This window comes from Mucilaginibacter pineti (assembly GCF_900101875.1).
GTDB classification, from domain to species: Bacteria; Bacteroidota; Bacteroidia; order Sphingobacteriales; family Sphingobacteriaceae; genus Mucilaginibacter; species Mucilaginibacter pineti.
The window spans coordinates 173,015-230,685 of the sequence record NZ_FNAI01000004.1 but is presented as its reverse complement, the minus strand read 5'-3'; the positions used below and the strand labels follow the sequence as shown (position 1 = coordinate 230,685).

Below are 57,671 nucleotides of genomic sequence, written 5' to 3'. Positions count from 1 at the left end.
CACTGAGGCAGCAGATCGGGGAATAAGCGTTTCGTAATCTCCCGGTTTTCAAGCATATAGCTTACGCCGGAAGGGGTGCGGAGGTTATCTTCCAGCACATAGAAAGTGCCATCCTCATCGCGGATAAGATCGATGCCGGAGATGTGTACATAGATATCATAAGGCACCTTTAACTGGTACATTTCGCGCAGAAAATGGGGACACGAATAGATGATATCAATAGGTACTATGCCATCTTTTACAATGAATTGGTTATGATAAATGTCTTTCAGGAACAGGTTTAGCGCTGTAAGTCGCTGTTTTATACCCTTTTCCACAAAGGCCCACTCGCTGGCTGTGATGATGCGCGGGATGATATCAAAGGGGAATATTTTTTCTATCCCTTCGCCGCTATTGTACACCGTAAAGGTGATGCCCTGGCTCATGAAAAGGCTTTTGGCCAGCTCTTCCTTTTTATTAAGGTCATCCGCCGATTCTTTTGAAATATATTCAATTACCTTGCGATAATGCTCACGAACATTGTTATCTGCGCCATACATTTCGTCCCAAACACCGCTAATGGGGTCGTATTTGTCAAAATAAGCTGATTCCTCCATAGAAAATTAGTGCGATTTGAATTTTATTAATCAGTTATTTTTTAAAAATGTAATTTATAAAGTGTTTTTGATAAAAACGCAAATTATTTTAAATTTTTTGCAATTATTTTAATGTATTTGTTGTTTTTTAACGATTTTGGTTGTCAATATATAATTAAAAACGTCAATTGTAAAGATTTATATCGGTTTTTTCATGGCTTATTGAAGTTGATAATTTATTTCGTCAGTAGCCGTCAGCGGGCGTCAGTAGGGCGTCAGTCGTCGTCAGTAGGTTGTCACGCGCCGTCAGCCGGTTTTGAGGAGGCTTTTTGGCGGTGGGTTGGTAGGTCAACAATAAAAAATGCAAAACGTTTCCATTTGCAGCAAATTCTCATTAGGTTTGAATTTTTTGTTGATGTAGCTTCTATTAATTTTTTATCTGAAATTAATGTTGCGAGTCGATAGTACCAAACCCTGCCAAATCATTTATGCCATTGCCCGGCATGAGTACCTCGGTTATGTAATTGAGCCGCACATTGTTCAGCTTAATCCAAACGGAGAATTTTCATTAACCCACCAGCGTTTATTCAGCAACACCGCCAAGGAGTTTGTGCACTGTATTGATGATACCGATATCAAGCTCATAAAAATACTGGAGGAAATGGAGCAGGGCAACGTGATCAAACGGTTTCACAAAAAGCTTATCCGCCCGTTTGAGTTTTTCGCCAAGATATTTAACGAGCAACTGTTTGAAACCATCCGCCCCAAAATGGAAAAGCGTATGGCCGAAGCGCTGAACCTACTGGGTACCAAAATGGTTTACCAGATGAGCAAGGAGGGCTATCCAGGCGAAAAAAAGCTGCAGATAGCTACCGAACCGGCATCGGTACTGTTCCATTTCAGGCGTAACGAGGAGGAGATAAGGTATTTCCCTACCATTAAGTACCAGGGGATGCGCATTGAATTCATGTTTAAAAATGCCGAGGTTATTTGCAACCATCCGGCCTGGATGCTGCTTGACGATACGCTGTATTATTTTGATAAAGAGATTGAGGGTAAAAAGCTGATACCTTTTTTAAACAAGCGATACATTGCCATTCCGCGATCATCCGAGCAATCGTACTTTGAAAAATTTGTTGCCCCGCTTATTGAAAAGCATAACGTATACGCCGAGGGTTTTACTATCAATACCGAAAAGTATGATGCCCAGGCCCTGCTGAAACCTATTTATGTAGAGGGCGGCACATCGCAGTTGCAGCTGTATTTTAAATATGCGGGCTATATTTTCCCTTACGGCGATGGCAGGCATGTATCTGTAAGGATGGAGAAAAATGGCGACGAATACCTGTTCCATCGCATAAAAAGATCAACTACCTGGGAAAAAAATAAAATGCAACTGCTGGAGCAAATGGGCCTTAAAACGGTATCAACCCTGTTCCAGAATCTGGAGGTAGATAATCACCATGATGAGGATGCCGATCATTCCTTCTCGGTTTTTGAATGGCTTAACCAGCACCACGACCAGCTTATTGAGCTTGGTTTTGAGCTGGAACAACCCGAAGGGCAAAAGCGCTATGTTTTTGGCAACAGCAAAATTGACCTGGAGGTAAAGGAAAATAACGATTGGTTTGATATTCATGCCATTGTATGGTTCGGGCCGTACCGGATTCCCTTTATTCAGCTTAAAAACCACATCCTCAACCATAAAAAAGAATTTTTGCTGCCCAGCGGCGAGATTGCGGTAATTCCCGAAAAATGGTTTTCGCAATACGGCAACCTGCTGCACTTTAGCGAGGGTGGTAATGACCTGAAGCTGCGGCGGCACCACATAGGCCTGGTTAATGATCTTGCCGATGGCGAAATGGCCGATGTAACCATGACCCGCAAGTTGCAAAAGCTCACCAATTTTGAGGAGCTGGAAGAGGTGGATATGCCTGTGAACTTTGCCGGTAATTTGCGGCCCTACCAAAAGGCGGGCTACAACTGGTTCCACTTTTTAAAGAGCTACCATTTTGGCGGCTGCCTGGCCGATGATATGGGTTTGGGTAAAACCATACAAACCCTGGCCCTGCTGCAAAAACACAAGGAGTTTACCGAGACCGAAGGCGGCAAAAGCGTGTCGCTGGTAATTATGCCTACCTCGCTTATTTACAACTGGCTTAACGAGGCTAAAAAATTTACTCCGCAGCTTAGGCTGATGGTGCATACCGGTACGCTCCGCTACCGCTCGGCAGATGTTTTTGCCAATTACGATGTGGTAATTACTACCTACGGCATCAGCCGGATAGATATTGAAATGTTTAAGGGTTTCTTTTTTGATTATGTGATCCTTGATGAAAGTCAGAATATTAAAAACCCGTCGTCCAAATCATTCATGGCGGTTAAACAGCTTAAATCGCGCTTTAAACTTATATTGAGCGGTACCCCGGTAGAAAACTCGGTTAACGACCTTTGGACGCAGATGAGTTTCATTAACCCGGGTTTACTGGGCAGTCAGCAGTTTTTCCAGAACGAGTTTGTAACACCTATTGAAAAGAAAAAGGATGAGGACAAGGCCCGTAAATTGCAGGCCCTCATAAAGCCCTTTGTACTGCGCCGTACCAAAGAGCAGGTAGCTACCGAGCTGCCGCCGAAAACAGAGAACCTTTTCTATTGCCAAATGAGCGAGGAACAGGCATCGGTATATGAAAAAGTAAAATCAGAATACCGTAACGAACTACTGAAAAGTTTGGAAGACGGCACCTTTGCTAAAACCCAGATCCAGGTATTACAGGGCTTAATTAAGCTGCGGCAGATTGCCAATCACCCCATCATGATCGACAAGGATTATGAGGGCGATAGCGGCAAATTCGAAAACGTGGTGCACACCTTGGCCAACGTGCTTGATGGCGGCCATAAAGTGCTGATCTTCTCGCAATTTGTAAAACAGCTTACTATTTACCGCGAACATTTCGATCGTGAAGGTGTGCCTTATGTGTATCTGGATGGCAGTACCCAAAACCGCGGCGATGTAGTGAAAAAGTTTCAGGAAGATACAAAAACAAGGGTATTCCTGATATCTATAAAAGCGGGTGGTGTAGGCCTTAACCTTACCGAGGCCGACTATGTTTTCATCCTTGACCCCTGGTGGAATCCCGCCGTGGAGCAGCAAGCCATTGACCGTACGCACCGCATTGGCCAAACCAAAAACGTGTTCATCTATAAATTCATCACCAAAGATTCGGTTGAGGAAAAGATCCTGGCCCTGCAGCAGCGCAAACTAAGCCTAAGCCGCGCCCTCATCACCACCGAAGAAAGTTTCATCAAGTCGCTTTCGGCCGATGATATTAAGGAGATTTTGGGGTAGGGTTTAGGAAAATCTGATTTGTCATCCTGAGCGTAGCGAAGGATCTGCTATTAAATTTGCTTATCCAACTGTGCATGACGTATAATAGATCCTTCGCTACGCTCAGGATGACAGACTTTCTGGCATATATTTCATTTACTGACGCGGTTTTTAGCCCATTTGCTGGCGCGAGTTTAGTTATAACTGGCGCGGGCTTGCAGCCCGTGACTTAGCATGGTCGCTGCTTTCAGCTTCATTAATCATTTTTAATCATTCGCTATCGCTCGGCTTTTGCCGAGAGGTGTTGGGAAGAATAAATTTTAACAAAAAGGTTGTCATTTCGACGAGCCTGCATGGGAATTGCGTGTGAGCGACAAGGAGAAATCTTCTACGAAAGGCTAAGTCCAATTGCATATCGTAGAAGATTTTTCGCTATCGCTCAAGAGGTAGTTTCTCCTCGTACCTCGTTCGAAATGACAACGCTTTTTATCTTCCCAACACTTGTGGGCTCTTGCCAGGTGATGCCTATTACACGGCATCCTCGCCGCAGTATAATAGCCGTTGCCAACTCGGCAGTAGCCCACAGGTGTTCGGAAGATTAGCTGCTCCGTCAGGAGCTACCTATTTGTAGCGATTCAAGCGTAATTATTTATTGCCTCATCGAGGCTACCCTTGAATGTGATGGCCTGTTAATTTTGGGTAGCACCTACGGCGCAAAATTTTTTAACATGATTTGCTACAAATAGGTAGCCCCTCCAGGGCACAGGTTGCAATTGTTTCAATTCTTCCGAACACTTATGAGCAGGAGCCGAGCGACGGGGAGAGGCTGTCATGCTAAGCCAGTCGAAGTATAGCGGGTAAATGCCTCTGCGCGCGATCCTTCGACAAGGGGTGGCGGGCCATTTGAGGTATGATAAGGAAAAAGTATCCCCACCAAAAAGCCCCATCTGTTTCAGATGGGGCTTTTTATCAATTATTTAAGAATCGTTATGCTACTATACTATAGTTGAAGGGCTAACGTTGCTTATTTGCCAGTTGCCATTACCCCCTGTTACAGAAAAAGTAACTATATATTCTGTACCGTCGGCGGCTACATAATCACCTTTCCATTGGTCAACATTGTCAAATGTACCGGGGCTATGGCTTACAAGTGTCATTTGCATGTTGGCTACGCCGGTTAGTACTGCTGTTACAGATGTGTAAACACCCGTTGGTCCATACTTTAGGGTTATAACACCCTGATAGTTTGGTCCTACTGTGTAGCCAAAATTTGCGGTTTTAATTGTCTGTGTGAAGGCGGAATTAACTTTTTTGTCGGTAACAGCCACACTTTTAAAACTGTTAAGGCTAACAAAAGCAGAAGATAGAAGAATTAGTAAAATAGCGGTTTTTTTCATGGTTTTTATTGGTTTTAAATTGGTTGAAATTAAAGGTAGTAATATTTAGCTTTCTGTTAAATTTATTTTTTCAGTTAATAATTTAAACCATAGTGTATTATTTACAATATATAACGCATTATTCCCTGAAATTTATCGACTAAAACCATTTAATAGTAGCAAGCCGGAGGCCTTGTAATATTTGCCACCCGGCTGGAGCCGGGCGGCGGAGTTGGGGGGGCTAATCATTCGCTATCGCTCGGCTCTTGCCGGGTGATGGCTATTACGCGGCGTCTTCGCCGCAGTGCATCGTAACAGGCCGGAGGCCTTGTAATACCACTCGGCTGGAGCCGAGCGGCGGAGAGAGGCCGGGCGGCGGCGGGATTTATTCTTAGATAAGTACAGCTCAATATGATTATACGTGTGGTCATCATACTTGTATCCCCCAACTATTCTGAAAACTATCATTTTGAATTGATAGTTTTGTTGACGGACCTACCACTAAATGCGAAAAGTTAAAATTAAAAAACCATTTATTTATTACGAAGACCTTAAACCCTGGGAATTTACTGTTGCTGTAATTTATGCTTTGGCTACACTTGGTGTTATTGTTACCTGCTACTTAGGTAGCGGTGATACTAAACAGATTACCATCATAATGTATGGTGGGTTGCCACAAATGTTTTTGTATTTTTTCATGTATGTGTCACTAAGAAATTTTAGATCATATCTAATTTGGTTTGGGTTTGGTATTGGGCATTTGATCCTTTATTTTATTTACAAAGGCGACCTTGAATTACAAATGTACCGTGGAAATCCTTCGGCAGGATTAGTTAATACTATACCACTGCTTTTACTATTTCAATTATTAAGATACGCCAGCCGTAAAATACAGCGCCGGGAATTTGTTGCACCGGCGAAAGGGGGCGGCCCCGATTTAATTGAAAACAAAAAGGTGACCTTCATCGATTTTGCAATTTGTATGATTTATATAGGATCGTGGCTTGGGCTTACTATGTGTGCTGTATACTTCTGGTGAGGTTAAAGGAATTCTCCACACCGTCATTGTTGCGAGATACGAAGCAATCTCACAGGACAGGTGACGAGCTTTGCAAATGAGATTGCTTCGTGCCTCGCAATGACAACAACTATACGAAAAGCCCCATCTGTTTTCAGATGGGGCTTTTTAAATTATTTACGGCTGAGGCTTATTGCGTTGATATGCTGGTAAGTTTTGGCTCCAGGCTAATATAGTCTGTAATGATCTGGCCGGCTTCGCGTTTTACAAAGTCAAGATCTTCGTTCTTTGGTTTTTTATCGCCTTTTTTAAGTGCTGGTAAACCTAAGGCTACGCGGCGCTCGTTGTTATGCTTAAAGGCTTTTGCCTCATCTTCATCGCGTTGTTTTTTCATGTCGGCCTCGTTTAAGCTTACGCTGGTGTCAGCATCGTGTTTCTTATAGTCGGCAATATCTTCCAGCATGTATTTGTAGCTGGCGCTTGATGCCATGCGCTGATCGTGTAATTTTTTAAGCTGCGGCAATACGGTTGTAAAGTCGCCGGCTTTGGTGTAATCAGATTTAGCGATGCTGTCAAAAGGCATGGCCGACGGCTCGGTATCTTCGCCATATTTATCCAATGGAATTAATGATGGGAAGTTGATATCAGGCGTTACACCTTTATGCTGGGTAGAGTTACCACTGATGCGGTAAAACTTGGCAATGGTTAAATTAAGCTGACCATAAGTGCTTTGACTGCCGGTTGATACCGCGCCTGATTTTACTTTTTGGGTACCTGCAACCCTGCCGGCTAACTGGGTTAATTTATCTTTTATCGGCGTACCCATGATGCGGTCAAGGTCTATAGCGTTTTGTACCGATCCTTTGCCATAGGTTTGCGTACCTACAATAAGACCGCGACCATAATCCTGTATAGCGCCCGAGAATATTTCTGATGCTGATGCGCTGAAACGATCAACCAATACCGCCATTGGGCCCGAGTATGCAATTGAAGGATCATCATCCCGGCTTACATCTACCTGGTCTTTAGTGTCCCTAACCTGTACTACTGGTCCGGTTTTTATAAACAAGCCGGTAAGTTCAATGGCTTCCATTAACGAACCACCGCCGTTTTCACGCAGATCGATAACTATACCATCAACATTTTGTTGTTTAAGGGTATCTAACAGCAGCTTTACATCATGTGTAGTGCTTTTATAGTTGGGGTTACCGGCTTTGTAATCATTAAAATCGATATAAAACGCAGGGATAGAAATTACACCTATTTTAACCGTTTTGCCGTTACTGTTATAAGTGCGGATCTCTTTTTGTGCGGATTGATCTTTTAAAATGATTTTTTCGCGCACCAGTTCAATTGTTCTTGGTTTACTGCCGGCACTTGCATTGGCTGCCAATAGTTCCAGCCTAACCACGGTGCCTTTGGTGCCGCGAATCAAGGCGATGGCATTGTCAACCCTCCAGCCAACAATGTTCTGGAACTCGCCGGTTTTACCCTGGGCAACAGCAACAATCCTATCGTCCACGTTTACCTGTTTGCTTTTATCGGCAGGGCCGCCCGGTACAACTGATTTGATAGTCACATATTCATTTACCACAAGCAGCGAAGCGCCGATACCTTCTAACTGGCGCGACATTTCGATATTGAATTGGGCCGCGTTTGATGGGTTAAAGTAATTGGTATGCGGATCTATAGCCTCGGTAAAGGAATCCATAAACTGTTGGAAAACATCCTGGTTGGATAGTTTATTGGCTTGCGACAACAGGTTTTCGTAACGTTTTTTAAGTGTTTCCTTATTCTTTGTCATATCTGCCGATGCCAGTTTAAGGTTCAGCAGATCATATTTTACACGCTGTGTCCACATGGCATCCATGTCGGCCTGTGTAGCAAGATAGGGTAGTTTTTCACGCTCGTACACAAATGATTCGTTCTTGGTGAAATCGAAGTTATTGTTGATCTGCGCCAGCGAATAATTTATACGCTCGATATATCTTTTTTGTAAAACGTTAAAAATGTAAAACACATTGTTAAGGTTACCCACCTTTACATCATCGTCAAGCACATCTTTGTATTTGTCAAAATCCTTAATGTCAGACGCTAAAAAGTAGCTGCGGTTTTCATCCAGCGTTTTAATGTATCGGTTGTAAATTATCTCGGATATGGAATCGTTAAGTGCTACCTTTTTATAATTGAAATTGGTGATAAGGCCTGCAATTTGCTTACAAACGGCTACCTGCTGCTCATCGGGCTGTAAATCTCTTGAACCTGGTACCTTAATTGGTTTTGATGGCGATGCCTTGCACGCGAGAGCAGCGCCAAGCACCAATAATAAATATACTTTCTTAAACATATCTTTTACTGTAGTTAAATCGGGATTTGTGTAAAACATCAATACTTGTGCCTGTAATTAAATTGCTAATGTAAAATAAAAAAGAGACAGTGGTAATTGCTGCCTCTTAATTAACAATAACAATTATACGATAATGTTTTACTTGTAGTATACAAGGTGTTGCATTTTACGCTATTGTTACAAAAAAAGTGACAATCACATAGTATTATACGAAATAAAATAAAAGTTGGTTCACCCCTTTAATTAATAACTACAAGTGTTGGGAAGATAAAAAGCGTTGTCATTTCGAACGAGGTACGAGGAGAAATCTTCTACGATATGCAATTGAACTTAGCCTTTCGTAGAAGATTTCTCCTTGCCGCTCACACGCAATTTCCATGCAGGCTCGTCGAAATGACAACCTTTTTATTAAAATTTAGTCTTCCCAACACTTGTACTTTAATAGCGAGGTAGGTAAATCTTCTACAAAAAAAATTATTTATTGGCGGGTTTTGGTCCGGCGTCGGCAGTTTCGGCGTAGCGTATTTCGGCTTTGGGATTCAGTTTATTGTCCTGTAAAAACCGTATTTGTTTTTCAATGGCTGTTACATCGCTGTTTAAACCGCGGGATGCAGCCAGGGTACGGGCTTCGGCAAGGTCCTGGTTGGCCTGTATATAATCGCCATAACCGGCTTTAACGGTGGCCAGTCCCATAAGATTGGTAACGGTGTGCCTGTCGTCGTTTTGCTGGCGCGAGATCTGCAGGCTTTGCAGCAGGTACCACTTGGCTTCAGACAGCCGGTTTTGTTTGAGGTACATCTGCGCCAGATCACTGAAGTTATAGCTGGCGGCATTGTAAATCCGGAAACGCATATTATGCTGGGCCGTTTTAATTACCGATGCTTCCATCAGGAAAAGGGCATACGGGTTAACGTCAATAACAGCTTTGGTGATCTTATCATTCGGGAGCTTTACCAGTGCCAGTTTCTTTACAGAGTTATCCTGCACATTGGCAATCATGGGGTAGCGCGTATGCTTTTTAAAGGCGTATTTTACAGCCTCAATGGGGTTTTTATACCATTGCGCGGATGCAGAAATACTTACGGAACAGAAGATAAGAAGTAAAAAGTATCTCATTTAAATCTGTTGTCTGGGTTTAATAAATTAATCAGTAAACAAATATAACTTTATATTACAGTTAAACAATACCCTCAGCAGGGTAAATATTTTACCATATTATTGTTATATTAAGCTCAATTTAACGCAAACCCTGCAATAATGTTGCATTCATTTTATTCAAAAACCTCCATATTTCCATCGTGCAGGGCCCAAACCATGTATGGGTGGGTATCTGCATGGTAAATATGACCATCGGCTGATATACCTATTATGCCGGCAAAGCCATCATAAGGTTTCATTTCATCAAGTGTTTTATCGGTGGCTGCGGATATAGGCATCCCATCGGTAACGCGGGTAACAATTTTGGTAGCTACAGAGCCGCTTACAATATCCTCGCCAACGCCGGTACAGGAAACGCCCGCATGGGCATTGGCATAATTGCCGGCCGTAGTTGCCGAGTCGCTCACCCGGCCCGGAATTTCGAAGCCTTTGCCGCCGGTAGAGGTGGCCGCCGCAATATCGCCGTAAACATCAAGCGCTACGCAGCCAACAGTGCCCAGCCGTATAGAATCGCTTAGTTTTTTTTCATATTCATGGCGGCGCTGCGGTGTTTCGGGATTGTAGTAGGCAATGCCATTATTGGTGGCAAAATCATTGGCGCCCTTGCCGCTCAAAACCCTGTCGTCATAAACCATCAGCTTTTCGGCAATGCAAATGGGGTTTTTTACATCCTCGATATTGATAACGCCCGAGAATTTTTGGGTTTTACCATCCATTAATGCAGCACTGAGGCGAATTTTACCGTCGCTTTGAATTTGCGAACCGGTACCGGCATTAAACAGATCGCAGTTTTCCAGCAGGCAAACCGTGTACACCACCGTTTGGGCAGCAGTATGGGTTTGCAGGTATTTATGACCGGCCTGCACAATATCTGCCAAAGCCTGTTGCTTGGCCTGCTTTATTTCGTGGTTGGTTTGCGATTCGCTGAAAAAACCGCCGTGTATAATGATCTTCATTTTGAAATGATTTAATAGCCTTTGTTCATCTGCTATGATAAAAGACAAATGATAAAGGATTAATATTCTTTTTGATGCCTTTGTTTTTAATTCCCTCCCCACGGGAGGGGCGCGTTGGTTTGTGTTATGCCAGGTAGGAGTTTCTTCAGGGAATTTGCCTGTTTGCTAAACCCCTTCCTCCTCCTTCCCCGGGGAAGGAATCGCACATTCCCGTCGCTTGTAACTTCTAACAAAGGTAAATGGACAAAATAAAGGGTTAGGCTATTACTGCAATAAATTACTATCCGGTGCGGTTATAAAAACACCTTCTTCAACCTTAGCTGTTTTTTTGATGATAAGCTTATGCTGCGCTAAATCATATTTATCAAATATCGACATTACGTGCACCTTCAGGTTTTCGATGGATACCGGCGACCCCAGCTCAACATCATATATATTAGTTGCCACAATATTCCTGCCATCAACCAAAATAATTAACCCCGAGCCAATGGCTTCCATGCAGTTGCCTTCGGTTATCAGCAGGCCGGTATCCTCGCCCAGGCCAATGCCCAATATGCCGGGGTTGGTGGCCACTGCATACATTAAACGTCCAATTCGGCCGCGTTGTACAAAGTGGGTATCAATTATTACACCGTCAACAAAACCAAGGCCGGCAGTTATCTGCACTTCGCCTTTTATAAGGGCCTCGTTGCTTTGCCCGCGATAGATCATGTGGGTTGATGCCGCCGCTGCCCCTGCCGATGTGCCGGCTATTACAAAGTTTTCGTTGTTATAACGTTGTTTAAGGATCTGCAAAAATTCAGTTCCGCCAAAAATTGCCGTTAAGCGTAGCTGGTCGCCGCCGCTAAACATTACAATATCTGCTTTGCGTACACGATCCAGGTATTCCTTGTTGGCTGCATCGTCGCGGGTTTTTATGTGCAGTACATTTACATTGGTAACATTCAGCTGCCCGAATGCTTTGATGTACTCGTCGCCTACCAGCTCGGGAATTTGCGAGGCGGTGGTTATCACTTCAATAAGCGAGCCTTCGTGTTTGGCAGATTCGGTGATGATGCGCTTTAAAATGCCCTGTTCAAAAAATTTAATATGATCGGGCTGCATTATATGCTCCTGAATGGTAACATTACTGCCCATATCAACTGCGCCGCCTATAATAATCAGTTTTCCTTTCGGGACACTCATGCTCTTATTGTTTTTAGTTTGACCGGGCTGATTGGGTTAGATAAGGTTGATCGCGTTAAAATCAATTTTATTACTAACTAAAGTGGTAAACTGTCCACTAAATCAACCTAATCTAACCCAATCAACCAACACCACATTACAAATTAAGAAAAAAAGCATCACAAACGCAGACTGTTGTAAACAAATAATGCCTTTAGGGCTTAAATATTTTATTTAGACTATTAAGTTTTATAGTTTTAAAGGAAATTAAGCCGTTTAAAAAATTTGTAAAGCCAAGTATGAAGATCGAGAATATACAAGTGTTGCGGGGCCCAAATATCTGGAGCATCCGCCGCAAAAAATTAATACAAATGCGGCTTGACCTGCAAGAGCTGGAGCACAAGCCCACCAACGAAATTGACGGCTTTTATGAACGGTTAGAACAATTGATGCCATCGTTATACGCCCACCGCTGTTCGCCGGGTGTACCGGGCGGTTTTTTTCAGCGCGTAGTTGCCGGCACCTGGATGGGGCACGTTATTGAACATATAGCACTCGAAATTCAAACCCTTGCCGGTATGGATACCGGCTTTGGTCGTACCCGCGAAACCAAAACCAAGGGTGTATATAATGTGGTTTTTGCTTACTTAGAAGAAAAGGTGGGCGTTTTTGCCGCCGAAGCGGCTGTACGCATTGCCGAAGCCCTGATCATTGGCGAGGATTATAACCTGGATGCCGACATACAGGAAATGCGCGAAATTCGTGAAAATACCCGCCTTGGCCCAAGTACAGGATCAATAGTAGAAGAAGCCATTGCAAGGGATATTCCCTGGATAAGGCTTAATAATCAATCATTGGTGCAGTTGGGTTACGGTAAAAATCAAGTACGTTTCCGCGCCACCATGACCGAGAAAACCAGCAGCATAGCCGTTGATATTGCCAGCAATAAAGACGAAACCAAGCGTATGCTGCAGGAGCAGGCCATCCCGGTGGCCAAAGGCATTACCATATCATCCCTTGAGGGTGTGGGCGAAGCTATCCGCAAGGTAGGTTTCCCGCTGGTATTTAAACCATTGGATGGTAACCACGGCAGGGGGATTTCCATCAACATAAAAACCGAAGAAGAAGCTATTGCAGCCTATGAGCATGCCGCCAAAATTTCGCGCCGGGTAATTGTGGAGCGCTTTGTTACCGGGTACGATTTTCGCGTGCTGGTGATAGATAATAAAATGGTAGCCGCCGCCCTGCGCGATCCGGCCCATGTTAAGGGCGATGGTATATCAACCATACAGCAGCTTATCGACAAAGAAAACCTTGACCCGCGCCGCGGCTACGGTCACGAAAACGTGCTTACCCTTATCGGCATCGACCGCGATACTTTGGATTTGCTGGAAAAAAGGGGCTATACTCTTGATACTGTACCCGCTAAGGATGAAAAAGTATTTGTAAAATCGACCGCTAACCTTAGCACCGGCGGTACCTCTGTTGATGTTACCGACCATGTGCACCCGCAAAATATTTTCATTTGCGAACGTATCTCCAAGATAATTGGTCTGGATATTTGCGGTATTGATATCATGGCCGAGAACCTGCACGAACCGCTTACCGAAAACGGCGGTGTAGTTTTAGAGGTTAACGCCGCACCGGGTTTCAGGATGCACATTGCACCAAGCGAAGGCTTGCCCCGCAACGTAGCCGGGCATGTATTAGATATGCTTTATCCGGCGGGCAGCCCGTCGCGCATACCAATTATTGCGGTTACGGGTACCAACGGTAAAACCACCACCACCCGTTTAATAGCGCACATTGTAAAAAACAACGGCCACAGGGTGGGCTTCACCACGTCTGACGGGATTTACGTACAGAATACCATGATGCTAAAGGGCGATACAACCGGCCCGGTAAGCTCCGAATTTATTTTAAGGGACCCTACGGTTGATTTTGCGGTGCTGGAAACGGCCCGCGGCGGCATCCTGCGTTCGGGCCTGGGCTTTGGTTTTTGCGATATAGGCGTAGTTACCAATATTCAGGAAGATCACCTCGGCTTATCAGATATTCATAACCTTGATGATCTGGCCCGTGTAAAAAGTGTGGTGCTAAATGCTGTTAAAAAAGATGGCTGGGGCGTTTTAAATGCCGATAACGAACATTGTGTACGCATTGGTAACAAAGCCGATTGTAACATAGCTTACTTTAGTCGTAACGAGAATAATCCCATCATTAAATCGCACTGCCGCAAGGGTGGGATAGCTGCCATTTGCGAAAATGGTTTTATCACCATACAAAAAGGCGATTGGAAGATCCGCGTGCAGCGTACCATCCTTATTCCGCTTACGTTTGGTGGTACCGTACCATTTATGATTGAGAATGTGCTGGCCGCAACCCTGGCTACTTTCTTATACGGTTTTAAAACCGAGGATATAAAAATGTCATTGGAAACCTTTATTCCTTCGGCAGCACAAACGCCGGGTAGGATGAACATCTTTGAGTTTAAGGATTTTAGGTTCATGATTGATTTTGCGCACAACCCCGATGGCTTTAACGGGATTCGCGAGTTCCTGAAACATATCGATTCGCCGTTTAAGATTGGTATCATAGCCGGCACCGGCGACAGGCGCGATGAGGACATCCGCGAGCTGGGCAAAATAGCGGCAGAAATGTTTGATTACATCATCCTTCGCCAGGAAAAACACCTGCGCGGGCGTACTGCCGATAATATTTTAAGCCTGTTAAAAGAAGGGATCTATTCTGTTGATACCAACAAACAACTGGAAGTTGTACCAAAAGAAATTGACGCCATTAAACACGCCATGAGCCTCGCCAAACCGGGCACCTTCATTACCGCCCTAAGCGACGTGGTTGATAACGCCATAGAAACTGTACAAAACTATCAGGAGCAGGAACGCAACGGGTTGTTTAACGTGTAGCCTCACCCTGCCCTCTCCAAAGGAGAGGGTTCTGATTAGTGTTAAAGATTAAATTATGTCAGACTTACGAAGTTTTTAAAACTTCGTAAGTCTTTGATGTGCTTTTATAAAGTCCTCTCCTTTGGAGAGGATTTAGGTGAGGCCAAATAATAATGCCACAACAGCATACTCGCAATAGTTTTATATGGCGCCCAGCGTTCAGCTACGGCCATCACATCCTCACGGGAAGCCTCTTTGGATAAACCTTTTACCCGTTTCAGGGCATTTACGGCGGCAAGGTCGCCAATGGGGAAAATATCGGCATGTTGCAACACAAACATCAGGTATACATCGGCCGTCCAGTTGCCTATGCCTTTGAGGGCGGTAAGTTTCGTGCGGATCACATCATCAGGTAATTGTTCCAGTTCAGCAAGGTTTATTTGTCCGCTAAGGATAGCTTCGGCCAGGTATTTGGTATACGTGGTTTTCTGCCGACTAAAATAGCAGGCTTTAAATTCTTCGTCGGTAAGCAGCAGCACTCTTGCCGGGGTAATTTCCTGCACCCGCTCGCGCATTTTATTTAACGCTGATAACGCCGAAGCCAGCGAAACCTGCTGTTCCAGAATAATATGCACCAATGTTTCAAACGTATTTGGCCGCGACCATAACGGCGGATACCCATGCGCGCTGATGATACCAGCAAGGTCGGGATCATCGGCAGCGAGCTTATCGCAAATACTATGGTAGTTGGTGTGGTTAAACTGTTTGAGCATTGGGTTGTTATTCAAAAGCGGGTCATTGCGAGGCACGAAGCAATCCCCGATTAGCAAAGTCGACCTTAATAGTTTGAGATTGCTTCGCGCCTCGCAATGACGGGTGTAATATTAATGGCGATTAATTTACTAATTTTTTTAGGATTTAGCATTTACTTTTCTGAATTTTACCATTATGATCAACTTGCCCCCTTTAGCCGAACGGATGCGCCCCAAATCACTTGATGATTATGTGGGGCAAAAACACCTTGTGGGGCCGGGTGCGGTTTTACGCAAGGCAATTGAATCGGGCGCGCTGCCGTCCATGTTGTTTTGGGGGCCGCCGGGGGTGGGTAAAACTACGCTGGCCTATATCATTTCGCAATCGTTGTACAGGCCCTTCTTCGCGCTGAGTGCTATAAATTCGGGGGTGAAGGATGTGCGGGAGGTTATTGAAAAAGCATCGTTGCTAAAAGAGCAGGGCGAAATCTTACCCATATTGTTTATTGATGAAATTCACCGTTTTTCCAAATCGCAGCAGGATTCGTTGTTAGGAGCGGTGGAGCGCGGTATTGTTACGCTTATTGGCGCCACTACAGAAAATCCATCGTTCGAGGTGATCTCCGCCTTGCTGTCGCGGTGCCAGGTATATATTTTGCAGCCATTGGCCGAGGAAGACCTCCTGAACCTGCTGGAAAAGGCCATGAAGGAAGATGAGGTGCTGAAAGAAAAGAACATCATCATAAAAGATCATGAGGCCATTATGCGCCTTAGCGGCGGCGATGCCCGTAAGCTGCTTAATATATTCGAGCTGCTGGTGAACGCCTTTGATTCGCCCGAGATAGTTTTGACCGACGAGGTGGTACTGGAACATGTACAGCAAAACATGGCCCTGTATGATAAAACCGGCGAGCAGCATTATGATATTATTTCGGCCTTCATAAAATCTATGCGGGGCAGCGACCCTAACGGCGCGGTTTACTGGCTTGCCCGGATGATAGTTGGCGGAGAAGATCCGCTGTTTATTGCCCGCCGCATGCTCATCCTGGCATCGGAGGATATTGGCAACGCCAATCCCAATGCATTGCTGCTGGCCCAAAGCTGTTTTGAGGCGGTAAATAAAATAGGCATGCCCGAATCGCAATTGATCTTGTCGCAAACGGCAATTTATTTGGCAACATCGGCCAAAAGTAATTCGGCCACCACGGCTATTGGCGCGGCAATGGCGCTGGTACGCCAAACCGGCGATTTGCCCGTGCCGCTGCATTTGCGCAACGCGCCAACCAAATTCATGAAAAACGTAGGCTACGGAAAGGATTATAAGTATGCCCACAGCTTTGAGGGCAACTTTGCCGAACTCGACTTTTTGCCCGATGCCATCCGCGGAACTAAAATTTACCAACCCGGTAACAATGCCAAAGAAAATGAATCAAAAGAGAAATTAAAAAAACTCTGGGGCGATAGGTATAAGTATTAAGAGAGATGTGAGATATTAGATGTGAGATATGAGAATCAGGAAAAAAACATCTTTGCTCCTTTATCTAAAATCTCACATCTAATATCTCACATCTCTTTACTATCTTCAACCCAAACATATCCTCATCATACATGATATCTACCTTTATAAGTCATGAGTTAAAAGCTTTCTGGCGATCAAGAAACACCGGCAAAAGCATTGCCATACGCGTGGTAATGGGTGTTTTAATACTTTACCTGTTTTTGAATGTGCTGTTTGTTGGGCTGTTTTTAAACAAGATCCTGGAAAGTGTTTTCCCTAACGAAGAACTGATCAAGTCATTTTGCGGCATCATCCTCATTTATTTTCTGTTCGATTTGCTTTTTCGCCTTCAATTGCAGGAACTATCAACGCTTAGGGTGCAGCCATATCTGCATTTGCCGGTAAAAAGAAATTCAATTGTGCGTTACCTGGCTTTAAGCGGGGTGCTGTCGGTATTTAATCTTTGGCCCTTTGTGCTGTTTTTCCCCTTTGTGTTTAAAATTGTTGCCCATGATTTAGGCATGCCCGTGGCGCTGGCCTTTTGTGTTGCCATTATTGGGCTCAGCATATTTAATAACTATCTGGCACTGTATATCAAAAGAAAATCCAACATGAACGGCTGGATATTCCTGATAGCGGCGGCCGTACTTGTACTGGTTACCACCTGCGATTTTAAGTGGCACCTGTTCTCTATCCAAAATATCTCGTACCTGTTTTTTGGTCACCTGATAACTGTGCCTGCGCTGGCCTTACTGCCCCTGCTGCTTGGGGTTGTCATGTACTATTTTAACTTTTTGTACCTCAAGAATAATTTATACCTGGAGCAGCTTACCGCGCACAAAATAAAATCATACAAAAGTAGTACAGATATTCCTTACCTATCGCGCTTTGGCAAGGTTGGCGATTTAACGGCTAATGAAATTAAACTGATATTGCGGAACAAGCGCTCGCGCTCAGCGCTTATCATGGGCTTGTTCTTTATGTTTTACGGGTTGATATTTTATACCAATGCCGCTTATGGCGATGGTTTTAAGGTGTTTGTAGGTCTGTTTATGACGGGTATTTTCATTATAAACTATGGGCAGTTTATGTTTAGCTGGCAGGCATCGCACTTTGATGGTTTGCTGGTTGGTAAAATAGATTTTGCCGATTTTTTAAAAGGCAAGTACCTGCTGTTTACCATAGTTTCCACCGTTGCGTTTTTGCTTACTACACCTTATGTTTATTTTGGGTGGAATGTGCTGGTCATTCACTTTGTAATGTACTTGTGGAACATTGGCGTAACGGCCACCATCGTACTATTCTTTGCCAATCGCAACTATAAACGTATCGATTTGAGTAAAGGCGCAGCCATGAACTGGGAAGGTGTTGGTGCTACACAGCTGCTGCTGAGCTTCCCGCTTTTTCTTCTTCCCTACGTGTTTTATGGTCCGTTCGCGTTTTTTAAACATAGCAATATTGGCTTGGCTGTACTGGCGGTAATTGCCATTATAGCAATAACAACCCGCAATTACTGGATTAAACAGCTGGAAGCTGATTACAAAACAAAAAGATATAAAATAGCCGAGGGCTTCAGAAATAAATAATATGATAGAAATTAAAAACCTTAAAAAAGTTTATGGCGGCGTTACGGTTGTAAATGTACCGCAGCTAACTATTGCCAAAGGCGAAAGTATTGGCCTGGTAGGTAATAATGGTGCGGGTAAAACTACGCTGTTCCGCATGATCCTTGATCTGATCCTGCCCGAAGCCGGCGAGGTACTGTCAAACGGGGAGGTTGTTGCCGGCAGCGAAAGCTGGAAAAGCTACACTGCATCATACCTTGATGAAGGCTTTCTGATAGATTACCTTACGCCCGAAGAATATCTTTACTTTATTGGCGGTTTGCACCAGCAAAGTCAGCCCCAGGTTGATGAAACACTGGCGCAGCTGGGCGACTTTTTTAACGGCGAGATCCTACGGACAGGAAAATATATCCGCGATCTTTCAAAAGGGAATCAATGCAAGGTGGGGGTAGCCTCATGCCTGCTCCAAAACCCGCAATTGCTGATGCTTGATGAACCTTTCGCCAATATCGACCCAAGTACGCAGTTCAGGTTAAAGAACATGCTTAAAGACCTTAACAAAAGCAAAGGAATTACCACCATAGTATCCAGCCATGATTTAAACCACATTACCGACGTGTGCGACCGCATCCTGCTGATGGAAAAAGGGGTAATTATTAAAGACATAGCTACCAGTTCATCAACCCTGAACGAGCTGGAAGATTACTTTGGCGTAGGCCAAACCTTTACTGCCGCTGTTAAGGTAGACGAGGAAGAGAATCATTAAGCCTCACCCCGGTAGCCTCACCCCGGCCCTCTCCAAAGGAGAGGGAGGTAAAAACTTAGCTTGCAAGTTCAGGCGTCCACGCCTGAACTAAGTAAAAGGTAAGCGTTCACGCTTACTATAACGCTTGAACTTGCTGTAAAAAGCATGGGCCATGTGCGATTCCTTCCCTGGGGAAGGAGGAGGTAGCGGTTTAACCGGCTGGGAATATGAATATTGCACGCAGAAACCCCTCCCTGCCTTTGCGCGCATCCATCCGCACCCCTCCCGTTGGGAGGGAATAAAAATTAGTTTCGGGAATCTTCAAAGTCCTCTCCTTTGGAGAGGATATAGGTGAGGCTAAACAATCCATCCTTTCCCTCGTTACACCAATATGAAAGCATTGGTGTTAAACTGCACGTTAAAGCCATCGCCCGAGCCCTCAAATACCGAGGCACTGGCTAAAATAGTTGTGAAGGAACTGGAACGCCTCGGCGTTGAAACCCACATGATACGCGTTGCCGATTACGACGTGAAAACCGGCATCAAATCTGATCTGGGTGATGGTGACGGCTGGCCCATTATACTAAAAGAACTCCTGGCATCCGAAATACTTATTATGGCTACACCTACCTGGATGGGTACACTATCCAGTATGGCTATGCGGGTTATGGAGCGTATTAACGGGTTGTATCCGGCACGGGATGATAAAGGCCGCCCCATTACTTACGATAAGGTAGCCGGCTTTGTAGTAACCGGCGAAGAGGACGGCGCCCGCCACGTAGTTACTGAAATTGCCAGCGGACTAATGGATGTTGGCTTCACCATAGCCCCGCAATCATACACTTACTGGAACAATGGTCCCGGCCCTGGTAATTCCTATCTCGAATCTGATTTCAGGAAAGAATGGTCGAGGGAAACAGGGAAAATGGTGGCGGCCAACGTGGTGGCTGTGGCAAATGCTTTAAAGAAAACGCCTATCCCCGCGTGGAAATAGAATAGCGTTATTGCAAGTTTTAAAACCTTCGTCTGTTGAGGCTGAAATTAAATATAGGGGTGTCATGCTTCGACAGGCTCAGGGTGACAGGCCGTTTACTTAGAGATTGCTTCGTACTTCGCAATGACGCTATATTTAATCATAGCTATGCCGCTCAAAATCATAGTCAGATTGTGAGGTAATGATCTTTTTACGGCGTTGTATGTCGGTATCTAAATTATGATCGTAGGTGTTGTCGGTAACGGTTATATCGCGGTCTTTTTCTTTACCGGCCATGTAAATATTGGCTTCGGCAATTTTGGCAAGGGCGGTATCATATGGTCCCTTTGGCGACATCAGTTTCACAAACACCGGCAGGCATTCAAACAAAATAAACAAATAACCGATGAATGAAATGGCCATATAAGTATCCAGATCGCGGGTGCCATTAGCGTTATAAGACAGTTGCCCCAGCGCCCAGTTACGGTCGCTAAAACCGGCCACGTTTGAGAGGCTATCCAACTGATGGTCGTTAAATAAACGGGTGCTGTTTAAGCCCTCGTAATCCTTACGGTGGCTCAGGTATTCATCCATTTGCCCCAGGTTATCGGTAACGGTTTTAAGCCGGGCCTCTTTTTCCTGCAATACCGTTTGCTTTTGCTTGGCATAGGTACCATAACCGGTAATGCCCGATGTTTGGTTGGTTTTATCGCCAAAAACTTCCTGGTTTAACTGGAAGCGCGAGCGGTTGATATCTTTTTCGAGCGAATCTTTTTCCTTTTTCAGATCGGTGTTTTTACCCAGCTCCATGGCGTATTTCTGATTATACGTTTTTTCGAGGGTATCTATCTTACTGCGCTGCCCTTTCAGGTACGATGTTTTTAATTTCTGACGGATCTCCTTATCAAAGATCTTTAGCTCCAGCGGGCGCGAGATAACCACACCAATCATTATGGCCAGTAAAATACGCGGCGAAGCCTGTAAGATCTGCTGGTTGGTACTGCCTTCCTTATTAATGCTTGATACGATGTAGCGGTCCATGTTAAAAATGGCCGTACCCCAAAGCAATCCAAACAGTATGGCGAAACCTACAGCGAAAGCATCGCCATTAAAAACAAAGTACATAGCGTACCCGCCAGATAGTGAGGCGAACAGCGCGGTAAAGAATATAGTAGCCCCAATGCCCACATATTTATTATGCTCAATTGGGTATTTTTTTAAGGTATCGATATGCGCTCCTGAGCAAAACCAGAAAAAGCGTGTAACTTTTTTCATCCGTATGATGTTATGTTTTACAGTGGTGTTTCAATGCTGTGTAAAATTTTGACACCGAACAGCCCCAAATTTATGGCTTATTAGCCTTTTTTAGCTAATTGGCTATAAATTATATATGAAACGCACAGGGGCATTGATTGTTACAAAAAACAACCGTAATTATTTGATATAGAAAAAAAGCTACCTTTGGATGATAATTTTATTTGACATGAACGAGATAACCGTACAGGAACTAAAAGAAAAAATTGATAAAGGCGAAGATTTTCAACTGATTGACGTTAGGGAAGATTTTGAGTATGAAACATCAAACCTTGGCGGCCAGTCGATACCGTTGGGCGGCATTTTAATTGAGGCCGATAAAATTTATAAAGATAAGCCCGTAGTGATAATGTGCCGCAGCGGCAAACGCAGTGCGGCAGCCATTATGCAATTGGAGCAAAAGGGCTTTACCAATTTATACAACCTGCAGGGCGGTATTTTAGCCTGGGCTGCAGAAATTGATCCAGACCTTAGCGTTTATTAATCATGGGTTTTAAATTGGTGCTTAATGTGCTGTATACCATAGGTATAGTACTGTGTGCGTTTGTTGCCTACCAGCAATATAGTGCTAAAAATTATACATACATGGCTATCGCCATATTTGCTATGGCACTTGTTATAGTCTTCAAAATAAGATTGTTAAAAGACGTAAGGGAAGCGCAAAAAAAGATGTAGCTTCATTGCATGTTTATAGCAATATTAGGAGTTATTGTGCTCGTGGTGGGTATAGTACTCAAAAACTCACCCGAGCCTGCCCATCGCTTTAGTCGTACGGCCACTTTGGTAGGTATAGCAATGGTGGTAATAGGCCTTTTACTATCTATGTTTAAGGTTATTGAGCCGGGTAAGGTTGGCGTACAAACGCTGTTTGGTAAGGTGCAGGACAACGTGCTGGAAAGCGGCTTGCACATTATAAACCCGGTGGTGGAGATCACTACGTTTGATATTCAGCTGCAAACCTATACCATGAGCGGCGTTAAAGACGAAGGCTCAAAAGAGGGCGATGATGCCATCCGTGTACTTTCATCTGACGGATTGGAGGTTACCATCGATCTATCGGTTCAATATAAAGTGAACCCAGACAAGGCTCCTTACATTATGCAGAATATCGGGGAAGATTATTTAGAAAAAATAGTTCGCCCGGTATCGCGTACTGCCATTCGTGATAATGCGGTGAATTATGCCGCTGTAGACCTGTACTCTACCAAACGCCAGGAATTTCAGGATAGGATAAACAGGTTCATTACCGGTAACTTTGCCAAGCGCGGTTTGGAGCTGCAACAGATATTGGTGCGCAACATTACCCTGCCCGCATCGGTAAGGGCCAGCATCGAATCAAAGATAAATGCCGAGCAGGACGCGCAGAAAATGCAGTTCGTGCTGCAAAAGGAACGCCAGGAAGCAGAACGTAAACGCGTAGAAGCCCAGGGTATTGCCGATTATCAAAAGATCCTGTCCACCGGCTTGTCAGACAAGCAGCTTCAATATGAAATGATAAAGGCGCAAAAAGATATAGCCCTGTCGCCAAATGCCAAAGTGATCATCCTTAACGGCGGTAAGAATACGCCGATAATGCTGAGTGATAAGTAAATTAGTCATTGGGTCATTAGTCATTAAGTCATTGAATGGGACAAGCCTTACTTTGTTAAAAACAGGGTGAGGCTTTTTGTTTATATCCGTTTTTATTGCGGATATTTATAGCATAAACCTTTTATTATGCTGCGTATTAAACCTGTATCAGTAGTATTTCTTTTTATTGTACTGGCCTCATTTAAATCGGATAACCTGCCGGCTAATTTTACAGCATTGCTTACCCGCGCTCAGTTAACTTTTACGCCGCCAGAGGGCATGGTGGAAGTTCCCATTGTTAAAAACGGGCAGATGAATTACGAGTACGCGCTAAAATCAAAAGATAAGGCGTTCGAGGTGAGGTATACCATAAGGCCGCTGGATAGCATGTTGATGCGCTTTGCCGGGCAGGAGAAGAATAAAAAACCGGGAGATATAAATCTTAGTCCGAATAATTTGCATACAACGGCTTTCATGGCTACCGTAATGAATGTCGGCGGCGGCAAACTCCCGCAAATAAAGGAATTTGACCCGGGCGCCGTTAAAAACGAGTTTAGTGCCGACTGGGGTGCAACCACCTTTTGCGTACCCGCGCACGAGTTTGCCGGCGACTATAAATACTGCATGGCCATAACTATCCACAAAGAGAACGTTGCCGATGCCTATTGCTTTTTCCTGTCAGACAACCAGGAAAACTACCAAACCCTGCTTGCCGGGGCTTTTCACGGGTTGCGGTTTAAGTGATTTTTGGACTTTGGGACTTTTGAGATAAAAGGACTATTGGACAATATGAATGAAGATTTACCAGACTTACGAAGTTTTTAAAACTTCGTAAGTCTTTTATGTTTGATGACATAATTTACACCCTCACCCCCAAACCACTGTCCTCATTCAACACATACTTCCCATCCTTAAATTCTGGCATTTGGTAGGGGTTGTTGCTTACCAAAAACGGACCGTCCAGGTCTACCCAATCACATTGGGGGGCGAGGGCAAGGCCGGCTAAGGCGGCGCAGCTGGTTTCGGTCATGCAGCCAATCATTATCTTCAGGTTTAGTTCCCGGGCGCGTTTTATCATCCGCGTAGCCTCATAAATGCCTGCCGATTTCATGAGTTTTATGTTGATACCGGTGTACACGCCGTTGGCCTTGTCCACATCCTCAAAACGCTGTACAGCTTCATCGCCAATAATGGGGATGGGGCTGCGTTCGGTGAGCCAGGCATTACTGTCGGGGTCGGTTTTTAACATGGGCTGCTCAATAAGTTGTACGCCTTGTTCCTGCAGCCAGTAGGTCATGTCAAGGCTTTGCTGCAGGTCTGTCCAGCCCTGGTTGGCATCCACATAAAGTGGCACATCGGTAACCGAGCGAATAGTGCCGATGAGCTCCTTATCGGTATCGCGACCCAGCTTTACTTTTATCACCTTAAAGCCTTCGGCCTCTTTAACTTTTTTAACGATCATTTCGGGCGTATCAATGCCGATGGTAAAGCTGGTAACTGGCATCAGCGCAGGGTTGCTGCCCAATAGTTGCCAGCATGGCTGCTGCTTTATTTTGCCGTCCAAATCATGCAACGCAATATCAATAGCGGCTTTTATTGCCGGGTTGCCGGAGGCTATACTATCCAAATAATCAATTATCGACCCAAAATCAAAAGGATAGCTAATCCGGCCAATATCAACCTTACTCAAAAAATCAGTAGCGCTTTGGTGGCTTTCGCCCATGTAAGGCACCATACTGGCTTCGCCGTAACCGGTATTGCCTTCGTGTTTTATCTGCACCAGCATAACGGGCGTTGTTGTGCGCGAAAATTTGGCTATGGTAAAAGCGTGTTTTAATTGAAGTTCGAAAGGTTGATATGTCAGTTCCATAATTTCAGATATGCAAATATGCGGATTTCAGATGTGCAGATTTCAGATGTGCAATGATTTTAATTCTTTCATTCAGCTTCAGGCAAAGAAAAATCTGCACATCTGAAATCTGCACACCTGCACATCTGTATTCATCCTTTCAAAGTAAAAAATCTGCACATCTGAAATCTGCACACCTGCACATCTATATTCATCCTTATCTTTGCCGCTATGCCGGCACAAATTTATGCACCGTTCGAGCGGTTTAATTTCAGCAATAACAAATGTTTCCTTACCGGGGAGGCCTTAAATACCGAGGAAGAAAAGATCCAGGTTTTTCCGCAATGGCTCATGAGTCGTTACAACCTGGAAGACCAGCCCTTTAAACTGCTTGACGAAAGCATGGCCACTTACAAAGACCTCAAACTACCTTGCAGTGCTGCCGTGAACGAGCAATTCCTGGAGCCGCTGGAATCCGAAGTAGCCGCCGCCTTTGCTGCCGGTTACGAGGGCGTAAAAGCACTGGATGAACTAAAGCTTTTTCAATGGGCGGGCAAACTGCTGTACGGTATTATTTTTAATGAGATACAGGCCGGTATAAGGCAGCAGCACGCGCAGGGAGAGGAGTTTAATATTTCGCAATCCATCATCCACAAATTCAGTAACCTGCATTTGATGCTGCAAAGTATTAACCTGCCGCTGGAGCTGGACGGCTTTAACCCCTTCAGCGTGTTTTTATTTAAGGTTGATAACGCCGGTGATGTATTTGGCTACCGCGACGAGATCAACACGCTTACCTTCTCGCTGCGGATAAAAGATTTCGGACTGATTATTTGCCTGCAGGATAACGGTGCAAACGCCAGCTACCATAAAGAGGTGATGGATAAAATAAAAGGACAAACCCTGCACCCTATACAGTTTGAAGAGGTGAATGCGCGCCTGTTTTACTCGGCCTACCTGTTTAACCGCCTGCCCGAGTATGATGTAATGCCCGTTGAAGATACTATTTACATTGAAGCCGCCCCATTGCGAGGCCTCAGCAGCAAGCCGCTTTTTGACGACTGGGTGCCCAAAATTTACGGCCAGGTGCTGGAAAACTTCTGGAAAAACTGGGGCTACCTGCTGTTCGAGATCATTAAAGACCCGGAAAGACCGATGAGCTTTTTATTTGATGCCAACGGCGATTTTGTTAATGCCCAAACGATTGAACTGCCCCGCTGATCTGGTGAAAAAACTCGGACAATACAGGGGGATTAAGTAAAAAAGTGATCATTAGGCCGCTAAGCGCACCAAATAAGTGGGCATCGTGATTAATATTATCTCTTGAATATTTAGAAGCGTAGCTGCAATAAACCAGGTACAAAATCCCGAAGATAAATGCGGGCATACGTATAGGCAGTATTAAAATACCCATTGGGGTTAAAGGGAAATACAATATCGCTCCAAATATAACCGCACTCACCGCTCCCGAAGCGCCAAGGCTGTAATAACTGTAGTTTTCTTTATGCTTTAATACCGATGGCATATCGCTTAAAATAAGACTTACCATATACAGCAGCCCAAACTGCCAGTGCCCGATGGTTTGTTCTAATGTAAAAGCAAAAAAGTAGTAAGACACCATGTTAAATATCAGGTGCATCATATCCTTGTGGATAAAGCCGCTGGTTATAACGGTATAAACATAATGTCCGCGCGATACGTTGTATGGGTGCAGCATGAGCTTACCATACAGGTTTTGATTGTAAAAAGCAAGGAGGGAAACGATGATGGTGATAACGAATATGATAGACGCTACGGGTGTATAAGTAAGATATTCCATTTAGTTTAAATCGAGTTTAGTATTGGTTAGCAGGCGGCCCACCGGGTAGCGCATATAAGTTTTTTCAAAATAGGGCGAATTGCGGTAAACAAAATTAAGCTGTGCCGCGGCGCTGCCGGCCAGTTGCGGATCTTTAGTTTTGGCATCGTCGAGTTTCTTTTTCAGGGCGGGGTCTTTTTTTAGCAGGGTGGCGGCAATATCTTCAAACACATAATCAGAAAAATATTCCTTTTCGCCCAAAACAGAATCAAAAAAGTTCCAGCTAAAAAACGAATCCACACCCTGTGGTTCCAGCGTTTCTACAATATAACGGTTAATGGCCTGGTTAGTATATACCACGTAATCGCCGGCGTAAAATTTCACGGGCATATCAACGGGGTTAAGCTGTACGCTGCTGTGCAGGTAATGTCCTTCAAATGGTTTTGCTGGTGTTTTGATATCGCCAAAGTAATACATTTGCAGGTTTAGCGTGGTATCATGCGCCAATTGTTGCAATTTAACACCATTTAATTTAAACAGATCAATAACCTTACCCCAGGCCTGCGGTATTACATAGGCAACAGGTTTATCGGCTGTGGCAGTTGCTTTGTAGGTATTGTAGTATTTTATGGTTTTGGTGTAGGGTTTATTGCGGTCGTAATACAAACGCTTCAATCCGCTTACCTCGCTGGTTTTGTAGCCTGCTTCGTAGCCTTTAAAGGTAATGGTATCTACTTTATCCTTATCAACCTCCCATTTCAGCGCAAATGTTTTTTGCTGTGTAACGGCCGCATCGGCCTGTTTTTTTAATTGCCCTATCAGCTTGGCATCACGCTGATTAATAGTAATAAGGTGTTGCATAAAATCATAGGTGGCATATACGCGCTTATCAAAGGGTTTAAGCATGTGCGTTTCTGTAATATAGCTAATGATGTTATGTTGGGCGGTAAAGCCGGTTGCAAAGCGCGGTGTTTCCAAAAAGCTCACAATGCCTGAATCCGGCAATCCCTCTTCGCCCGCGCCATAGGGAATCATCTCGTAGCCGCTTTTTTTCATGTGGCTGTACAGGTATGGTGTAAGCGTTTTGGCGGTATAATCGGCAAGGATGGGGTTTTGTTTATCTTTTTGGGTTTCAATCAGCGTCATCACATATTGGTAATCCGCGCCGTCGCTGGTGTGGTTATCCAGGAAAATTTCGGGCTGCCAGGCGGTCAGGATCTGCGTAAAGGCAAGGGCGTTGCGGCTATCGGCCTTAATAAAATCGCGGTTAAGATCAAGGTTGCGGTAATTACCCCTGAAACCGTAGGCAACAGGTCCGTTCTGGCTCACCCTGCTCTGGCCGCGGTTGAGGTTACCATCAATATTATAAAGGGCGATAAAACAAAGCACCACATCTTTGGGCAGCTGGTTGCTTTTAAGCAGATCGCGGGTGAGCATCATGCTGGCATCAATACCTTCGGGCTCGCCGGGGTGTATGCCGTTGTTGATGAGCAGTACCCTTTTATCCAGTTTTTTGATCTGCGCCGGATCAAAGACCTTATCGCGCGAAAGTACAATAAGTGTTAGCGGCTTACCTACATCTGTAGTGCCGTAATTTATCATTTTCATTTGCTGCGGATACAGCTTATTGAGGGCTTTGTAATAGCTGATCACTTCGGCATAAGTAGCCGTATAGTTTTTATCCTTGCTTTGCTCAAACGGGGTTAACTGCGCATGGGCACCCAAGGCTATAAAACAGGCAAACAAAATGGATAGTACTCTTTTCATTGATAATCTTTCTGCTAAGATAGAACCAAGCGATTACAATTGAATGTAAATGAAAAAAAATACGTGTTGTATCGCTCGCAGATTACTCACCCGCCCATCGCTGCGCTCGGGCACCCTCTCTTCAGCTTCGCTGGAAAGAGGGGCGGGTTTGGTGGAGATAATATAAAGTAGACACTTGCGCTCGTTTGTAACGAGTGCTTAAAGTGTTCTTGCGTCTGCGATGCTTCTTCGCGATGCAATCGCGTAACCATGTTAAGCGCTCGTTACAAACTACAAGTGTTGGGAAGATAAAAGGCGTTGTCATTTCGAACGAGGTACGAGGAGAAATCTTCTACGATATGCAATTGAACTTAGCCTTTCGTAGAAGATTTCTCCTTGTCGCTCACACGCAATTCCCATGCAGGCTCGTCGAAATGACAACCTTTTTGTTAAAATTTATTCTTCCCAACAATTGTGGTTACAAACGAGCGCAAGAGAGTATTAACCGCAGACTACTCACCCGCCCATCGCTACGCTCGGGCACCCTCTCTTCGCCTTCGGCGGAAAGAGGGGAGGCAATGTTTGAGATTTTAGATTATGTAAAACAGAAAAAACGTTTTCACCCTCTTTACGGCTTGCCGTAGAGAGAGGCGGCCAGCGAAACGTAGCCGGGGTGAGTAGTAGCCTTGGTTAGTTTTCAAAGCGCTTCCCGCAGTTATTCCAGCTCTGCTATTTCAGCCTGAATTTTCTTGGGTAAACTTTTAACCACTTCTTTGTATGAATGATCAATCATTTCACAGAGCTGTTTGCGGGTTAGCGAGCCGTCCATATAAACGGTGTTCCACATTTTTTTGTTCATGTGGTAGCCTGGTTGTACTTCGGGATGGCGCTCGCGCAGGTCAACGGCAAGCTCGGGATCGCACTTAACGTTGAAGCGGTTGGCCTGGGTCAAGCCTATCAGCAGGAAAATCTTTTCGGCTATTTTAAAAACAAGGGTATCTTCGCCAAAAGGAAAACCTTCTGTTGCTCCTGGTTTTTGCAGGCAATAATCGCGCAGTTCTTCTACATTCACTTACCTGAAACTTCTGATTAACTTGGTATAGGAGGTTGTATTACCAAAATTATATTTAAAACCTATGGTAACCTGCGCGTACTGGTCAAGGGCGTTATTCTTGAATTTATCGGGCGGATCGTTATAGCCATCCAATCCTTCCCCAAAAGTAATATTATGCTGATAGGTAATGCTTATATTAAACGAGTTTTGATCGTATGCATCGTACAATTTAAATTCATATCCAAACCTTAAAGGAATAAGTAGCTCAACACTTTTATCCTTGCCCGGGAATTTATAAGTAGGATCGATAAGGCTATATCGGTTAACCTTTACATTGTTATTGATAGCCCCAATGCCAGAACCTATATAAAAATCTTTTATAGCGTTCAGAAAGTCATTATCGGCATAATCAATTATTTCGCCGGCCATCAAATCGCCTCTTAATATTAACGCTTTGTATTTGTTGTTAAACTTTCGGGTGTCTTTGTCAAGACTTATGGCATCGCCTCCGCCGCGTAGGGTACCTAATTGTAGCTCAAGTGCTATGGGCACATACGGGCTATAATTGTAAGTAAGGTTTATGTTGAAGGCAAGGTCGTTATATTGTTTTTTTAAGTCGGCATAGGGTCGCACTATGCTTGCTCCGGCGCCAACACCCCACTCGTAATAATTAAAACCGCTTTGGGCTTTCGCCACGAGCGAAGCAGAAGCAAAAACAAAAATCAGAATATATTTTTTCAATGTTATTTTTTAATCAATATTTACAATGCTAACCAGGAAGTTCAAAATTGGGTAAAAAAAATTTCACTAATATAAACTTATGAATTTTAATTCATCACTAAATTTTACAGTTACCGAACGTTTTTTGCGTTACGTTACTATCGATACGCAATCTGATCCATCTTCGGTTTCCTTCCCATCAACAGAAAAGCAAAAAGACCTGAGCCGCTTGCTGGTTAATGAGCTGTTGGCCATTGGTGTAAGTGATGCGCATATTGATGAATTTGGTTATGTATACGCCACCATTCCCTCAAATACCAACAAGCAGGTGCCCGTGATATGCTTTTGCTCGCATGTGGATACCGCGCCCGATTGCAGCGGTAAAAACGTGAAGCCCCTTGTGCATAAAAATTACCAGGGACAGGATATTGTTTTGCCCGATGATAACACGCAGGTCATCAAACTAACAGAACACACCGATCTTAAAAACCAACTGGGCAATGATGTGATAACGGCCAGCGGTACTACCTTGCTGGGTGCGGATAACAAAGCAGGCGTTGCCGAAATTATGGATGCCTGCTATCAGCTGATGAACCATCCCGAAATTAAGCATGGTGACATCCGCATATTATTTACGCCCGATGAAGAGGTTGGCCACGGGGTAGATCATGTAGATATTGCCAAACTTGGCGCCTTTGCCGGTTACACTATGGATGGCGAAAGCGCGGGCAATATGGAAAATGAAACATTTAGTGCCGATGGTGCCAGGCTTACCATAAACGGAATAAGTGCGCACCCCGGCTTTGCAAAAGGCAAAATGGAAAGTGCCATAAAAATTGCGGGCAAGATAATAGCGGCGTTGCCGGATAGCCTGTCGCCAGAGCATACTGAGGATATGGAGGGTTTTGTACATCCTGTTGGCATGGAGGGTCATGTAGAAACGGCGACTATCGACTTCATCATCCGTGATTTTGATGCGGAGAAGTTGAAGGGTCATGCCAATGTTATCCGCCATACTGCCGATGCGGTTTTGGAGCAGTACCCGGCATCGTCATATACCCTAACCACCAGCCAGCAATACCGCAACATGAAAGGCGTGCTGGATGAAAATCCGCAGATTGTGGCTTACGCGATGGAGGCTATTGACCGTACCGGATTAACCGCCAAACTTTGCAGTATAAGGGGCGGTACCGATGGTTCGCGCCTGTCATTCATGGGATTGCCTTGTCCCAATATTTTTGCCGGCGAACACGCTTTTCATAGCAAACAGGAATGGGTATCTGTACAGGATATGCAAAAAGCCGTAGAAACCATATTGCACCTTTGTATGATATGGGAGGAAAAAAGTTATTTTAATGAAGATACTATTATAACATGTATACGATACGCAAAGCAACCATAAATGATGTTGAAACCATCCGCCAGATAGCCGATAAAACATGGTGGGCAACCTACGGACCCTTATTGCCTACTGAGCAGATAATATTTATGCTGGGCGAAATTTACGCTACAGATAAAATTACTACGCAGATAGCGAAAAACACCCAAACCTACCTGTTACTATTGGAGGGTGATGTGCCGGTGGCCTTTGCGGCATACTCGCCCCGCGATGAAAATCCCGATGTGTATAAGCTGCATAAGCTGTATTGCCTGCCGCAAACCCAGGGAAAGGGATATGGCAAAATATTGATAAACGAAGTTGCTCAAAAAACAAAAAAAGCCGGCAAAAAACTGCTGGAACTAAACGTGAACCGCTACAACAACGCCCGCAATTTTTATCAAAAAATGGGTTTCAAAATAGCCTACATGGAAGATATTGCCATAGGCGAATACTTCATGAATGATTATGTGATGCGCAAGGAAGTGTGAGATAGATGTGCAGATTTTAGATTTCAGATGTGCAGATTTCAAATTACAGATGTGCAGATATTTAAAAATATTGTCATTCTGAGCGGAGCGAAGAATCTGCTATACGGCTTGCATGTCGGCGATTAGATTCTTCGCTTCGCTCAGAATGACAAACTTAAAAAAGGATGTCATATTGCCCGTCGGCTGAAAGCCGACACCATGCTAAGTCACGGGCTGAAAGCCAAAAGTGTTCGAACAAATAAAAAAGGTTGTCATTTCGACGAGGTACGAGGAGAAATCTTCTGCGAAATACAAGTGGACTCAGTATTTCGTTGAAGCTTTCTCCTTACCCCTCACACACAACGCCCATGCGGGCTCGTCGAAATGACAACCTTTTTATAAATCTCTAGGGTTTCGAACACTTATGGCTGAAAGCCCAAGCCAGTAAATAGTATAATTTTAAGCATTATCGCCCTCCGCCTTGATCTTGTTATACTCCCGTCGCCAGTCGATGTAGCCGAGGCAGGCCAGTACCAGCAGAATAACGTATAGGATGGCCGTTACATACAAACTTTTATAAATGTATAGCGGCACGTAGCAAATATCTACAAAGATCCATAGCGCCCAGTTTTGAAGTACCTTGCGGGTCATGAGCAGCTGGGCCATAAAGCTGATGGCCGTACAGCAGCCATCAATATAAGGTACATTGGTACTGGTAAATTTATGCAGAAAAAGTCCAAGCAGGCCCGATAATATCAGCGTAGCTATAATAACCCAAATGTATTGGCGCGGGGTTAAACTGGTTACCGGTTTTTCATGTCGTTCTTTTTTCCGGAGCCAAAAATACCAGCCGTATATCCCCGTACCTAAAAAATAGATCTGCAAACCGGCATCGCCAAAAAGCTTGCTTTCGTAAAAAACAATAACGTAGGCCAGTACGCTGATGATGCCAACGGGCCAGTTCCAGATGCTTTGTTTGGCGGCCAGGTAAACGCAGCCAATACCTGTTACGGCACCTATCCACTCCAGACTGCTGGTTTGTTTAATTTCCTGCACTATGTGCTGGCCTACAGATAAAAGCTCCATTTTTTCAAAGATATGAAATCGGGATGTTTTAAAAGAGCCGCCGCGCGGTGCATTTAATAGCCAAAAGCCTTATAATTGTAATAGTCATGATCAACTTTAAACGTGCCAACCATATTCACATTTGTGTACCGCCTCAAAGACTGGAGGAGGCGCGATTGTTTTATGCCAATGTGCTTGGCTTACAGCAAATAGAAAGACCCCGATTTTCATCGGCCGGGTATTGGTTTGGTATTGGCGATATGGAACTGCATATAGGAGTAGAAGCGGCATTGCCCTATACATCCCGCCATACCGCGTTTGAAATAACCGACGTTGTTGCGGCGCGCAAACACCTGGAGAATTACGGTTTGAAGTTTTTGGAGGAGCCCGATATTGCCGGGCGTATCCGGTTTTCTTTTATTGATCCCTTTGGTAACAGGATGGAGTTATTGCAAATTATTGATTAGCTATGCCCGGAAGTATCGAAACTGATTATGTGTTTTTTGAAGCTTTATTTTGGCTGTTGACTATAGCTATACCCATAATAATTTGCAGTTACACTTTTCGCTGGCTTTACACCAGCGGTTATAAAACAACGGCTGTAATTGTGCCGCTGGTTGAATTATTGGTGATGGTTACCTGGTACAACAGCATACTGCTATAAACTGCCTACAAAGCCAGCTCGATCATAGGGTCCCAGAAGTGGGTTTTAAAATCCTGTACCTGGTCGTCAATAACTTTTACACCCTCGCTTTCCAGCATTTCCTGCATGGTGTTGCCGCCGAAATGGAATTTTGCAGTAAGCAAACCCTGCCTGTTAACTACCCTATGTGCCGGTACGGGCGGCTTAGCCTTGCCTGCAGCCTGCATGGCATAACCCACCATTCTCGACGATCCCTTTGTGCCCAGGTAAGCTGCAATTGCACCATAGGAAGTTACCCTGCCCTTTGGTATTAAGCGGGCAACCTGGTAAACTTTATCAAAAAAGTTGATGTCTTCCATGGTGAAAGTCTTGTATAATTTTACACTATGTTATTGAAATGGTCAATGTAGCGGGCCTGTCACCCTGAGCTTGTCGAAGGGGGGCGAGTAGAGGCCTTTACCCGCTATGCTTCGACAGGCTCAGCATGACAGCCCTTTTGTAATTAAGCGAACGAAAATTTAAGATAGTTAATGTTCTTGTTATCCTTCAAATATTTTTTTTCGTAGTAGGTTTTTATTGATAGTACCTCGTTGGCGTAAGGAGAATGGTAAAGATCTTCGGTTTTAATATGCAGGTGCAATTTTAGCTCGTCAATCTTTTCGGCAGTGTAAGCATGCAGGCCGTCGTTGTCGGTTTTTAAATTTACGCAACCACCGGTTTTTAGTATTTCGATGTACTTGTTTAAAAAACGCGGCGAGGTAAGTCTTTTCTTCTCCCGGCTCAATTGCGGCTGCGGATCGGGGAAGGTTATCCAGATTTCGTCTACTTCGCCGGGGGCAAAATAATCAAGCAGGTTTTCTATCTGGATGCGGAGGAAGGCTACATTGGGCACACCATCTTCAATAGCAGTTTTAGCACCACGCCAAATGCGGTTGCCTTTGTAATCAATACCAATAAAGTTTTTATCTGGAAATAGTTGGGCAAGGTTTACGGTGTACTCGCCTTTGCCGCAGGCCAGCTCCAGTACTACCGGGTTGTCGTTTTTAAAAAAATCCCTGCTCCAAGCACCTTTAAAAGGCTTGCCGGCATCTAACTGTAATACATTGCTGAAGGTATCAATTTCGGCAAAGCGTTTTAACTTATCTTTTCCCACTTAATTTTTAAATAAAGTGCAAAAATAGTTTTTTCTGCTAATTGAGCGGGCAGGCAGTTAAAATAGCTTTATATGGCCGGGCCCAAGTCGGGCTGCCTGTATGCCGGTTTATCGGTATGCTTTGGCTTCTTTTTGGTGAATTTTTCAAAAATACCTTTAACAGTACCCCATACGCCCGAAACGGAATCTTCATTAACATAGTTGGATGCCTTTTGCGATACCAGGCCTACCAACGTTTTAACAATAAAGTTAGAATGCTTAAAAATGGTTTTATTTAAGGTAAGCGGAATTACAAACCTCGAAACAAGGTTGATGATGTCCGGATGAAAAAGACCTGGGTTTTTAATACCATCGGTATCATGCGAACGGGGGAACAGGGTTAAAACGGATGAAAATATAGCCGAAGGACTGCTGAAGCGGGCCTTTAAAAGCACGCTCTGCTGGTCTTCAACCGTCTTTAGTCTAAAGATCTCATCCTGCAGATCATGTATCGATTTTATTTGGAAAGCCATGCTGTTAGTTTTTGAATATTTTTTGGATGAAGATGTTTGCTATCGACTTTTCGAATTTCAGCCGGTTGAACTTTATGATGAGTGCAATGAAAACGTAAATTAATGCTACGCACCCGAAGCCCGCCCAGGTTGATTTTAACACATCGGCCAGGTAATAAGCTAAAGTAAAGCTGGCAAACATAAATGCAATCAGCATGCTTACAATCACAACAACATCGGTAATTATATTTGCTAAAATTGAAGTTCCACCTTCTATAGCCTCATATTTAAATAGCTTAAAGCGAGTTTCGGCGTACTCCTTTAACTGGTCAATTATAGGTGGTAATGGTGGTGGTGTTTCTTTTTTGGCTTCCATAGGATGTATATATAATTCGATAATTTGTTCGGGAGCAAGGAACAAGGATTTATGGATTATCGATCAGAAAATGATCTGCTTACTTAACGATCATTATTCTTTGCTCCATAAATCCTTGCTCTTTAATCCTTAATTATGCGTGTTCCAGGTCGTCCTGATATTCTTCTTCGGCGCCCCTTATTTTTGATTTAATGTTTTCAACCACTTTGTCTTTTAAGCCAACCAGGTTATCAATTTCGGCCGCGGCGGTATCTTTTATAGAATCGCCCAGGTTCTTTAATGATTCTGTAAGCTTATCGCGTGTTTCATTACCTTTATCAGGTGCAAATAAAATTCCTAAAGCTGCTCCTGCGGCTAAACCAGCAAGCAATGCAACAACTACTTTTGAGTTATCATTCATTGTAATATAATTTTAAGTTGAACAATTGTTTGTTTAAGAGTAAATATCCTGCCAAATATCATCAATTACGCTATTTGATTGTAATTTCTGTATAAATAGTTTTTTATGTTGTTATTGTACGCGTTCGTGTGTTCACAAAAGTATGCAGGCATTGTCAGTTTTCTGGCCCTAACTTTATCCTTTCAAGCCTGTCGGCCGCCATGCGGTTGGTTTCATAAATTTCAAGCAGCAGCAAAAAGTACGATAAAAGTACCGGTCCGAAAACCAGGCCTAATATGCCAAATAGCGGCAAACCTATAAACACACCTATAATAGATATAATAGGGTGGGTGTTGGCAATGCGCTTGTTGATGATCATCCTTATGGCGTTATCTACATTGCCGATAAACAATAGGCCGTAGGCCAGTAGTAATACGCCCTGCCAGTTATGGCCTTGTGCAAAAAGTATAATACTTGCGGGGATGCAAAGCGTTGGCGCCCCAACAACCGGTAAAAACGAAATAAAGATGGCTATAACCCCCCAGAATATCGGGTCGCCGATGCCAAAGATCCAGAACCCGTTGGCCAGCAATATTCCCTGGATAAGCGCTATTATACCCTGGCCCAACACATTTGAGTAGGTAGAATCGCGCAGGGCCTGCGCAAACTTTAAAGCGTGCTGTTCTCTGAACGGGGCGTACTTTAACATGCCCGCCTCAAACTCCCGCATCTGCGTAAGCATAAAATAAAGCAGAAAATACAGCACCAGTAATGTTAATATGATGCTGGCAGCACTGCTTAATATAGATGGGAACAAGCCGGTAGCAATATTGCCCAGCTTTTGCAAGGTATCCTCGGCAAAGTGCGGCTGGTTAAGATTAGCTGCGGCAAAGGCATCTATTTTTGAGGTCCATTGGTCAATAGGCAGCTGACTGATATTTATACTGGATATTTTACCAACCACCATTATACTCAGGATAAGGAAGGGTATAACGATAACTATGAGCGATGTAAATATGATGAGTAACGCCACTGCCGGTTTGTTCCAGCCCCGTTTTTCGGCCAGGTTAATATACAGCGGCCTAAAAATAGTGAACAGCACAATAGCCCCCAGTATAGAGCTGAACAGGCCGCTTATGGCATAAAGCAAAAAACAGCCCAGCACAATAATGCTTACCAGGATAATGTTGTTGCGCTGCTTGTAATTAAAAATAGACATGAAGGGTTAGTAAATACGGTCAATAATAAATAGCTGCATCAATATGAATACCAAGGAACTATGGCATGTTCTTACATTAGTCGCCCATAATTCGCCTTTGTTACAATAAACAAAAAAACGCCAAAAAGTTTTGGCGTTTGGTAAACATTATATGCTGTAAAAAAGCCTAATCGGTTTCTTTAAGCAGGGTATTTATCCTGTGCGAACTTATGGAGATGGTATCCATATAAAACAAGCAATCGGTATTAGGATTTGGAATTTCATACCGCAACTGTTCCAATGCCAAATGGATGTTTGAAAGCTGATTTTTAATATCATGCTTTAATTTGCGCAATTCCTCGTCACCGTTCTTTTCCTCTTGCAACTGTTCCATTTTATTTAAGGTTTATGGCCTTCATTTTATTGTATAACGTCTTCCTGTCGATGTTCAGGATCTCGGCGGCTTTTGTTTTGTTAAAGTTCACCTCTCTTAAAACCTTAATAATAGTTTCATACTCGGCTTCAAGGGCGGCGTTTTTAAGATCATGCCTGTTTTCCTTCACCTCAGGTACATCGTTGGTTTGTGTGTATGACGATGATGATTGCTGCTCAAATACAGGCGTTTTAAAGTTAGAGATCTCCAGCGGTAAGGCCTTCATGGTTATCTCGTTATCTTCGGCCAGTAAAGCTGCACGTCTTATCACGTTTTTAAGCTCGCGGATGTTGCCTTGCCACCTGTAGTGCATAAAGCAATCAATAACCTCCTGCGAAAACGTGGTTACGTTACGGCCCAGTTCGGTATTGGCAATTTTTAAAAAATGCTCGGCCAGCAGCATAATATCGTTTCCACGATCGCGCAGCGGCGGCATGTATATGGTAAACTCGTTAAAGCGATGGTACAGATCTTCCCTGAATTTTCCTTTAAGGATGCCATCTTGCAGGCTTTCATTGGTGGCAATTATAATGCGTACATCCAGGTCTATCTCCTTGGTGCTGCCAATTCTTTTAACCTTGCGCTCCTGTACGGTGCGCAGCAGGGCTGCCTGAATTTCGTAGGATAGGTTACCTACCTCATCTAAAAACAAGGTGCCGCCGTTGGCCATTTCAAAGTGACCGATTTTGGTATATAAAGCGCCGGTAAAAGAACCCTTTTCATGCCCGAAAAACTCGCTTGCAGCAAGCTCTTTGGTTAACGAACCGCAATCCATAGCTATAAAAGGCTGGTTATGGCGCGGACTGTTGAGGTGGATGCTTTTAGCTACCGACTCTTTACCGGTACCGCTTTCGCCTAAAATTATAACGCTGTAGTTGGTAGGGGCTACCAGTTCAATTTGCCTTACCAGTTCTTTTGACGCCCGGCTGCTGCCGGCAACAAATTCACTGGCGTATACCTGTTTTTTGTTTTCTTTACTTTTTGATTTATCAGCAATAACAGCGGGGCTATCGGCATCCTCAACCAGCGCATGGTGGGTTTCAAAAGCTTTGTTAATGGTGTTTAATATTTCGTCGGGATATAGGGGCTTGGTGATGTAGTCGTAAGCGCCCATTTTAATGAGTTCCACGGCCATTTTTATATCCGAGTAGCCTGTTATAATAATTACCCCGGTTTTTGGATATTGAGTTTTTATATTCCTCAGCATCTCGCGCCCGTCAGTATCTTCTAATCTAAAATCGCATAAAACAAGGTTAAACTCGCCATTTTTAAGGGCTTCCATACCGCTTGTGCCGCTTGATGCGGTACTTACATCAAAGCCATTGCGTATTAAAAACTTTGATAGCAATATGGCTACATTAACTTCATCATCAATGATGAGGATTTTTTTCATATCAGCAATTACAGGTGATTGGTAAATGTATTAAAGGGCTTAAGGTACAAAGATTGTCGCTAATTTGAGGAGATTTTGTTTAAATTGTTGTTCACACGCCTTAAAATAGGCTATAAATAAAAAGGGCGACCGATTGGCCGCCCTTTTTATTTATAGGTATAAGTAGGGTCATATATTAAAACCCGTATGCTACACGAATGCCTACAAAGTTTACTTTACTGCCATCAAAGTTGCTGCTGTATTTGGTAGTAGCCTCATAACGAACACCTGCATCAATAAAGCTGCTTGCGCTTACAGGGAACTGAACACCAATTTGCGGAGCGTAAACAAACGCAGTTGATTTGTCGTTATAGAAATCAGATTTGTTTAGCAAAAATGCTGCACCTGCTTCGCCCTGTACATAAAAGTTAGGTATTACGAAGTATTTTAAACCTGCTTTAACTGGCAATAATTGTACGTTTGGAACATTTACACCTGTACCTGCTACATCTTTTTTACCAAAAATGTTGTTGTAACCAGCGTTAACAGTAACAAATAACTGGCTTGCAACCGGGATATCTGCCTGTAATGAACCGCCTATGTTCCATTTGTAACCATTTTTGAAATTACCTGTAGGAATACCTGCATCAACACCAATGCTGTAACGGATGCCGCCTGGAGTAGTTGTTGATGTAGTAGTGGTAGTAGTAGTTGTTGTTTGTGCTTTTGCGCTAAATGCTAAACCAGCGAAAGCAACGATAAGGGCTGAGATTTTAAATGAATTTTTCATAACAATTGTGTGTTTTTGATATATGTTTTTGTTTTAAACACAGAGCAAATTAAAGCATGAAATCATATATGATTTTTCATCCAAAAGTCATGTTCATTTAATCGATTGATTAATAGTATTTTAATTTTTGACCCGATTGGTATTTTGGTCAGCCGAGTGTAAAATAGGGTAATATTTGCTTTTTATTTGTCAGAATTAACATTGGCTTAACATAGGGTTTTGCCTGTTGAAATTGGGTTTTCTGCGTGAATTGGGTTTGGTGGGGCAAAAGTTTGTTAATTGGGCCGGGTTGGGTGTTAACAATCGGGTGCTTTTAGCCTCATCCCAACCCTTCTCCAAAGGAGTAGAACTTAAAAACACATGCTTAGCTATTAAAGTCCTCTCCTTTGGAGAGGATTTAGGTGAGGCCTCATATATGCTTGACCCCACAATATTTTCAGGTAATTACAAAGCAACTTCCCAATTCATTCAAATACTTTGGGTGTTGCCTGCGGCCCGGGCTATCCGCTCATACTGCACATGGCCTTAGCCACGGGCCGGTATCCGCTGCTATCCCTAACACTAATAATATTAACTGAATATATTACTCGCCCTTGAAATCTGCCTTGCGTTTCTCTAAAAAGGCAGCAACACCTTCCTTAAAATCCTGGGTGCCGAAACATTTGCCAAATTCCCTTATTTCGGTTTCGTAACCGTTAATACCATCTGTTAAGCCCGCATTAACCGAGCGGATGGCGGCAGCTAATGCCAGCGGCGCACGCTGTATTATTTTTGTAATCGTCGCTTCGGCAACTGCCAGCAAGTTGTCAGGACTGGTAACATTGGTAACAAGGCCAAATTGCAGGGCGTCGGCAGCTGTAACCATATCTGCAGTCAGGATGATTTCCAATGCCTTGCCTTTGCCAACCAGTTGGGTTAACCGCTGGGTACCGCCGTAGCCGGGTATAAGACCAAGCGTAGTTTCGGGCAAACCCATTTTGGCATTGTCAGATGCTATGCGGATGTGGCAGGCCATCGCCAGTTCCAACCCGCCGCCCAGTGCAAAACCATTTACGGCGGCCAGTACCGGTTTGCTGCCATTGGCTATCAGGTTAAAAACGTTTGCCTGGTTATCGCGGGCCAGGGCAGTGCCGGCTTCTGCATCCAAACCCGCAAACTCGCCGATATCAGCCCCGGCCACAAATGCTTTTGGTCCCGCGCCGGTTAAAATAATACCGCCAACCTGCGCATCATTAAAAGCATGGGTAAAGGCGGTGTGCAGCTCGGCAAGGGTAGCTTTGTTGAGGGCGTTAAGCTTGCTTTCGCGGTTTATGGTAATGGTTTGTATGCGGCCTGTGGTGGCTATCAGTAAATTTGGGTATTCCATAGGTTAAGCTATTAAAAGTTACGGTGCTCATGCACCCAGCCGGTAATGTATTTAACAATATCCTGCGTGCTGGTACCGGGCGGGAAAAGCTCGCCCACGCCTTGTGCTTTGAGGGCCAGCATATCTTCATTGGGAATGATGCCGCCGCCGGTAAGCAGTACATCGTCCATCTGTTTTTCTTTAATGAGTTTAATGATCTTGGGGAAAACGGTCATGTGCGCACCCGAGAGTATGGATATGCCAATGGCATCCACATCTTCCTGCAGGGCGGTGTTCACCACCATTTCGGGCGTTTGGCGCAGGCCGGTATAAATTACTTCCATGCCGGCGTCTCGCAGCGAGGTAGCAATGATACGTGCGCCGCGGTCGTGCCCGTCGAGCCCTACTTTGGCAACTAATACGCGTATGGGGCGGTTAAAGGTATTACTCATGTATAACCTTATTGGTTATTGTAAAAGTAATAAGAAAGGCGGGATAATATGGAATGTGCAATAATGATTGTTATCCGGGCACTTGGTGTTCGGTTTGTGAGGGGTAGCACCTACGGCGCAAAACGGATTTTGATTATAGTTTCTACAAACACGTAGCACCTACGGCGCATTGAGAGGTTCTTACCTTTTACTGGCGCGGGCTTTCCAGCCCGTGACTTGGCATGGTGTCGGCTTTCAGCCGGCGTATGGTTAAGCTGGAAGCTTAATACATGCTTTCACACGGGTTACGCTATGCTAACCCCGCGCGGGTTAGAAAACACCATTGTTACAATCGCTCCTAGCAGTGGTCCGGGCAGCATATAACTAATTTAACGCCACTAAATCGGCAATACTTTTCAATAAAGCAGAAAAAAAGGGATTGAATGAGCTTTTAGATCTTAACGGAGCCATCGATATGAGTATGACAGCAACAGATGGGTTTTTACAAGGAGCACAGAAATTTGCTTACTCGATAGCTAAAGATGATACCAAAATATTAGGTTTGGATAAAGTTTCGGGCTTATGCGCTCTGATTACTGTTGCTGCTCGATTTCAACTGGACATAAGATTTATCAAGGGATAACGGATTTTAAGCATTATTGGTTTGACCTCGTAGAAGGTTTAGGGACAATTGGTGTTGCACTATTTGCCCCCGAGGTACTTGTGGATACGCTGTGCTCACAACAGGAACAGATTTGATTAGAGATCATTATAATGAAGAGAAATAATATGAAAATTATTGATTTATTTTTAACAAGTATTTATACCCACTTTTGCGCAATGAAAGAAAGAGGAAGACAGGTAGTTCCATGGTTTCAGACGTCTTTTGCGATTGCATTATTTGTAGCTATTTCTGGTGCAATGTTTGCAAAAGTTATTGCAGGAGATTTGATTAATAAAGATAGTTTACCAGAGAGTGTATTTCTCATTATTTTCAGTATACTAGGCTTTGGAGTTTTCTTTTTAATTAAGTTCTATTTTTTTGACAGTGAAAAGCATCTTATGTTATCTGAGATATATTTGAAAAATTATTCTCCAAAAAGGCGATTAATAATTAAAGCTACTTCAATTGGCCTGCTGTTTTTGATTCCACTTTTGCTGGGTTCCATCATGTGGATTCAAATCATGTAATTTCACCTTCGCTGGCGCACGCGTGCCGCGTATGCTTCAGCTGTCGTATTGTAAATTAAAGTTGCCATAATTTCTTGGTAAGCAAGCGAAAATATCTGATCCTCACAATCAAAAATCAACAAGCTTATTTTTGCTTTTCAATTGAAAATACCTAATCCAGCCTACAAGCAGGGATGCACTAAAACTTATTGGCAGTATCAAAACAGGCATACGTGTAAAACAAAACCCGAGTATTATTAATACGGTGAATACACTTAAAATGTGCGGGGCGTACTTTCTGGCCCATATAGATTCCAACCGAATGATGTTTGCATTATTTTGCGCGTTATAGTTTTCTATCGCTGATCGAAAATCAGTTAGAAACACCATGATCAGATCGACATTACAGAAATTATTGTTAGCCGCTATTTTGAATTTGGATCCGTTTATAAACCCCAGGGTAAAAGCAGGTCCATTTTTTCCATCATATATATAGTAGTACTTCAGATCGGCAAAATTAATATACAACGATTGATTTAGTTCGATTGTTAAATCGCTCATAGAAAGTTTTGCAATTCCTGTTCTTTTAATTCGATGTCTGTTTAATAAAAAGAATGTTACCCCTGCAGCTATAAGGGATATTATCACAAAACCGGCTGGTAATAAATCGTTAAATAAATTCTTAAATAAAAGTATTCCTAAACCTATTATTGCAAAGGATAACACAAACAACAGGTATCCAATATCCTGCCTGGTATATTCGAAATTATATGCTTTCATTTACAGTAAATGTTGAAATGTAATTAAAGGTAATGATTAGATACTCAGTTTAGGAATCGGCAATCCCCACCCCCACAAAATAATTTTTAACTTTGCCCGTCTATGACGATTGGTGCGGCTACTTCATTTACATTGCTTGGGCAAAACCTTTTATTGATCCCTCAGAAAGCTATTTATTGGGTTGAACAAAAAATGCTGATCATTGCCGATGTGCATTTTGGCAAGGTGGGCCATTTTCGCAAGGCGGGTATTGCCGTACCGCGCGATATGGAGCAAAGCGATCTCGCCACCCTGTCTGATCTGATCCATGAATACCATCCCCAAAAACTTCTTTTCCTGGGCGATCTGTTCCATAGTGATATGAATAACGATTGGGATTGGTTCATCCTTTGGCGAAGCCAGTTCCCGGCCCTGCAAATTATTCTGATAAAGGGTAACCACGATATCATTGCCGACAGTCACTACCAAAACCTCAACATTGAACTGCACGACCAGCTATTGGCCGCTCCTTTCCTGATGCTGCATCATCCACTTGCCGATGAGGACTTGCAAAAAGCCGGGGGCTATGTGCTTTGCGGGCATATACACCCCGGCGTAAATTTAAGCGGCAAGGCCAGGCAAAACATTACCTTGCCTTGCTTTGCATTTGGCAGCAAACAGGCCATTTTACCCTCGTTTGGCAAGTTTACCGGGCGGGTGGCTATCCGCAGCCAGCAAACCGATAAAATATTTGCAGTACTAAAGGATAAGGTCATCGCTATTGCCTAATGTTTCTTTAAATAATCCTGCACGGTAACATACACGCTTAAAAAAGCGATGTCGCGCTCAATAATGTGCCAGTTGCCGTCTACCAGGTCATACCTTGGTAATGAGGTTACGCTCCAGTTTAAAGTATTTGGCGAATCATCACCTTTTAAATCCGATAGTTGCGGCCAGGTCATGCCATCTTCTTTAACGGCACTTTTCCACCAGTCGGGTTTGGTATCCATTGATACGCTTACCACGCCGAAGCCCTGGGCACCAAAATCTTTCACCATATCGGCAATCTGTACGTGGTTACGGCGGGTCATTTCATTAGCCGAGCGCCAGAAATCAACCAAAAATATTTTTTTATGCATGGCCGCAGGGTTAAATGCGCTGCCATCTAACAGTTTGCCGGCCAAAACGGGTGCGCCCGCGCCTGGTACCAGCTTAACCAGCCTGCTCAGTTTTTCGCCAATTTCTTTTCCTTCTTCGCTGTTTTGGGTAGCGGCCGGAAATTTCTTATAAAAGTTATAGTACATAACCGGATCTGCCTCGTATTGCTGTTTCAGCAAAATATGTGCGCCGGTAACGTTTTGTGGGTACTTTTCAATAAAGGCACTCAGTACCTGCGGCATTATCTTAGTCTTTTTAGCGTCCAGATCAGATACCTGGTTAAGCAGGTTTACCAGTTGCTCCTGCGATAGCCTGTCGGTGCTTTTGTTTTTTATTTTGGCATTCAGAGCGTTTGCTTGTTTGGTGATGTCGCCGTTCAACTTATCAGCCAGGGTATAAAAGCCCGAAAGCTCGTTTTGTATATTTGATGTAGAAACAATCCCGGGATAGCTGGAAATTTTATCGGCATTGGCGGTAATGGTGTATTTGCCATCTTCCAGGTAAACTTCAAAAGGGGGATGACCTTCGGCCTTGGTAGCATCATCAATAATATCCATGTTGTAGTAACCCGGGGTTTCCAGGCCAATGGGGGCCACGTGAAATTTGCCGTCTTGTATAGGGCCGCCATACACGGCATGGCCTTGCAAATCTTTAACAATAAACACCCCGGTTTTTACGCCGTTGGCAGTTCCGTCAAACTCAACTTTAGGGTATTTGGTGCAGCCCGCAAAACACAGGGCCATTAAAACAATTGTGAAAGTTCTCATTAATAATAATTTAGATTGTCCTAATATACAGGTTTACCTTACAAACCCGCTTAGAATTATGAAATAGGCCTTAGATTGATTCTAAATAGCTAATTCGCGTGCAAATCCCCTAAACCATTTATTTGTTTTGGCTTTTAATAAATACTTTTGCCTATATTAAATCTATTTTATAATGAGCGAAATTAAACAAACCTTTAACTCGTCGCTGGGAAAAAAGCTGATCATGGCTTTAACAGGCTTGTTTTTGTGTACTTTTATTATAGTACACGTTGGGGGTAACCTGCTGCTGTTTAGCGGCGACAATGGTTTTGGTTTTAATGTGTATGCCAATTTTTTAACACATTTTCCACCTATCGAGGTAATAGCGTACTTACTGTACCTGTCCATTGCTGTGCATGCCCTTTACGGCCTTATTTTAACGGTTAAAAACCGTAAATCCAGGCCGGTAGGTTATGCTGTACAGCCAAAGGCCACTGCATCATGGTCATCAAAAAACATGGGGCTGTTGGGTTCTATCCTGTTTTTGTTTATTGTGATACACATGGGCGATTTTTGGTTTAAGTATAAATATACCAACACTGTTGCTTTTAAGGAGTACCGCACAGATCTGGCAACCGGCAAAACAACCGAGTCTGCTTATACCCCGGTATCTGCAGATTTTAACCACTCGGTATCTACCGAAAACAATGTAGAAATAGTTAGGTTAAAAGACCTGCATGCCCGTGTGGTATATAGCTTTAGCCAATGGTGGTACGTGCTTTTTTATGTAATAGCAATGGGTGCGCTTGCGTTTCACCTGCTGCATGGTTTTCAGAGTGCTTTCCGTACGCTGGGCTGGGTACACCGTAAATACACACCTATAGTATACGCCATAGGTACATGGTTTTTCGCGGTGATTATTCCGTTGGCTTTTGCCGCAATGCCGGTGTACTACTTTTTTGTGTACGCTAAATAAAGGTTGATTAAGTTAGATAAGGTTGATTTAGTTTGAACAGGCGGGTTATTAACCACTCACCGCTCACCCAATCAACCACTCACTAAATATAAATTAGATAAGAAATGAGTTTAGATGCTAAAATTCCTCAAGGCCCATTAGCCGAAAAATGGAGCAAGCATAAATTTGACCTGAAGCTGGTTAACCCGGCCAATAAGCGTAAATACGATATTATTGTTGTAGGTACGGGTTTGGCAGGTGCATCGGCTGCGGCTTCACTGGCCGAGCTGGGTTATAACGTAAAATCTTTTTGCTTTCAGGATAGTCCGCGCCGTGCCCACTCAATTGCGGCGCAGGGCGGTATTAACGCAGCAAAAAACTATCAGAACGATGGCGACAGTGTTTACCGCTTGTTTTACGATACCATTAAAGGTGGTGATTACCGTGCCCGCGAAGGTAACGTGTACCGCCTTGCCGAAGTATCTGTTAATATAATTGACCAATGTGTTGCACAAGGTGTTCCCTTTGCACGCGAGTACGGTGGTTTACTTGATAACCGCTCATTCGGCGGGTCGCAGGTATCACGTACGTTTTACGCCCGCGGCCAAACCGGACAGCAATTACTGTTAGGCGCATACTCGGCATTAAACCGCCAGATACACGCCGGAAAAGTAAAAATGTACACCCGTACCGAAATGCTGGACGTAGTAGTTGTAGATGGCCATGCCAAAGGTATTGTTACCCGTAACATGATCACCGGCGCTATTGAAACCCACGCGGGCCACGCGGTATTATTATGTACAGGTGGTTACAGCAACGTTTTCTACCTGTCAACAAACGCTATTGGTTCAAACGTAACGGCTGCCTGGAGGGCTCACAAACGTGGCGCTTATTTCAGTAACCCTTGCTATACACAAATTCACCCAACTTGTATCCCGGTATCTGGCGATCATCAGTCAAAGCTTACGCTGATGTCTGAATCGTTGCGTAACGATGGCAGGGTTTGGGCGCCAAAAACAGCCGCCATTGCCGAGCAATTACGCAAAGGCACCCTTAAAGCCGATCAGGTTAAGGAGGACGACCGCGATTACTTCCTTGAACGTAAATACCCTGCCTTCGGTAACCTTGTTCCGCGTGATGTGGCTTCACGTAACGCTAAGGAAATGGTTGAAGATGGTCGCGGTGTTGGTGCATCGGGCTTTGCAGTATTCCTTGACTTTGCCGATGCTATCAAGCGCCTTGGCGAAGAAACGGTTAAAGCCAAGTACGGTAATTTGTTTGATATGTATATCCAAATTACCGACGAGAACCCGTACAAACAACCAATGCGTATTTACCCTGCCGTGCATTACACCATGGGCGGTCTTTGGGTTGATTATAACTTAAGTACCAACGTACCGGGCCTTTATGCTTTGGGCGAGTGTAACTTTAGCGACCACGGTGCCAACCGCTTAGGAGCATCTGCCTTAATGCAGGGATTATCTGACGGTTATTTTGTAATCCCTTATACTTTGGGCGATTACCTGGCGAAGATTGGCCCTAAAAAGGTTGATGAAAGTCACCCCGCTTTTGCAAAAACAAAACAGGATGTACTTGACCATGTAAATAAGCTGCTGGCATTAAAAGGCACCAAAACAGCCGAACACTATCACCGCGATCTGGGCCACATTATGTGGGAATATTGCGGAATGGCAAGGGACGAAGAAGGTTTGAAAAAAGCAAAAGGTTTGATACAAGCTTTAAAAGTAGATTTCTGGAAAAACGCCATGGTTGTTGGCGAAAACGAAGAAGTAAATGCTTCGCTGGAAAGGGCCGGTCGTGTTGCTGATTTTATTGAACTTGGCGAACTGATGGTTGACGATGCTTTAATGCGCCGTGAATCATGCGGTGGTCACTTCAGGATTGAGTCGCAAACAGAAGGCGGTGAAGCACAACGCGATGACGAGAATTTTGCATTTGTAGCAGCCTGGGAATTTAAAGGTGAAAACCAACCCGAAGAGTTGCACAAAGAGGAATTGGTATTTGAATCGGTACATTTATCACAAAGGAATTACGCGTAGGTAGATATGAGATGTTAGATATGAGATTTGAGATTTTTCCGGTTAAACACATTTTGTATCTTATTTGATATGAGATTTAAGGAATTCCTATCTCATATCTAACATCTCATATCTAAAAAGAATGCATAATCTGAAGGAATTGAAAATTTGGCAAAAGGCTATTGATTTATCGGTAGATGTTTACAAAGCAACTACAGCATATCCACCCGATGAAAGGTTTGGATTAACGAATCAGATAAGAAGAGCCGCCATTTCGATTTCTTCAAATATTGCAGAAGGAGTTGGCAGAAATTCAAAAAAGGATTTTTGTAATTTTTTAAGTATGGCAAATGGATCTGCTTATGAATTACAAACACAGTTGATTATATCAAATAAATTAAATTTATTACAAGATGAATTATTGAATGACTTACTCAAACAGATTGAAGAATTGCAAAAATGAACTATGCATTTCAAAAGGTGTTATTGAATTAGTGATAAGATAAAATGTCTCATATCTCAAATCTCATATCTCAAATCTAAATAGAATGAACGGAAATATGAACCTGACGCTGAAAGTATGGCGTCAAAAAAATTCGCAAACGGCGGGTAAATTTGTGACTTATAAGGCCGAAAACATTTCGCCCGATATGTCATTCCTGGAAATGCTTGACGTTGTTAACGAAAGCCTTACCCTGAAAGGCGATGAGCCTATAAATTTCGACCACGATTGCCGCGAAGGTATTTGCGGAATGTGTTCTTTATATATAAATGGTCATCCGCACGGGCCAAAGCAGGCTATTACCACCTGCCAGCTGCACATGCGCACCTTTCATGATGGGCAAACCATTACTATTGAGCCTTGGCGCGCTTCGGCTTTCCCAATAGTGAAGGATTTAGCTGTTGATCGTTCGGCGTTTGACAGGATACAGCAAGCCGGTGGTTATGTATCTGTAAATACAGGTGTATCAACCGATGGTAATGCCATCCCTATCCCTAAAGTTATTGCCGATGAGGCTTTCAACTCAGCTACCTGTATTGGTTGTGGTGCTTGCGTAGCAGCCTGTAAAAATGCATCGGCCATGCTGTTTGTATCGGCAAAAATAACCCAGTTAGGCTTGTTGCCACAAGGCCAGCCAGAGCGTTACCGTCGTGTACAATCAATGGTGGCCCAAATGGACGAAGAAGGATTTGGCAGCTGTACCAATACGGGTGCCTGCGAAGCCGAGTGCCCTAAAGAAATTAAGCTTACCAACATCGCCCGCATGAACAACGATTTCTTCAGCGCCAAACTTTTCCGCGAAGAAGAGATTCACGAAGAATCGCACGGCGGTTAATTTGCACTATGTAGCGAGATATTACAAAGGCCCGGGGAATCCCAGGCCTTTGTTGTTTTTTCCACCACGTCATTTTTTGCTCCTTGACATTGCGAGCGCAGCGTGGCAATCCAAGGAGACAAGCGATGATCTTTGCAGGTGAGATTGCCACGCTGCGCTCGCAATGACAAGGTAGGCGATCCAATACCACCCACGTCTACTCGCGCGGGTTTAGCGTAGCGTAACCCGTGTGAAAGCATGGTTTAAGCTTCCAGCTTAATCATGCGTCGGTTGAAAGCTGTACCATGCTAAGTCACGGACTGAAGGCTCGCGCCGGTATCGGGTAAAACCTTTGTCTTTGTTCCTTAATCTTTTTATCCTTGCTCTAAACAATTCCTAACCCACCAACTCCATGATTTTCAAAATAGCATCTACATACTCCCTGTCGTTAGCCAGGCGGGGTACTTTATGCTGACCGCCCAGTTTGCCTTTTTCCTTCATCCAATTAAAAAAGGTACCCTCGGGTGCGCGACGAACAATGGGGCGGCGCAGGGCCATATCCTTAAAGCGCTTGGCATCATAATCTGAATTGATGCGGCGCAGGGTTTCGTCAAGCAGGTCAACAAAGCGTTCAAATTCGGCAGGTTTCTTTTCAAACTCGATTATCCATTCGTGGGCGCCGCAGTCGTTACCATTAAAGTAAACGGGGGCGGCGGTATACTCGCGTATGATGGCCCCGGTTTGGCGGCAGGCTTCTTCCAGCGCGCGTTCGGCATTATCAATGATCACTTCTTCGCCAAACGCATTTATAAAATGTTTGGTACGCCCCGTAACCTGGATGCGGTAGGGCAATAGCGACGAAAATTTAATGGTATCGCCAATCATGTACCGCCATAAGCCGGCATTGGTACTAATAATAAGTGCGTAGTTTTTATCCAGTTCTACTTCATCAAGTGTGCAGGTATCGGGGTTTTCCTGGTGCAGGTTTTCCAGCGGTAAAAACTCGTAAAAAATGCCGTAATCAAGCATCAGCAGCATATCGCCGGGTTCTTTTGTATCCTGGATGCCAAAAAAACCTTCAGAGGCATTATAATTTTCCAGGTAATACATATCATCGCTGGGGATGAGGTTTTTGAACTGCTCACGATAGGGGGTAAAGTTAACCGCCCCGTGAAAATACATTTCGAGGTTGGGCCATACTTCCAGCAGGTTTTTTTTGCCGGTAATTTCAAGGATGCGTTTAAACAGTACCAGGTTCCAGGTGGGTACACCGCTCAGGCTGGTTACATTTACATCTATGGTGGCCTGGGCTATCTTTTCAATTTTTTCTTCAAAGTTATCCAGCAGGGCAATGTCCAGGTGCGGGGTACGGTGAAATTCGGCCCACAGGGGCAGGTTTTTCATGATCACTGCCGATAGATCGCCAAAAGATGTTTCGGCCCCTAACTGACTTATTTGGTGACTGCCGCCGAGCGTAAGGATCTTGCCGGTGAACATCCGGGCATTGGGGCGATTGTTAAAATAGATGGTGAGCAAATCCTTGCCGCCTTTAAAGTGACATTCTTCCAGGGCCTCTTCGCTTACGGGGATGAACTTGCTCCTGTCGCTGGTGGTACCCGATGATTTGGCAAACCAGCGGATCTCTGACGGCCACAGTACATTTTTTTCGCCCTTGAGCATTCGCTCAATATAGGGCTTTAGCGTATCGTAGGTTTGTATGGGTACACGTTCCTTAAACTGACTAAGGTTTTCGATGCTTTTGTATTGATATTTTTTGCCCCACTCGGTGTTTTCAGCAAATGAAATAAGCTGCTCAAACCACTCCTCCTGCACTTCATTCGGGTATTTCATGAAAAGCTCTATCTGGTGGATACGCTTTTTCATGAACCAGGTAAATACAGAGTTGAAGATAGTCATATACGTTTACTGAGGAAATACTTTACGTTTTAAAACAAAGTTTGCACCCAGGTATACCTTGCGCACCATTTCGTTTTCGGCCAGCACCTCGGGCACGCCCGATTCCAGGATCTTGCCCTCAAACAACAGGTAGGCCCTGTCGGTAATGGAAAGGGTTTCCTGTACGTTGTGGTCGGTAATTAATATGCCGATGTTGCGGTGCCTTAGCTTGGCAACCATTGCCTGTATTTCCTCTACCGCAATAGGGTCTACCCCGGCAAATGGCTCATCAAGCAGTATAAAGTTAGGTTCGGCGGCAAGGGCGCGGGCAATTTCGGTACGGCGTCGCTCGCCACCCGATAGCAGGTCGCCACGGTTTTTTCGCACTTTATGCAAACTAAATTCGTCAATAAGCTCCTCCAGCTTATCGCGCTGGCGCTCTTTGCTCATTTTGCCCATTTCAAGCACCGCCTTAATATTATCCTCAACAGAAAGCTTGCGAAAAACAGAAGCCTCCTGCGCCAGGTAGCCAATGCCTTTTTGCGCGCGGCGGTACATGGCATCGCCGGTTATGTTTTTATCATCCAGAAAAATAGTGCCTTCGTTGGGTTTTATTAACCCCACGATCATGTAAAATGATGTGGTTTTGCCTGCGCCGTTTGGCCCTAATAAACCCACAATTTCGCCTTGCGCCACCTCAAACGATACATCGTTAACAACGGTACGCTGCTTGTATTTCTTTACTAAATTTTCTGCTCGTAGTATCATTTGTAAATTCAAAATTCAAAATTAAAAAGTCAAAACACCTACGGTTCAACTTTAAATTTTTGATGGTATCGGTTATTCAAATGCCTTAAATTTTTTGACTTTTGATTTTTTAATTGTGACTTAAACACTTATTCCCTTTATATTCAATTGTATGTTGCGCCTGTCGCGCCATACGTTTTCTTCAATGCTGTAGCAAATGTCAAACGGTACGCCCGGCTTTATTTGTTGCAGGTATTCGCCGTGGTTAAAGGCAATACAATCAAACACTGCCGATCCTTCCTGCATTACGCCCATTTTTATGTGCGTAGCACCTACCAGCCCCGCGTTACCGCTAACATACACATTTTTGCTTATGAAAACCGGCGACATATTCTCGGGCCCAAAAGGTGCAAACTGATTCAAGATCCTGAAAAATTTTGGTTCTATCTGGCTTAAACGTAATTCGGCGTCAATTTGTATCTGCTGTATCAATTGTTCGGGCAATATGGTGGCACTTACCACTTCTTCAAACCGGTTTTTAAAGGCTTCCACGTTTTCGGGGTGCATAGTTAGGCCCGCTGCGTACTTGTGCCCGCCAAACTGAATGAGCAGATCTTTACACTCGCAAAGTGCCTCATACAGGTCATAACCCAGTACAGACCGCGCCGAACCTGCCACATGCCCGTTTGATTGGGTAAGAACAATGGTGGGGCGATAATATTTTTCGGTAAGCCGCGATGCCACTATGCCTATAACACCCTTGTGCCAGTGCTCATTAAACACCACGGTAGATTTGCGGCCGATAAGCCCCTCGTCATTATCAATCATCCCTAAAGCTTCGTCGGTAATGTTTACGTCGTGGCCCTTGCGTTCGGTATTGCGGGTGTTTATCATGAGGCCCTTTGCTTTGGCTACGTTCTCGTCCCAGGCAATAAGCAGCTCAACGGCGTGTTTGGCATCATCAATTCGCCCGGCAGCGTTAATGCGCGGCCCAAGCAGGAAAACAACATCAGATATGGTATAAGGCGCGGGCCTGCCGGCTACCTCCATTAATATTTTTACGCCGATACATGGATCGGTATTTATTTTTTGCAAGCCGAAGTGGGCCAGTACTCTGTTTTCGCCGGTGATGTGTACAATATCACATGCAATGCTAATAGCCACCAAATCCAGGTATTGAGCTACAGCCTCAAAGGTAATTCCGTTCTTTTCGGCATAAGCTTGTATTATTTTAAAGCCAATGCCACAGCCCGATAGTTCTTTGTAAGGGTATTCGCAATCGGCCCGTTTAGGATCAAGCACGGCTACTGCTTTGGGTAACTCAGCGCCCGGTAAATGGTGGTCGCCAATAATAAAATCAATGCCTAAAGTGTTGGCGTAATCTATTTTATCAATTGATTTGATGCCGCAATCTAACGCTATAATAAGGCTGAATCCTTTTTGAGCAGCATAATCTATCCCTTGGGTAGAAATACCATAGCCCTCTTTGTATCTATCCGGAATATAATATTCCATGTTTTTATACTGCTTACTAAAAAAACCGTAAACAGTGGCAACGGCCGTGGTGCCATCCACATCATAATCGCCATATATTAAAATCTTTTCGCCGGCAGCAATTGCTGTTTCAATACGGATAATGGCTTCCTCCATATCCTTCATCAAAAACGGATCATGCAGGTGGCGTTGGTCGGGCCTGAAAAAGTAACGGGCATCCTCAAAAGAGCTTATGCCCCTGTTAACCAGCAGGGTACTTAAAACGGTATCAATGTTAAGGTCGGCGGTTAATTTCTGTACCAGCGCTTCATCAGCATTTTCCCTTACCGCCCAACGTTTATTCATATCTTTGTAGCTTATAAAACAGTAAAGATAATTAAAATACGGTATCAAGTAGTGAGTATCAAGTATCAAGATTTTTTGAATGCTTCATGAAAAATACAACTGCTCTGATACTGTTGACTATACTTAATCTGGTATTAGATAGATGGCATCTGTCGTGATACCTGATACTCACTACTTGATACTATATTAAATTGCTATGGAAATTTTCGCGTTAGGAGAGGGCTCATATTCGGTTGATGCAACCAAAAAATTTATTCCTTTTAATCCCGAGCTGGATAGCGCTAAAGATCGCCCGGGCTCGCTGTTTATTCACGTAAATCCTTTTTTAATAAAAACAGATCATGACCTTATTGTGCTGGACACCGGTCTGGGTTTTAAAGATACTCGTGATGAACTGCTGCTGCACCAGAACATCCGCAACGCGGGCTTTGATCCTGACGATGTAACGCTGGTGCTCATGTCGCATCTGCATTATGACCACTCGGGTGGTTTGGTGGTTGAGCGTAACGGCAAACTGGAGCCCAGCTTTCCGCAGGCAAGGCACGTAATTCAGAAACAGGAATGGGAAACCGGGCTGGCCGGTAAATCATCATCATACCATAAAGAAATTTTTGAGGCCTCGCAGGGTGCCACTATCACTTTTGTAGAAGGCAGCGGCGAACTGATACCGGGAATAAGATACGAGCTATCTGGCGGGCATTGCCCCTTTCACCAGGTGTTTTGGATTGATATAGAAGGTACAAAAGTGCTTTTTGGCGGCGATGAACTACCCGAGCCCGAGCAACTGATCCGTAAATTTATAGCCAAATATGATATGGATGGCCGCAAAGCCATGCAGCTGCGCCAGGAATACGGAAAGCTGGCCGCCGAAGAAGGGTGGACCTGCCTGTTTTATCATTCCAAATCATTTGCCATTGGTAATGTAAGCAGCGAAGACGGCGAACATTTTACGGTGACGCCGGCATAGGATTGCCGGCGATTACTCACCCCGCCGGCACTTCGTGCGGCGACCCTCTCTACGGCAAGCCGTAAAGAGGGTGAAGAAGTCTTTTTGTTTTTATATGCTGTTCTCTTTTTTCTTGCGCTCGTTTATAACGATTGCTTAACACGGTTACGCGATTGCATCGCGAAGAAGCGTCGCAGACGCAAGAACATTTTAAGCACTCGTTAAAAACGAGTGCAAGTAGATTGAGAAGTTTTTTCTTTATTACCTTTTTGATATCTGCCAATCCAACCCTCTTTCCAGCGAAGCTGAAGAGAGGGTGGCCGAGCGAAGCGATGGTCGGGTGAGTAACTCTGCTACTTGCATCACAAACCACACCCCACAAAAAAAGACGCATCCTGTGCGTCTTTTTTTATAAAGTATATAATCGGTTTTTAATTGGACGATTGAACGTCAAAAAGTTCTTTTATTTTTTCTACGTTGAGCGGTTTGGATATAAAATCTTTTACCAGCGGGTATGAACGTGCCTTGTTGATATCGTTGCTGAAAACAGATGATGATATGATATAAATCTTGCTTTTACCAAGCGGGTCGAGGTTAAGGCGTTTGTATTCGTCTAAAAACTCCCAGCCGTTCATGATGGGCATGTTAATGTCCAGCAAAATATAGTCGGGCAGTTTATTAGGGTCCTGTCTTTGAATATCAGCTAATTGCTCAATGGCAAATTTCCCATTTAAACAGGCCATGATCTCGGTATTTAATAAAGCTTTCTTTATTAATTTAATGGAGATGAAATTATTGATCTCATCATCATCAACCAATAATACACTAACGGATTTGCTATTAATTGTCATAATACGTTTAATCGATATGCTTTATACGCAACTATAATTAAAAGGTTATACAACTAATAGTTGTGATTTTTAATTGCGCGTACAAATGACAGTTGAAAAATTGAGCAATGCAAATTTTTAACTATAAAGAAGTTGAAAAAAAATGCATAAAGGGTAAAAATCACTGTTTTTCAGTGGGTTAATTATCTGTTTTGTTGAATAAATTTAAACTAATGGTTTATAAATGAATATAACGGATGTTAATTAGCCTATATTTTATTAAAAATAGCACTAATAGTTGTAAAATATTATGTCATTTATTATCTGCGGGTAAACAAAAAACGAGCAATTGGTGTGCAAAAAAGTTGCGTTAGGTGTGAAATAGCACAATATGCAATTCTTTACAACAATACGCCTGCATTTCATTTTGATAAACTTATAAGTTAAATTTGCAGAAAATAAAAAAGAAACTATGTCATCAGTAGAGACCGTTTACACCAAATACAAGGTAAAAGACTTTTCACTGGCCGAATGGGGCCGCAAGGAAATTGAATTGGCCGAAGCAGAAATGCCGGGCTTAATGGCATTGCGCAAAGAGTTTGGCGCAAGCAAACCTTTAAAAGATGCGCGTATTGCAGGCTGCCTGCACATGACCATTCAAACAGCTGTTTTAATTGAAACACTAATTGAGCTTGGCGCCGAAGTTACGTGGTCGTCATGCAATATATTTTCAACCCAGGATCATGCCGCTGCTGCTATTGCTGCCGCCGGTACTTCTGTTTACGCCTGGAAAGGTATGAACGCCGAAGAGTTTGACTGGTGTATTGAGCAAACGCTGTTTTTTGGCGAAGACCGCAAACCATTAAACATGATACTTGATGATGGTGGCGATTTAACCAATATGGTATTGGATAAATATCCTGAGCTTATTGCAGGCATTAAAGGTTTATCTGAAGAAACCACTACAGGCGTACACCGCTTATATGAGCGTATGAAAGCCGGTACATTGCCAATGCCTGCTATCAACGTTAATGATTCGGTTACCAAATCAAAATTTGATAACAAATACGGTTGCCGCGAATCATTGGTTGACGCTATTCGCCGTGCAACTGATGTAATGATGGCCGGTAAAGTAGCCGTTGTTTGCGGTTATGGCGATGTAGGTAAAGGTTCTGCCGATAGCTTGCGTAACTCTGGTGTGCGTGTTATTGTTACCGAAATTGACCCTATCTGCGCTTTACAGGCAGCTATGGAAGGTTTTGAGGTTAAAAAATTAGGCACCGCTATTAAAGAAGCCGATATTGTGGTTACTGCTACAGGTAACAAAAACATTGTTCG

Annotated in this window: 56 protein-coding genes (2 of these 56 running past the window's edge); 25 read left to right on the top strand and 31 right to left on the bottom strand. The window is 43.8% G+C overall.

What is annotated here, in order from left to right; all coding sequences use genetic code 11:
- On the bottom strand, positions 1–596 hold the beginning of the coding sequence (locus BLS59_RS11565) for a circularly permuted type 2 ATP-grasp protein (protein WP_091149343.1). Its footprint begins 853 nt before the window's first position; the window shows 596 of its 1,449 coding nt (coding positions 1–596); its start codon is at positions 594–596; its stop codon lies off the left edge, out of view.
- A 427-nt stretch (positions 597–1,023) separates the two neighbouring features.
- Here BLS59_RS11565 and BLS59_RS11555 point away from each other — a divergent pair, with 427 nt between their 5' ends.
- The gene (locus tag BLS59_RS11555) at positions 1,024–3,921 is read left to right on the top strand and encodes a DEAD/DEAH box helicase (RefSeq protein WP_091149337.1); all 2,898 of its coding nucleotides are present in this window, start codon (positions 1,024–1,026) and stop codon (positions 3,919–3,921) included.
- 974 nt (positions 3,922–4,895) lie between these two features.
- On the opposite strand, the gene BLS59_RS11550 is transcribed toward BLS59_RS11555, so the two are convergent.
- Positions 4,896–5,297 (bottom strand): hypothetical protein, encoded by a 402-nt coding sequence (locus tag BLS59_RS11550; RefSeq protein WP_091149334.1) that lies wholly within the window; start codon positions 5,295–5,297, stop codon positions 4,896–4,898.
- A gap of 484 nt (positions 5,298–5,781) precedes the next feature.
- Between BLS59_RS11550 and BLS59_RS11545 the strand changes: the two genes are divergently transcribed.
- Positions 5,782–6,315 (top strand): hypothetical protein, encoded by a 534-nt coding sequence (locus tag BLS59_RS11545; protein WP_091149331.1) that lies wholly within the window; start codon positions 5,782–5,784, stop codon positions 6,313–6,315.
- 169 nt (positions 6,316–6,484) lie between these two features.
- On the opposite strand, the gene BLS59_RS11540 is transcribed toward BLS59_RS11545, so the two are convergent.
- From BLS59_RS11540 to BLS59_RS11525, 4 genes are all read right to left on the bottom strand, one after another.
- On the bottom strand, positions 6,485–8,641 hold the full coding sequence (locus tag BLS59_RS11540; RefSeq protein WP_091149588.1) for a carboxy terminal-processing peptidase: 2,157 nt from the start codon (positions 8,639–8,641) through the stop codon (positions 6,485–6,487).
- Between the two features lie 474 nt (positions 8,642–9,115).
- On the bottom strand, positions 9,116–9,757 hold the full coding sequence (locus tag BLS59_RS11535) for a tetratricopeptide repeat protein (RefSeq protein WP_091149329.1): 642 nt from the start codon (positions 9,755–9,757) through the stop codon (positions 9,116–9,118).
- Between the two features lie 155 nt (positions 9,758–9,912).
- Positions 9,913–10,755, bottom strand: a complete 843-nt coding sequence (locus BLS59_RS11530) for an isoaspartyl peptidase/L-asparaginase (RefSeq protein WP_091149327.1) — start codon at positions 10,753–10,755, stop codon at positions 9,913–9,915.
- 264 nt (positions 10,756–11,019) lie between these two features.
- Entirely contained in the window at positions 11,020–11,940 is a 921-nt protein-coding gene (locus BLS59_RS11525) for a cyanophycinase (protein ID WP_091149324.1), read from the bottom strand.
- 278 nt (positions 11,941–12,218) lie between these two features.
- On the opposite strand from BLS59_RS11525, the gene cphA reads away from it, so the two are divergent.
- Positions 12,219–14,846, top strand: a complete 2,628-nt coding sequence (cphA, locus tag BLS59_RS11520; RefSeq protein WP_091149321.1) for a cyanophycin synthetase — start codon at positions 12,219–12,221, stop codon at positions 14,844–14,846.
- Positions 14,847–14,950: 104 nt separating this feature from the next.
- On the opposite strand, the gene BLS59_RS11515 is transcribed toward cphA, so the two are convergent.
- Complete coding sequence (locus tag BLS59_RS11515) at positions 14,951–15,598, bottom strand: DNA-3-methyladenine glycosylase family protein (RefSeq protein WP_091149319.1); 648 nt, start codon at positions 15,596–15,598, stop codon at positions 14,951–14,953.
- A gap of 175 nt (positions 15,599–15,773) precedes the next feature.
- Here BLS59_RS11515 and BLS59_RS11510 point away from each other — a divergent pair, with 175 nt between their 5' ends.
- The 4 genes from BLS59_RS11510 (at position 15,774) to BLS59_RS11495 (ending at position 20,379) form a co-directional block, all read left to right on the top strand.
- Complete coding sequence (locus tag BLS59_RS11510) at positions 15,774–17,054, top strand: replication-associated recombination protein A (RefSeq protein ID WP_091149316.1); 1,281 nt, start codon at positions 15,774–15,776, stop codon at positions 17,052–17,054.
- 131 nt (positions 17,055–17,185) lie between these two features.
- Entirely contained in the window at positions 17,186–18,661 is a 1,476-nt protein-coding gene (locus BLS59_RS11505; protein WP_091149314.1) for a DUF5687 family protein, read from the top strand.
- A 1-nt stretch (position 18,662) separates the two neighbouring features.
- Complete coding sequence (locus BLS59_RS11500) at positions 18,663–19,406, top strand: ABC transporter ATP-binding protein (RefSeq protein ID WP_091149312.1); 744 nt, start codon at positions 18,663–18,665, stop codon at positions 19,404–19,406.
- A 370-nt stretch (positions 19,407–19,776) separates the two neighbouring features.
- Entirely contained in the window at positions 19,777–20,379 is a 603-nt protein-coding gene (locus tag BLS59_RS11495; protein ID WP_091149310.1) for a flavodoxin family protein, read from the top strand.
- A gap of 135 nt (positions 20,380–20,514) precedes the next feature.
- Here BLS59_RS11495 and BLS59_RS11490 read toward each other — a convergent pair whose 3' ends face one another.
- Positions 20,515–21,633 carry a DUF4407 domain-containing protein gene (locus BLS59_RS11490; RefSeq protein ID WP_091149308.1) on the bottom strand — a complete coding sequence of 373 codons (1,119 nt, stop codon included), beginning with the start codon at positions 21,631–21,633 and terminating at the stop codon, positions 20,515–20,517.
- Between the two features lie 208 nt (positions 21,634–21,841).
- On the opposite strand from BLS59_RS11490, the gene BLS59_RS11485 reads away from it, so the two are divergent.
- From BLS59_RS11485 to BLS59_RS11470, 4 genes are all read left to right on the top strand, one after another.
- Positions 21,842–22,156, top strand: coding sequence for a rhodanese-like domain-containing protein (locus BLS59_RS11485; protein WP_091149587.1), 315 nt, complete (start codon positions 21,842–21,844; stop codon positions 22,154–22,156).
- A 2-nt stretch (positions 22,157–22,158) separates the two neighbouring features.
- On the top strand, positions 22,159–22,347 hold the full coding sequence (locus BLS59_RS11480) for a DUF6358 family protein (protein ID WP_091149305.1): 189 nt from the start codon (positions 22,159–22,161) through the stop codon (positions 22,345–22,347).
- A 9-nt stretch (positions 22,348–22,356) separates the two neighbouring features.
- The gene (locus tag BLS59_RS11475) at positions 22,357–23,262 is read left to right on the top strand and encodes a prohibitin family protein (RefSeq protein WP_091149303.1); all 906 of its coding nucleotides are present in this window, start codon (positions 22,357–22,359) and stop codon (positions 23,260–23,262) included.
- 126 nt (positions 23,263–23,388) lie between these two features.
- Positions 23,389–23,985, top strand: coding sequence for a hypothetical protein (locus BLS59_RS11470; RefSeq protein WP_091149301.1), 597 nt, complete (start codon positions 23,389–23,391; stop codon positions 23,983–23,985).
- Between the two features lie 115 nt (positions 23,986–24,100).
- Here the strand turns inward: BLS59_RS11470 and BLS59_RS11465 are convergent, their stop codons facing one another.
- The gene (locus BLS59_RS11465) at positions 24,101–25,111 is read right to left on the bottom strand and encodes a dipeptide epimerase (protein WP_091149298.1); all 1,011 of its coding nucleotides are present in this window, start codon (positions 25,109–25,111) and stop codon (positions 24,101–24,103) included.
- A gap of 210 nt (positions 25,112–25,321) precedes the next feature.
- On the opposite strand from BLS59_RS11465, the gene BLS59_RS11460 reads away from it, so the two are divergent.
- The gene (locus tag BLS59_RS11460; RefSeq protein ID WP_091149295.1) at positions 25,322–26,311 is read left to right on the top strand and encodes a hypothetical protein; all 990 of its coding nucleotides are present in this window, start codon (positions 25,322–25,324) and stop codon (positions 26,309–26,311) included.
- Here the strand turns inward: BLS59_RS11460 and BLS59_RS11455 are convergent.
- The 4 genes from BLS59_RS11455 to BLS59_RS11440 form a co-directional block, all read right to left on the bottom strand.
- Complete coding sequence (locus BLS59_RS11455; protein WP_091149292.1) at positions 26,280–26,909, bottom strand: rhomboid family intramembrane serine protease; 630 nt, start codon at positions 26,907–26,909, stop codon at positions 26,280–26,282. The genes BLS59_RS11460 and BLS59_RS11455 overlap by 32 nt on opposite strands.
- Positions 26,910–28,655 (bottom strand): M14 family zinc carboxypeptidase, encoded by a 1,746-nt coding sequence (locus BLS59_RS11450; RefSeq protein WP_091149290.1) that lies wholly within the window; start codon positions 28,653–28,655, stop codon positions 26,910–26,912.
- Positions 28,656–29,349: 694 nt separating this feature from the next.
- On the bottom strand, positions 29,350–29,706 hold the full coding sequence (locus BLS59_RS11445; RefSeq protein WP_091149287.1) for an MmcQ/YjbR family DNA-binding protein: 357 nt from the start codon (positions 29,704–29,706) through the stop codon (positions 29,350–29,352).
- A complete protein-coding gene (locus BLS59_RS11440; protein WP_091149285.1) occupies positions 29,707–30,429 on the bottom strand; it encodes an outer membrane beta-barrel protein in 723 nt (240 codons plus the stop codon).
- A gap of 79 nt (positions 30,430–30,508) precedes the next feature.
- Here BLS59_RS11440 and pepT point away from each other — a divergent pair, with 79 nt between their 5' ends.
- Both pepT and BLS59_RS11430 read left to right on the top strand, forming a co-directional pair.
- On the top strand, positions 30,509–31,810 hold the full coding sequence (pepT, locus tag BLS59_RS11435) for a peptidase T (RefSeq protein ID WP_091149283.1): 1,302 nt from the start codon (positions 30,509–30,511) through the stop codon (positions 31,808–31,810).
- The gene (locus BLS59_RS11430; protein ID WP_091149280.1) at positions 31,783–32,277 is read left to right on the top strand and encodes a GNAT family N-acetyltransferase; all 495 of its coding nucleotides are present in this window, start codon (positions 31,783–31,785) and stop codon (positions 32,275–32,277) included. Before pepT ends, BLS59_RS11430 begins: the two co-directional genes overlap by 28 nt.
- A gap of 438 nt (positions 32,278–32,715) precedes the next feature.
- On the opposite strand, the gene pnuC is transcribed toward BLS59_RS11430, so the two are convergent.
- Positions 32,716–33,342 (bottom strand): nicotinamide riboside transporter PnuC, encoded by a 627-nt coding sequence (pnuC, locus tag BLS59_RS11425; RefSeq protein ID WP_091149277.1) that lies wholly within the window; start codon positions 33,340–33,342, stop codon positions 32,716–32,718.
- An 86-nt stretch (positions 33,343–33,428) separates the two neighbouring features.
- Here pnuC and BLS59_RS11420 point away from each other — a divergent pair, with 86 nt between their 5' ends.
- Both BLS59_RS11420 and BLS59_RS11415 read left to right on the top strand, forming a co-directional pair.
- Complete coding sequence (locus BLS59_RS11420) at positions 33,429–33,788, top strand: VOC family protein (RefSeq protein WP_091149274.1); 360 nt, start codon at positions 33,429–33,431, stop codon at positions 33,786–33,788.
- A gap of 2 nt (positions 33,789–33,790) precedes the next feature.
- Positions 33,791–33,985, top strand: a complete 195-nt coding sequence (locus tag BLS59_RS11415; RefSeq protein WP_091149269.1) for a hypothetical protein — start codon at positions 33,791–33,793, stop codon at positions 33,983–33,985.
- 5 nt (positions 33,986–33,990) lie between these two features.
- Here BLS59_RS11415 and BLS59_RS11410 read toward each other — a convergent pair whose 3' ends face one another.
- The 11 genes from BLS59_RS11410 to BLS59_RS11355 all read right to left on the bottom strand — a co-directional run bounded on the left by BLS59_RS11410 (position 33,991) and on the right by BLS59_RS11355 (position 41,953).
- Positions 33,991–34,323 (bottom strand): MGMT family protein, encoded by a 333-nt coding sequence (locus BLS59_RS11410; RefSeq protein WP_091149266.1) that lies wholly within the window; start codon positions 34,321–34,323, stop codon positions 33,991–33,993.
- Positions 34,324–34,466: 143 nt separating this feature from the next.
- Positions 34,467–35,117, bottom strand: coding sequence for a tRNA (guanosine(46)-N7)-methyltransferase TrmB (trmB, locus tag BLS59_RS11405; protein WP_091149264.1), 651 nt, complete (start codon positions 35,115–35,117; stop codon positions 34,467–34,469).
- Positions 35,118–35,185: 68 nt separating this feature from the next.
- Positions 35,186–35,629, bottom strand: coding sequence for a hypothetical protein (locus BLS59_RS11400; RefSeq protein WP_091149262.1), 444 nt, complete (start codon positions 35,627–35,629; stop codon positions 35,186–35,188).
- A 4-nt stretch (positions 35,630–35,633) separates the two neighbouring features.
- On the bottom strand, positions 35,634–35,984 hold the full coding sequence (locus tag BLS59_RS11395) for a phage holin family protein (protein ID WP_091149259.1): 351 nt from the start codon (positions 35,982–35,984) through the stop codon (positions 35,634–35,636).
- A 133-nt stretch (positions 35,985–36,117) separates the two neighbouring features.
- Positions 36,118–36,384: a YtxH domain-containing protein gene (locus BLS59_RS11390; RefSeq protein WP_091149256.1), complete on the bottom strand. Its 267-nt coding sequence runs from the start codon at positions 36,382–36,384 to the stop codon at positions 36,118–36,120.
- 154 nt (positions 36,385–36,538) lie between these two features.
- Positions 36,539–37,582 (bottom strand): AI-2E family transporter, encoded by a 1,044-nt coding sequence (locus tag BLS59_RS11385; protein ID WP_091149254.1) that lies wholly within the window; start codon positions 37,580–37,582, stop codon positions 36,539–36,541.
- 166 nt (positions 37,583–37,748) lie between these two features.
- The gene (locus tag BLS59_RS11380) at positions 37,749–37,955 is read right to left on the bottom strand and encodes a hypothetical protein (protein WP_091149252.1); all 207 of its coding nucleotides are present in this window, start codon (positions 37,953–37,955) and stop codon (positions 37,749–37,751) included.
- Position 37,956: 1 nt separating this feature from the next.
- On the bottom strand, positions 37,957–39,387 hold the full coding sequence (locus BLS59_RS11375) for a sigma-54-dependent transcriptional regulator (RefSeq protein ID WP_091149249.1): 1,431 nt from the start codon (positions 39,385–39,387) through the stop codon (positions 37,957–37,959).
- Positions 39,388–39,562: 175 nt separating this feature from the next.
- A complete protein-coding gene (locus BLS59_RS11370) occupies positions 39,563–40,156 on the bottom strand; it encodes an outer membrane beta-barrel protein (RefSeq protein ID WP_091149246.1) in 594 nt (197 codons plus the stop codon).
- 583 nt (positions 40,157–40,739) lie between these two features.
- The gene (locus BLS59_RS11360; RefSeq protein ID WP_091149241.1) at positions 40,740–41,522 is read right to left on the bottom strand and encodes an enoyl-CoA hydratase/isomerase family protein; all 783 of its coding nucleotides are present in this window, start codon (positions 41,520–41,522) and stop codon (positions 40,740–40,742) included.
- 11 nt (positions 41,523–41,533) lie between these two features.
- The gene (locus BLS59_RS11355; RefSeq protein WP_091149237.1) at positions 41,534–41,953 is read right to left on the bottom strand and encodes a cobalamin B12-binding domain-containing protein; all 420 of its coding nucleotides are present in this window, start codon (positions 41,951–41,953) and stop codon (positions 41,534–41,536) included.
- Between the two features lie 454 nt (positions 41,954–42,407).
- On the opposite strand from BLS59_RS11355, the gene BLS59_RS31585 reads away from it, so the two are divergent.
- On the top strand, positions 42,408–42,575 hold the full coding sequence (locus BLS59_RS31585; RefSeq protein ID WP_205411249.1) for a hypothetical protein: 168 nt from the start codon (positions 42,408–42,410) through the stop codon (positions 42,573–42,575).
- A gap of 197 nt (positions 42,576–42,772) precedes the next feature.
- Complete coding sequence (locus BLS59_RS11345) at positions 42,773–43,123, top strand: hypothetical protein (protein WP_143014107.1); 351 nt, start codon at positions 42,773–42,775, stop codon at positions 43,121–43,123.
- A gap of 108 nt (positions 43,124–43,231) precedes the next feature.
- On the opposite strand, the gene BLS59_RS11340 is transcribed toward BLS59_RS11345, so the two are convergent.
- On the bottom strand, positions 43,232–43,828 hold the full coding sequence (locus tag BLS59_RS11340) for a hypothetical protein (RefSeq protein ID WP_205411248.1): 597 nt from the start codon (positions 43,826–43,828) through the stop codon (positions 43,232–43,234).
- Positions 43,829–43,984: 156 nt separating this feature from the next.
- Between BLS59_RS11340 and pdeM the strand changes: the two genes are divergently transcribed.
- Entirely contained in the window at positions 43,985–44,650 is a 666-nt protein-coding gene (gene pdeM / locus BLS59_RS11335) for a ligase-associated DNA damage response endonuclease PdeM (protein ID WP_091149227.1), read from the top strand.
- Here the strand turns inward: pdeM and BLS59_RS11330 are convergent.
- A complete protein-coding gene (locus tag BLS59_RS11330) occupies positions 44,647–45,786 on the bottom strand; it encodes a TlpA family protein disulfide reductase (protein ID WP_091149224.1) in 1,140 nt (379 codons plus the stop codon). The genes pdeM and BLS59_RS11330 overlap by 4 nt on opposite strands.
- A gap of 172 nt (positions 45,787–45,958) precedes the next feature.
- Between BLS59_RS11330 and BLS59_RS11325 the strand changes: the two genes are divergently transcribed.
- The 4 genes from BLS59_RS11325 (at position 45,959) to BLS59_RS11310 (ending at position 50,096) form a co-directional block, all read left to right on the top strand.
- Complete coding sequence (locus BLS59_RS11325) at positions 45,959–46,741, top strand: succinate dehydrogenase cytochrome b subunit (RefSeq protein WP_091149221.1); 783 nt, start codon at positions 45,959–45,961, stop codon at positions 46,739–46,741.
- 104 nt (positions 46,742–46,845) lie between these two features.
- Positions 46,846–48,780: a fumarate reductase/succinate dehydrogenase flavoprotein subunit gene (locus BLS59_RS11320; RefSeq protein ID WP_091149219.1), complete on the top strand. Its 1,935-nt coding sequence runs from the start codon at positions 46,846–46,848 to the stop codon at positions 48,778–48,780.
- A gap of 121 nt (positions 48,781–48,901) precedes the next feature.
- The gene (locus BLS59_RS11315; RefSeq protein ID WP_091149217.1) at positions 48,902–49,222 is read left to right on the top strand and encodes a four helix bundle protein; all 321 of its coding nucleotides are present in this window, start codon (positions 48,902–48,904) and stop codon (positions 49,220–49,222) included.
- A gap of 85 nt (positions 49,223–49,307) precedes the next feature.
- A complete protein-coding gene (locus BLS59_RS11310) occupies positions 49,308–50,096 on the top strand; it encodes a succinate dehydrogenase/fumarate reductase iron-sulfur subunit (protein ID WP_091149214.1) in 789 nt (262 codons plus the stop codon).
- Positions 50,097–50,471: 375 nt separating this feature from the next.
- Here BLS59_RS11310 and BLS59_RS11305 read toward each other — a convergent pair whose 3' ends face one another.
- The 3 genes from BLS59_RS11305 to recJ all read right to left on the bottom strand — a co-directional run bounded on the left by BLS59_RS11305 (position 50,472) and on the right by recJ (position 54,557).
- Positions 50,472–51,992 carry a GH3 auxin-responsive promoter family protein gene (locus tag BLS59_RS11305; protein WP_091149211.1) on the bottom strand — a complete coding sequence of 507 codons (1,521 nt, stop codon included), beginning with the start codon at positions 51,990–51,992 and terminating at the stop codon, positions 50,472–50,474.
- Between the two features lie 6 nt (positions 51,993–51,998).
- Positions 51,999–52,739 (bottom strand): LPS export ABC transporter ATP-binding protein, encoded by a 741-nt coding sequence (gene lptB / locus BLS59_RS11300; protein WP_091149209.1) that lies wholly within the window; start codon positions 52,737–52,739, stop codon positions 51,999–52,001.
- 120 nt (positions 52,740–52,859) lie between these two features.
- Positions 52,860–54,557, bottom strand: a complete 1,698-nt coding sequence (gene recJ, locus BLS59_RS11295; protein ID WP_091149206.1) for a single-stranded-DNA-specific exonuclease RecJ — start codon at positions 54,555–54,557, stop codon at positions 52,860–52,862.
- A 196-nt stretch (positions 54,558–54,753) separates the two neighbouring features.
- On the opposite strand from recJ, the gene BLS59_RS11290 reads away from it, so the two are divergent.
- Positions 54,754–55,524 (top strand): MBL fold metallo-hydrolase, encoded by a 771-nt coding sequence (locus tag BLS59_RS11290; RefSeq protein ID WP_091149204.1) that lies wholly within the window; start codon positions 54,754–54,756, stop codon positions 55,522–55,524.
- A gap of 410 nt (positions 55,525–55,934) precedes the next feature.
- Here BLS59_RS11290 and BLS59_RS11285 read toward each other — a convergent pair whose 3' ends face one another.
- A complete protein-coding gene (locus BLS59_RS11285) occupies positions 55,935–56,354 on the bottom strand; it encodes a response regulator (RefSeq protein WP_091149201.1) in 420 nt (139 codons plus the stop codon).
- Positions 56,355–56,805: 451 nt separating this feature from the next.
- Here BLS59_RS11285 and ahcY point away from each other — a divergent pair, with 451 nt between their 5' ends.
- Positions 56,806–57,671, top strand: partial view of an adenosylhomocysteinase gene (ahcY, locus tag BLS59_RS11280; RefSeq protein WP_091149198.1) — the 5' portion only. It continues 451 nt past the right edge of the window; the window shows 866 of its 1,317 coding nt (coding positions 1–866); it begins with the start codon at positions 56,806–56,808; its stop codon lies off the right edge, out of view.

What these genes read in the sequence shown, in the direction of transcription:
- BLS59_RS11555 (WP_091149337.1), top strand. Translation starts at nt 1,024, where the DNA reads ATGTTGCGAGTCGATAGTACCAAACCCTGCCAAATCATTTATGCCATT.
- BLS59_RS11550 (WP_091149334.1), bottom strand. Translation starts at nt 5,297, where the DNA reads ATGAAAAAAACCGCTATTTTACTAATTCTTCTATCTTCTGCTTTTGTT.
- BLS59_RS11545 (WP_091149331.1), top strand. Translation starts at nt 5,782, where the DNA reads ATGCGAAAAGTTAAAATTAAAAAACCATTTATTTATTACGAAGACCTT.
- BLS59_RS11540 (WP_091149588.1), bottom strand. Translation starts at nt 8,641, where the DNA reads ATGTTTAAGAAAGTATATTTATTATTGGTGCTTGGCGCTGCTCTCGCG.
- BLS59_RS11535 (WP_091149329.1), bottom strand. Translation starts at nt 9,757, where the DNA reads ATGAGATACTTTTTACTTCTTATCTTCTGTTCCGTAAGTATTTCTGCA.
- BLS59_RS11530 (WP_091149327.1), bottom strand. Translation starts at nt 10,755, where the DNA reads ATGAAGATCATTATACACGGCGGTTTTTTCAGCGAATCGCAAACCAAC.
- BLS59_RS11525 (WP_091149324.1), bottom strand. Translation starts at nt 11,940, where the DNA reads ATGAGTGTCCCGAAAGGAAAACTGATTATTATAGGCGGCGCAGTTGAT.
- cphA (WP_091149321.1), top strand. Translation starts at nt 12,219, where the DNA reads ATGAAGATCGAGAATATACAAGTGTTGCGGGGCCCAAATATCTGGAGC.
- BLS59_RS11515 (WP_091149319.1), bottom strand. Translation starts at nt 15,598, where the DNA reads ATGCTCAAACAGTTTAACCACACCAACTACCATAGTATTTGCGATAAG.
- BLS59_RS11510 (WP_091149316.1), top strand. Translation starts at nt 15,774, where the DNA reads ATGATCAACTTGCCCCCTTTAGCCGAACGGATGCGCCCCAAATCACTT.
- BLS59_RS11505 (WP_091149314.1), top strand. Translation starts at nt 17,186, where the DNA reads ATGATATCTACCTTTATAAGTCATGAGTTAAAAGCTTTCTGGCGATCA.
- BLS59_RS11500 (WP_091149312.1), top strand. Translation starts at nt 18,663, where the DNA reads ATGATAGAAATTAAAAACCTTAAAAAAGTTTATGGCGGCGTTACGGTT.
- BLS59_RS11495 (WP_091149310.1), top strand. Translation starts at nt 19,777, where the DNA reads ATGAAAGCATTGGTGTTAAACTGCACGTTAAAGCCATCGCCCGAGCCC.
- BLS59_RS11490 (WP_091149308.1), bottom strand. Translation starts at nt 21,633, where the DNA reads ATGAAAAAAGTTACACGCTTTTTCTGGTTTTGCTCAGGAGCGCATATC.
- BLS59_RS11485 (WP_091149587.1), top strand. Translation starts at nt 21,842, where the DNA reads ATGAACGAGATAACCGTACAGGAACTAAAAGAAAAAATTGATAAAGGC.
- BLS59_RS11480 (WP_091149305.1), top strand. Translation starts at nt 22,159, where the DNA reads ATGGGTTTTAAATTGGTGCTTAATGTGCTGTATACCATAGGTATAGTA.
- BLS59_RS11475 (WP_091149303.1), top strand. Translation starts at nt 22,357, where the DNA reads ATGTTTATAGCAATATTAGGAGTTATTGTGCTCGTGGTGGGTATAGTA.
- BLS59_RS11470 (WP_091149301.1), top strand. Translation starts at nt 23,389, where the DNA reads ATGCTGCGTATTAAACCTGTATCAGTAGTATTTCTTTTTATTGTACTG.
- BLS59_RS11465 (WP_091149298.1), bottom strand. Translation starts at nt 25,111, where the DNA reads ATGGAACTGACATATCAACCTTTCGAACTTCAATTAAAACACGCTTTT.
- BLS59_RS11460 (WP_091149295.1), top strand. Translation starts at nt 25,322, where the DNA reads ATGCCGGCACAAATTTATGCACCGTTCGAGCGGTTTAATTTCAGCAAT.
- BLS59_RS11455 (WP_091149292.1), bottom strand. Translation starts at nt 26,909, where the DNA reads ATGGAATATCTTACTTATACACCCGTAGCGTCTATCATATTCGTTATC.
- BLS59_RS11450 (WP_091149290.1), bottom strand. Translation starts at nt 28,655, where the DNA reads ATGAAAAGAGTACTATCCATTTTGTTTGCCTGTTTTATAGCCTTGGGT.
- pepT (WP_091149283.1), top strand. Translation starts at nt 30,509, where the DNA reads ATGAATTTTAATTCATCACTAAATTTTACAGTTACCGAACGTTTTTTG.
- BLS59_RS11430 (WP_091149280.1), top strand. Translation starts at nt 31,783, where the DNA reads ATGTATACGATACGCAAAGCAACCATAAATGATGTTGAAACCATCCGC.
- pnuC (WP_091149277.1), bottom strand. Translation starts at nt 33,342, where the DNA reads ATGGAGCTTTTATCTGTAGGCCAGCACATAGTGCAGGAAATTAAACAA.
- BLS59_RS11420 (WP_091149274.1), top strand. Translation starts at nt 33,429, where the DNA reads ATGATCAACTTTAAACGTGCCAACCATATTCACATTTGTGTACCGCCT.
- BLS59_RS11415 (WP_091149269.1), top strand. Translation starts at nt 33,791, where the DNA reads ATGCCCGGAAGTATCGAAACTGATTATGTGTTTTTTGAAGCTTTATTT.
- BLS59_RS11410 (WP_091149266.1), bottom strand. Translation starts at nt 34,323, where the DNA reads ATGGAAGACATCAACTTTTTTGATAAAGTTTACCAGGTTGCCCGCTTA.
- BLS59_RS11400 (WP_091149262.1), bottom strand. Translation starts at nt 35,629, where the DNA reads ATGGCTTTCCAAATAAAATCGATACATGATCTGCAGGATGAGATCTTT.
- BLS59_RS11395 (WP_091149259.1), bottom strand. Translation starts at nt 35,984, where the DNA reads ATGGAAGCCAAAAAAGAAACACCACCACCATTACCACCTATAATTGAC.
- BLS59_RS11390 (WP_091149256.1), bottom strand. Translation starts at nt 36,384, where the DNA reads ATGAATGATAACTCAAAAGTAGTTGTTGCATTGCTTGCTGGTTTAGCC.
- BLS59_RS11385 (WP_091149254.1), bottom strand. Translation starts at nt 37,582, where the DNA reads ATGTCTATTTTTAATTACAAGCAGCGCAACAACATTATCCTGGTAAGC.
- BLS59_RS11380 (WP_091149252.1), bottom strand. Translation starts at nt 37,955, where the DNA reads ATGGAACAGTTGCAAGAGGAAAAGAACGGTGACGAGGAATTGCGCAAA.
- BLS59_RS11375 (WP_091149249.1), bottom strand. Translation starts at nt 39,387, where the DNA reads ATGAAAAAAATCCTCATCATTGATGATGAAGTTAATGTAGCCATATTG.
- BLS59_RS11370 (WP_091149246.1), bottom strand. Translation starts at nt 40,156, where the DNA reads ATGAAAAATTCATTTAAAATCTCAGCCCTTATCGTTGCTTTCGCTGGT.
- BLS59_RS11360 (WP_091149241.1), bottom strand. Translation starts at nt 41,522, where the DNA reads ATGGAATACCCAAATTTACTGATAGCCACCACAGGCCGCATACAAACC.
- BLS59_RS11355 (WP_091149237.1), bottom strand. Translation starts at nt 41,953, where the DNA reads ATGAGTAATACCTTTAACCGCCCCATACGCGTATTAGTTGCCAAAGTA.
- BLS59_RS31585 (WP_205411249.1), top strand. Translation starts at nt 42,408, where the DNA reads ATGAGTATGACAGCAACAGATGGGTTTTTACAAGGAGCACAGAAATTT.
- BLS59_RS11345 (WP_143014107.1), top strand. Translation starts at nt 42,773, where the DNA reads ATGAAAGAAAGAGGAAGACAGGTAGTTCCATGGTTTCAGACGTCTTTT.
- pdeM (WP_091149227.1), top strand. Translation starts at nt 43,985, where the DNA reads ATGACGATTGGTGCGGCTACTTCATTTACATTGCTTGGGCAAAACCTT.
- BLS59_RS11330 (WP_091149224.1), bottom strand. Translation starts at nt 45,786, where the DNA reads ATGAGAACTTTCACAATTGTTTTAATGGCCCTGTGTTTTGCGGGCTGC.
- BLS59_RS11325 (WP_091149221.1), top strand. Translation starts at nt 45,959, where the DNA reads ATGAGCGAAATTAAACAAACCTTTAACTCGTCGCTGGGAAAAAAGCTG.
- BLS59_RS11320 (WP_091149219.1), top strand. Translation starts at nt 46,846, where the DNA reads ATGAGTTTAGATGCTAAAATTCCTCAAGGCCCATTAGCCGAAAAATGG.
- BLS59_RS11315 (WP_091149217.1), top strand. Translation starts at nt 48,902, where the DNA reads ATGCATAATCTGAAGGAATTGAAAATTTGGCAAAAGGCTATTGATTTA.
- BLS59_RS11310 (WP_091149214.1), top strand. Translation starts at nt 49,308, where the DNA reads ATGAACGGAAATATGAACCTGACGCTGAAAGTATGGCGTCAAAAAAAT.
- BLS59_RS11305 (WP_091149211.1), bottom strand. Translation starts at nt 51,992, where the DNA reads ATGACTATCTTCAACTCTGTATTTACCTGGTTCATGAAAAAGCGTATC.
- lptB (WP_091149209.1), bottom strand. Translation starts at nt 52,739, where the DNA reads ATGATACTACGAGCAGAAAATTTAGTAAAGAAATACAAGCAGCGTACC.
- recJ (WP_091149206.1), bottom strand. Translation starts at nt 54,557, where the DNA reads ATGAATAAACGTTGGGCGGTAAGGGAAAATGCTGATGAAGCGCTGGTA.
- BLS59_RS11290 (WP_091149204.1), top strand. Translation starts at nt 54,754, where the DNA reads ATGGAAATTTTCGCGTTAGGAGAGGGCTCATATTCGGTTGATGCAACC.
- BLS59_RS11285 (WP_091149201.1), bottom strand. Translation starts at nt 56,354, where the DNA reads ATGACAATTAATAGCAAATCCGTTAGTGTATTATTGGTTGATGATGAT.